The organism is Mediterraneibacter sp. ICN-202921, from assembly GCF_037890075.1.
In the GTDB taxonomy this organism is placed as follows: Bacteria; Bacillota; Clostridia; order Lachnospirales; family Lachnospiraceae; genus Mediterraneibacter; species Mediterraneibacter massiliensis.
The window spans coordinates 115,343-173,013 of sequence record NZ_JBBKBE010000002.1 but is presented as its reverse complement, the minus strand read 5'-3'; the positions used below and the strand labels follow the sequence as shown (position 1 = coordinate 173,013).

60 protein-coding genes, 1 tRNA gene and 1 pseudogene (2 of these 62 running past the window's edge) are annotated in these 57,671 nt (G+C 45.1%); 7 read left to right on the top strand and 55 right to left on the bottom strand.

The annotated features are described in order from the left end of the window. The 10 genes and pseudogenes from WKT01_RS02845 to WKT01_RS02800 all read right to left on the bottom strand — a co-directional run. On the bottom strand, nt 1-15 hold the 5' end (the start) of the coding sequence (locus tag WKT01_RS02845) for an aminotransferase class V-fold PLP-dependent enzyme (RefSeq protein ID WP_340311433.1). The gene continues 1,122 nt to the left of window position 1, outside the view; only the first 15 of its 1,137 coding nucleotides appear in the window; it begins with the start codon at nt 13-15; its stop codon lies off the left edge, out of view. Nucleotides 16-164: 149 nt separating this feature from the next. Beyond that, nucleotides 165-1,094: a selenium metabolism-associated LysR family transcriptional regulator gene (locus WKT01_RS02840; RefSeq protein ID WP_340311432.1), complete on the bottom strand. Its 930-nt coding sequence runs from the start codon at nt 1,092-1,094 to the stop codon at nt 165-167. Next, on the bottom strand, nt 1,091-3,007 hold the full coding sequence (gene selB, locus WKT01_RS02835; protein ID WP_340311431.1) for a selenocysteine-specific translation elongation factor: 1,917 nt from the start codon (nt 3,005-3,007) through the stop codon (nt 1,091-1,093). Before selB ends, WKT01_RS02840 begins: the two co-directional genes overlap by 4 nt. A gap of 39 nt (nt 3,008-3,046) precedes the next feature. Then, nucleotides 3,047-4,477, bottom strand: coding sequence for an L-seryl-tRNA(Sec) selenium transferase (gene selA / locus WKT01_RS02830; RefSeq protein ID WP_340311430.1), 1,431 nt, complete (start codon nt 4,475-4,477; stop codon nt 3,047-3,049). Next, entirely contained in the window at nt 4,438-5,505 is a 1,068-nt protein-coding gene (gene selD / locus WKT01_RS02825; RefSeq protein WP_340311444.1) for a selenide, water dikinase SelD, read from the bottom strand. The genes selA and selD overlap by 40 nt, the downstream gene beginning before the upstream one ends. Before the next feature lie 92 nt (nt 5,506-5,597). Next, on the bottom strand, nt 5,598-6,230 hold the full coding sequence (gene yedF / locus WKT01_RS02820; protein ID WP_340311429.1) for a sulfurtransferase-like selenium metabolism protein YedF: 633 nt from the start codon (nt 6,228-6,230) through the stop codon (nt 5,598-5,600). Between the two features lie 126 nt (nt 6,231-6,356). Beyond that, nucleotides 6,357-6,836: pseudogene (locus WKT01_RS02815) on the bottom strand (type I restriction-modification enzyme R subunit C-terminal domain-containing protein); the annotation flags it as partial. 75 nt (nt 6,837-6,911) lie between these two features. Beyond that, nucleotides 6,912-7,055, bottom strand: coding sequence for a hypothetical protein (locus WKT01_RS02810; protein ID WP_340311428.1), 144 nt, complete (start codon nt 7,053-7,055; stop codon nt 6,912-6,914). A gap of 482 nt (nt 7,056-7,537) precedes the next feature. Then, nucleotides 7,538-7,876 carry a type II toxin-antitoxin system RelE/ParE family toxin gene (locus WKT01_RS02805; RefSeq protein ID WP_059067788.1) on the bottom strand — a complete coding sequence of 113 codons (339 nt, stop codon included), beginning with the start codon at nt 7,874-7,876 and terminating at the stop codon, nt 7,538-7,540. Beyond that, complete coding sequence (locus WKT01_RS02800) at nt 7,873-8,178, bottom strand: type II toxin-antitoxin system RelB/DinJ family antitoxin (protein WP_059067786.1); 306 nt, start codon at nt 8,176-8,178, stop codon at nt 7,873-7,875. The genes WKT01_RS02805 and WKT01_RS02800 overlap by 4 nt, the downstream gene beginning before the upstream one ends. Before the next feature lie 231 nt (nt 8,179-8,409). On the opposite strand from WKT01_RS02800, the gene WKT01_RS02795 reads away from it, so the two are divergent. After that, nucleotides 8,410-9,276 carry a class I SAM-dependent methyltransferase gene (locus tag WKT01_RS02795; protein WP_340311427.1) on the top strand — a complete coding sequence of 289 codons (867 nt, stop codon included), beginning with the start codon at nt 8,410-8,412 and terminating at the stop codon, nt 9,274-9,276. Nucleotides 9,277-9,293: 17 nt separating this feature from the next. Here the strand turns inward: WKT01_RS02795 and WKT01_RS02790 are convergent, their stop codons facing one another. From WKT01_RS02790 to WKT01_RS02670, 25 genes are all read right to left on the bottom strand, one after another. Further along, nucleotides 9,294-10,022 (bottom strand): NAD-dependent protein deacylase, encoded by a 729-nt coding sequence (locus WKT01_RS02790; RefSeq protein WP_340311426.1) that lies wholly within the window; start codon nt 10,020-10,022, stop codon nt 9,294-9,296. Between the two features lie 34 nt (nt 10,023-10,056). Further along, the gene (locus WKT01_RS02785; RefSeq protein WP_340311425.1) at nt 10,057-10,647 is read right to left on the bottom strand and encodes an HD domain-containing protein; all 591 of its coding nucleotides are present in this window, start codon (nt 10,645-10,647) and stop codon (nt 10,057-10,059) included. A gap of 46 nt (nt 10,648-10,693) precedes the next feature. After that, nucleotides 10,694-11,455 carry a type I 3-dehydroquinate dehydratase gene (gene aroD / locus WKT01_RS02780; protein ID WP_340311424.1) on the bottom strand — a complete coding sequence of 254 codons (762 nt, stop codon included), beginning with the start codon at nt 11,453-11,455 and terminating at the stop codon, nt 10,694-10,696. Between the two features lie 98 nt (nt 11,456-11,553). Next, entirely contained in the window at nt 11,554-11,973 is a 420-nt protein-coding gene (locus tag WKT01_RS02775) for a DUF6465 family protein (protein WP_340311423.1), read from the bottom strand. Between the two features lie 130 nt (nt 11,974-12,103). Continuing rightward, nucleotides 12,104-12,550: a MarR family winged helix-turn-helix transcriptional regulator gene (locus tag WKT01_RS02770; RefSeq protein ID WP_340311422.1), complete on the bottom strand. Its 447-nt coding sequence runs from the start codon at nt 12,548-12,550 to the stop codon at nt 12,104-12,106. A gap of 22 nt (nt 12,551-12,572) precedes the next feature. After that, nucleotides 12,573-13,631, bottom strand: coding sequence for an NAD(P)H-dependent flavin oxidoreductase (locus tag WKT01_RS02765; RefSeq protein ID WP_340311421.1), 1,059 nt, complete (start codon nt 13,629-13,631; stop codon nt 12,573-12,575). A 36-nt stretch (nt 13,632-13,667) separates the two neighbouring features. After that, complete coding sequence (locus WKT01_RS02760; protein ID WP_340311420.1) at nt 13,668-15,377, bottom strand: acetyl-CoA carboxylase carboxyltransferase subunit alpha; 1,710 nt, start codon at nt 15,375-15,377, stop codon at nt 13,668-13,670. A gap of 21 nt (nt 15,378-15,398) precedes the next feature. Continuing rightward, entirely contained in the window at nt 15,399-16,745 is a 1,347-nt protein-coding gene (locus WKT01_RS02755) for an acetyl-CoA carboxylase biotin carboxylase subunit (protein WP_340311419.1), read from the bottom strand. 2 nt (nt 16,746-16,747) lie between these two features. Next, nucleotides 16,748-17,179: a 3-hydroxyacyl-ACP dehydratase FabZ gene (fabZ, locus tag WKT01_RS02750; RefSeq protein ID WP_059067764.1), complete on the bottom strand. Its 432-nt coding sequence runs from the start codon at nt 17,177-17,179 to the stop codon at nt 16,748-16,750. 18 nt (nt 17,180-17,197) lie between these two features. Further along, complete coding sequence (accB, locus tag WKT01_RS02745) at nt 17,198-17,677, bottom strand: acetyl-CoA carboxylase biotin carboxyl carrier protein (protein ID WP_340311418.1); 480 nt, start codon at nt 17,675-17,677, stop codon at nt 17,198-17,200. Between the two features lie 9 nt (nt 17,678-17,686). Then, on the bottom strand, nt 17,687-18,925 hold the full coding sequence (fabF, locus tag WKT01_RS02740; RefSeq protein ID WP_340311417.1) for a beta-ketoacyl-ACP synthase II: 1,239 nt from the start codon (nt 18,923-18,925) through the stop codon (nt 17,687-17,689). Between the two features lie 12 nt (nt 18,926-18,937). Then, nucleotides 18,938-19,678, bottom strand: a complete 741-nt coding sequence (gene fabG / locus WKT01_RS02735) for a 3-oxoacyl-[acyl-carrier-protein] reductase (RefSeq protein WP_340311416.1) — start codon at nt 19,676-19,678, stop codon at nt 18,938-18,940. Continuing rightward, nucleotides 19,672-20,592, bottom strand: a complete 921-nt coding sequence (gene fabD, locus WKT01_RS02730; RefSeq protein WP_340311415.1) for an ACP S-malonyltransferase — start codon at nt 20,590-20,592, stop codon at nt 19,672-19,674. The genes fabG and fabD overlap by 7 nt, the downstream gene beginning before the upstream one ends. Further along, nucleotides 20,585-21,523 carry an enoyl-[acyl-carrier-protein] reductase FabK gene (fabK, locus tag WKT01_RS02725; RefSeq protein WP_340311414.1) on the bottom strand — a complete coding sequence of 313 codons (939 nt, stop codon included), beginning with the start codon at nt 21,521-21,523 and terminating at the stop codon, nt 20,585-20,587. The genes fabD and fabK overlap by 8 nt, the downstream gene beginning before the upstream one ends. Before the next feature lie 26 nt (nt 21,524-21,549). Continuing rightward, nucleotides 21,550-21,774, bottom strand: a complete 225-nt coding sequence (locus WKT01_RS02720; protein ID WP_340311413.1) for an acyl carrier protein — start codon at nt 21,772-21,774, stop codon at nt 21,550-21,552. A 155-nt stretch (nt 21,775-21,929) separates the two neighbouring features. Continuing rightward, the gene (locus WKT01_RS02715; RefSeq protein WP_340311412.1) at nt 21,930-22,892 is read right to left on the bottom strand and encodes a beta-ketoacyl-ACP synthase III; all 963 of its coding nucleotides are present in this window, start codon (nt 22,890-22,892) and stop codon (nt 21,930-21,932) included. A gap of 163 nt (nt 22,893-23,055) precedes the next feature. Beyond that, nucleotides 23,056-23,553, bottom strand: coding sequence for a secondary thiamine-phosphate synthase enzyme YjbQ (locus tag WKT01_RS02710; RefSeq protein WP_340311411.1), 498 nt, complete (start codon nt 23,551-23,553; stop codon nt 23,056-23,058). Nucleotide 23,554: 1 nt separating this feature from the next. Further along, nucleotides 23,555-24,277 (bottom strand): triose-phosphate isomerase, encoded by a 723-nt coding sequence (locus WKT01_RS02705; protein ID WP_340311410.1) that lies wholly within the window; start codon nt 24,275-24,277, stop codon nt 23,555-23,557. A 9-nt stretch (nt 24,278-24,286) separates the two neighbouring features. Then, on the bottom strand, nt 24,287-25,261 hold the full coding sequence (locus WKT01_RS02700; RefSeq protein ID WP_340311409.1) for an ABC transporter permease: 975 nt from the start codon (nt 25,259-25,261) through the stop codon (nt 24,287-24,289). A gap of 13 nt (nt 25,262-25,274) precedes the next feature. Beyond that, nucleotides 25,275-26,228: an ABC transporter permease gene (locus WKT01_RS02695; RefSeq protein ID WP_059067744.1), complete on the bottom strand. Its 954-nt coding sequence runs from the start codon at nt 26,226-26,228 to the stop codon at nt 25,275-25,277. A gap of 8 nt (nt 26,229-26,236) precedes the next feature. Next, nucleotides 26,237-27,742 (bottom strand): sugar ABC transporter ATP-binding protein, encoded by a 1,506-nt coding sequence (locus WKT01_RS02690; protein ID WP_059067742.1) that lies wholly within the window; start codon nt 27,740-27,742, stop codon nt 26,237-26,239. Nucleotides 27,743-27,801: 59 nt separating this feature from the next. After that, complete coding sequence (locus WKT01_RS02685) at nt 27,802-28,857, bottom strand: sugar ABC transporter substrate-binding protein (RefSeq protein ID WP_059067741.1); 1,056 nt, start codon at nt 28,855-28,857, stop codon at nt 27,802-27,804. 35 nt (nt 28,858-28,892) lie between these two features. Further along, nucleotides 28,893-29,387 carry a secondary thiamine-phosphate synthase enzyme YjbQ gene (locus WKT01_RS02680; RefSeq protein ID WP_059067739.1) on the bottom strand — a complete coding sequence of 165 codons (495 nt, stop codon included), beginning with the start codon at nt 29,385-29,387 and terminating at the stop codon, nt 28,893-28,895. A gap of 30 nt (nt 29,388-29,417) precedes the next feature. Further along, nucleotides 29,418-30,458, bottom strand: a complete 1,041-nt coding sequence (locus tag WKT01_RS02675) for an amidohydrolase family protein (RefSeq protein ID WP_340311408.1) — start codon at nt 30,456-30,458, stop codon at nt 29,418-29,420. Beyond that, nucleotides 30,433-31,953, bottom strand: a complete 1,521-nt coding sequence (locus WKT01_RS02670; protein ID WP_340311407.1) for an FGGY-family carbohydrate kinase — start codon at nt 31,951-31,953, stop codon at nt 30,433-30,435. The genes WKT01_RS02675 and WKT01_RS02670 overlap by 26 nt, the downstream gene beginning before the upstream one ends. Nucleotides 31,954-32,143: 190 nt before the next feature. Here WKT01_RS02670 and WKT01_RS02665 point away from each other — a divergent pair, with 190 nt between their 5' ends. The 3 genes from WKT01_RS02665 to WKT01_RS02655 all read left to right on the top strand — a co-directional run bounded on the left by WKT01_RS02665 (nt 32,144) and on the right by WKT01_RS02655 (nt 35,017). Then, nucleotides 32,144-32,932: a DeoR/GlpR family DNA-binding transcription regulator gene (locus tag WKT01_RS02665; protein WP_059067734.1), complete on the top strand. Its 789-nt coding sequence runs from the start codon at nt 32,144-32,146 to the stop codon at nt 32,930-32,932. A 142-nt stretch (nt 32,933-33,074) separates the two neighbouring features. Then, nucleotides 33,075-33,527 carry a thioredoxin-dependent thiol peroxidase gene (bcp, locus tag WKT01_RS02660; protein ID WP_270395584.1) on the top strand — a complete coding sequence of 151 codons (453 nt, stop codon included), beginning with the start codon at nt 33,075-33,077 and terminating at the stop codon, nt 33,525-33,527. A gap of 575 nt (nt 33,528-34,102) precedes the next feature. Then, a complete protein-coding gene (locus WKT01_RS02655; protein ID WP_270395583.1) occupies nt 34,103-35,017 on the top strand; it encodes an Rpn family recombination-promoting nuclease/putative transposase in 915 nt (304 codons plus the stop codon). A 405-nt stretch (nt 35,018-35,422) separates the two neighbouring features. Here the strand turns inward: WKT01_RS02655 and WKT01_RS02650 are convergent, their stop codons facing one another. From WKT01_RS02650 to WKT01_RS02595, 12 genes are all read right to left on the bottom strand, one after another. Further along, a complete protein-coding gene (locus WKT01_RS02650) occupies nt 35,423-36,799 on the bottom strand; it encodes an MATE family efflux transporter (protein WP_340311406.1) in 1,377 nt (458 codons plus the stop codon). Between the two features lie 40 nt (nt 36,800-36,839). Beyond that, nucleotides 36,840-38,081 carry a GTPase HflX gene (gene hflX / locus WKT01_RS02645; protein ID WP_117973906.1) on the bottom strand — a complete coding sequence of 414 codons (1,242 nt, stop codon included), beginning with the start codon at nt 38,079-38,081 and terminating at the stop codon, nt 36,840-36,842. Between the two features lie 102 nt (nt 38,082-38,183). Continuing rightward, nucleotides 38,184-38,750 (bottom strand): class I SAM-dependent methyltransferase, encoded by a 567-nt coding sequence (locus tag WKT01_RS02640; protein ID WP_059067725.1) that lies wholly within the window; start codon nt 38,748-38,750, stop codon nt 38,184-38,186. 73 nt (nt 38,751-38,823) lie between these two features. After that, entirely contained in the window at nt 38,824-39,363 is a 540-nt protein-coding gene (locus tag WKT01_RS02635) for a tetratricopeptide repeat protein (protein WP_117973902.1), read from the bottom strand. A gap of 12 nt (nt 39,364-39,375) precedes the next feature. Then, nucleotides 39,376-41,238 (bottom strand): heavy metal translocating P-type ATPase, encoded by a 1,863-nt coding sequence (locus WKT01_RS02630; protein WP_340311405.1) that lies wholly within the window; start codon nt 41,236-41,238, stop codon nt 39,376-39,378. A 25-nt stretch (nt 41,239-41,263) separates the two neighbouring features. After that, a complete protein-coding gene (locus WKT01_RS02625) occupies nt 41,264-41,623 on the bottom strand; it encodes an ArsR/SmtB family transcription factor (protein WP_340311404.1) in 360 nt (119 codons plus the stop codon). A gap of 204 nt (nt 41,624-41,827) precedes the next feature. Then, nucleotides 41,828-42,580 (bottom strand): GTP pyrophosphokinase, encoded by a 753-nt coding sequence (locus WKT01_RS02620; RefSeq protein ID WP_445299684.1) that lies wholly within the window; start codon nt 42,578-42,580, stop codon nt 41,828-41,830. A 150-nt stretch (nt 42,581-42,730) separates the two neighbouring features. Beyond that, entirely contained in the window at nt 42,731-43,786 is a 1,056-nt protein-coding gene (locus WKT01_RS02615; RefSeq protein ID WP_340311403.1) for a PTS transporter subunit IIC, read from the bottom strand. A gap of 152 nt (nt 43,787-43,938) precedes the next feature. After that, entirely contained in the window at nt 43,939-46,497 is a 2,559-nt protein-coding gene (locus WKT01_RS02610) for an ABC transporter permease (protein WP_340311402.1), read from the bottom strand. Then, entirely contained in the window at nt 46,490-47,170 is a 681-nt protein-coding gene (locus tag WKT01_RS02605) for an ABC transporter ATP-binding protein (protein WP_340311401.1), read from the bottom strand. The genes WKT01_RS02610 and WKT01_RS02605 overlap by 8 nt, the downstream gene beginning before the upstream one ends. A gap of 109 nt (nt 47,171-47,279) precedes the next feature. Then, nucleotides 47,280-48,131: a sensor histidine kinase gene (locus tag WKT01_RS02600; RefSeq protein ID WP_340311400.1), complete on the bottom strand. Its 852-nt coding sequence runs from the start codon at nt 48,129-48,131 to the stop codon at nt 47,280-47,282. A gap of 15 nt (nt 48,132-48,146) precedes the next feature. After that, entirely contained in the window at nt 48,147-48,839 is a 693-nt protein-coding gene (locus WKT01_RS02595; RefSeq protein ID WP_340311399.1) for a response regulator transcription factor, read from the bottom strand. Between the two features lie 245 nt (nt 48,840-49,084). On the opposite strand from WKT01_RS02595, the gene WKT01_RS02590 reads away from it, so the two are divergent. Next, entirely contained in the window at nt 49,085-49,348 is a 264-nt protein-coding gene (locus WKT01_RS02590; RefSeq protein WP_340311398.1) for a hypothetical protein, read from the top strand. Between the two features lie 38 nt (nt 49,349-49,386). On the opposite strand, the gene WKT01_RS02585 is transcribed toward WKT01_RS02590, so the two are convergent. The 3 genes from WKT01_RS02585 to WKT01_RS02575 are packed head-to-tail and all read right to left on the bottom strand — an operon-like array spanning nt 49,387 to nt 53,027. Further along, nucleotides 49,387-50,817 (bottom strand): ABC transporter permease, encoded by a 1,431-nt coding sequence (locus tag WKT01_RS02585; RefSeq protein ID WP_340311397.1) that lies wholly within the window; start codon nt 50,815-50,817, stop codon nt 49,387-49,389. Further along, nucleotides 50,774-52,330, bottom strand: coding sequence for a COG1361 S-layer family protein (locus WKT01_RS02580; RefSeq protein ID WP_340311396.1), 1,557 nt, complete (start codon nt 52,328-52,330; stop codon nt 50,774-50,776). Before WKT01_RS02580 ends, WKT01_RS02585 begins: the two co-directional genes overlap by 44 nt. After that, nucleotides 52,317-53,027: an ABC transporter ATP-binding protein gene (locus WKT01_RS02575; RefSeq protein WP_340311395.1), complete on the bottom strand. Its 711-nt coding sequence runs from the start codon at nt 53,025-53,027 to the stop codon at nt 52,317-52,319. The genes WKT01_RS02580 and WKT01_RS02575 overlap by 14 nt, the downstream gene beginning before the upstream one ends. Before the next feature lie 317 nt (nt 53,028-53,344). Between WKT01_RS02575 and WKT01_RS02570 the strand changes: the two genes are divergently transcribed. Then, entirely contained in the window at nt 53,345-53,749 is a 405-nt protein-coding gene (locus WKT01_RS02570; RefSeq protein ID WP_059067698.1) for a type II toxin-antitoxin system HicB family antitoxin, read from the top strand. Between the two features lie 365 nt (nt 53,750-54,114). Here the strand turns inward: WKT01_RS02570 and WKT01_RS02565 are convergent. Further along, nucleotides 54,115-54,185, bottom strand: a tRNA-Gly gene (locus tag WKT01_RS02565). A 258-nt stretch (nt 54,186-54,443) separates the two neighbouring features. Here WKT01_RS02565 and deoC point away from each other — a divergent pair. Beyond that, nucleotides 54,444-55,079, top strand: coding sequence for a deoxyribose-phosphate aldolase (gene deoC, locus WKT01_RS02560; protein ID WP_117973884.1), 636 nt, complete (start codon nt 54,444-54,446; stop codon nt 55,077-55,079). 108 nt (nt 55,080-55,187) lie between these two features. Here deoC and WKT01_RS02555 read toward each other — a convergent pair whose 3' ends face one another. The 4 genes from WKT01_RS02555 to WKT01_RS02540 all read right to left on the bottom strand — a co-directional run. Next, entirely contained in the window at nt 55,188-55,859 is a 672-nt protein-coding gene (locus WKT01_RS02555; RefSeq protein ID WP_059067694.1) for a uracil-DNA glycosylase, read from the bottom strand. Nucleotides 55,860-55,946: 87 nt separating this feature from the next. After that, nucleotides 55,947-56,708 (bottom strand): imidazole glycerol phosphate synthase subunit HisF, encoded by a 762-nt coding sequence (gene hisF, locus WKT01_RS02550; RefSeq protein WP_059067692.1) that lies wholly within the window; start codon nt 56,706-56,708, stop codon nt 55,947-55,949. A 13-nt stretch (nt 56,709-56,721) separates the two neighbouring features. After that, the gene (hisH, locus tag WKT01_RS02545) at nt 56,722-57,327 is read right to left on the bottom strand and encodes an imidazole glycerol phosphate synthase subunit HisH (RefSeq protein WP_059067690.1); all 606 of its coding nucleotides are present in this window, start codon (nt 57,325-57,327) and stop codon (nt 56,722-56,724) included. 155 nt (nt 57,328-57,482) lie between these two features. Beyond that, a protein-coding gene (locus WKT01_RS02540; protein WP_059067689.1) for a sensor histidine kinase crosses the window boundary here: on the bottom strand, nt 57,483-57,671 show its final stretch. 1,326 nt of this gene lie beyond the right edge of the window; 189 of the gene's 1,515 nt are visible here — the last part of the coding sequence; the start codon falls outside the window, past its right edge — the gene reads right to left on this strand; it ends in the stop codon at nt 57,483-57,485.

The window sequence follows — 57,671 nt, the reverse complement described above, 5'->3', positions numbered from 1 at the left end:
ATCCATGTAAATCATATCCATCTCCTATTTTCCCTGTCTTTAAGTATACATCTTCCTTGTCTTTTCTGTCTAATTGATTATTTCCATATGGAGGAGTTACTTATAGATTAAATCTATAAGTAACTCCTCCATATTTCCTGTTATCTGCTGATTTTCTTTATCTCCTACAAAACCTCTGCTTTATGCTGCTCTGCGCCGCAATAAATAGCCTGCACCGTATGTATCAGATCTCTTGCCGGTTTTGACAGCTTGAATTGCTTATTATATACCAGATGAATACTGCGCTTTCCCTCCTGCCCTTCCAGGGGAATACTTAATACTTCCTGTGTATCCACCTTGTCTTTTACCGCCAGTTTAGACAAAATAGAAATCCCTGCGCCGCCGCTCACCAGACGTTTGATCGTCTCTGTGTTCCCAATACTTGCTTTTATATGCAGATCCTGCTTTTTCAGTCCCATTTTCTTAAGTTTCTTTTCTGCCTCTGTCCTTGTTCCAGAACCTTCCTCACGAAGGAGCAGGTTCTCCTGTTTTATCCATTCCAACCCTTGTTCTTGTCTGGCATATACCCGATATTTTTCTTTGTTTGGTACGATCAGGACAAGCTCATCCTCATAAAAAGGCAGATACACACATTCTCTTTTTTCTGTCATCGTTCCTGTAAAGCCTATATCCACCCGATTTTCCGCCACTTGTTCTATTACTCTTATGCTGTCTGTCTCCATCACTTTCAGCTGAATGTGGGGATAAGACCGACCAAAACAAGCAAGCACCTCCGGCAGCAGATACTGCGCCGGAACGGTAGACGCCGCGATCTTGATCAGACTGCTGCTTTCTTTTCTGCTTTTATCAAACTCCGCCTCTATCTGCTTTTCAAGTTCTACCATCTGCTGTGCGTAAGAAAATAGCTTTTCCCCATCTTCTGATAATTCTACTCCTTTTGTATTCCTCACGAACAGACGGACATTTAATTCCTTTTCCAGAGAAGCTATATGGGCGCTCACTGTAGGCTGCGTAAGAAACAAATCTTTTGCCGCCTTGGAAAAATTTCTTTCCCGCGCCACCTTTACGAAAGCTTCCAGCTGCTTTAAATTCATAAATTTGATACCCTTTCACTCTCCGCGCCTTCCTTGCGCGTGATCTTTATCTTATCCATATATTCTAAGATCGGCTTCGCACTTCTGCGGCTTGTGGAAAACATATCTCTCACCTGCGCGATCGTGATCTTGCCGTCTGCCTTTAATTTTTCTGTAATCTGCTCTTTTGCCGCGTCTATATACGCTTTTGTTGTATAGATATCTTCCGACACCTTTACAATCTCCCCTTTTGCCATAAGCAAGAGCAGGATCTCATCCACCGTCTGTCTGGGAGTCTTTCCAAAAGAAATATCGGAAAGTCTGACAAAGTCATACTTTGCCGGCTTTATCGCCGCATACAGTTTCCTGCGTACTTCCTGATATGCCCCTTCTTTCGGCACCTGATAGTGGAACGGAAGCAAAAATTCCTGGCGGGACATAAGGACCCGCTCCCTTTCCAGTATTTCTACATAGGCGTCAAATACACTTTTTTTCACTGTTTTAAGAAAGCGTCCCTTCACTTCTGCCCGCGGTGCTCCCAGCCTATATGGATATTGTTCCATATACGCATCCACATCCTGTTTGATCTTTTTCCTGCATCCCGATTCCTGTGCAGAGGTCCACCAATATGGTTCCTCTTGTATCTTCATACAAAAAAGTTTGTTCTCTTCTTCCATTCTCCCGACAATGGTCTGCACCTTCTCTTTTGTCAGACCCGTCATTTCCATAAGACAGCTTTCCGCCGTCGGCACCTGACAAATCTTCTCGATCTGCATAGACAGTAAATCTTCTGTTTTTCCTTTTTCCCGATCTTGCAGTTCTTCGATCACCGCCGGCTGAAAACGTTTCTTCTTCCTGCTGCAGGCGTCCAGCACCATGCCGCCGCCGATCGTCTCAAGAGGAGAATAAAATCTGACGATAAACCGATCTTTTTCTTTTAAGGCGATTTCTTCCTCCATTCTAAACTGTACATAGGCGCTTTCTCCTGGTTTTAATTCCTGCACATCCAGAAGGGATACACGACAGAGCGTCTGGCTCGTCCCGCTCAAAAAATGCAGGCGCGTCTGATTTTTGATTGTTCTTTTAGAATTTTTTAAAAGCGTTAATTTCCCATCCACTATACGGCTATTCTGCATTGTCCCTTCTGCTGCCAGCACACATCCTCTTTTTATTTCTTCTTTTGTACATCCTGCCAGATTCAATGCCGCTCTCTGTCCTGCAAAGCACCTCTCTACATTCTGTTCGTGTACCTGGATATTGCGCACCCTGCAGGGAAGCCCGGACGGATAGATTGTCAGTACATCTCCCTTTTCTATCCTTCCTCCCAACAATGTTCCCGTCACGATCGTCCCAAAACCGGTAAGAGAAAAGACTCTGTCAATAGGAAGACGTACCGGCATGTCCTGTTTTTCTTCCTTCACACTTGTACGGATCCTCTTTTCTATTTCTTCTTTGAGATGTCCGATCCCTTCTCCCGTTGCCGCCGATACACGGACAAGCGGCGCGTTTTCTATAAAGGAACCTTTTATTTCACTGCGTATTTCTTCCTCTATCATACAAAGCCACTGTTCCTCTGCCAGATCACACTTATTCAGAACAAGAATACAATTTCTTACACCCAGTAAATGCAGGATATCCATATGTTCCCTTGTCTGCGGCATGATCCCCTCGTCTGCGGCTATCACCAGAAGCACCAGATCCATTCCCGCCACGCCTGCCGTCATATTGTGGATAAACTTCTCATGTCCCGGCACATCGATGATACCGGCACGGCTTCCATCTTTTAGTTCAAAATACGTAAACCCTAAGTCTATGGTAATGCCCCGCCGCTTTTCTTCTTCCAGCCGGTCTGTATCCCGCCCTGTCAGCGCCTTGATCAACGCCGTCTTCCCGTGGTCGATGTGCCCTGCGGTGCCTATGATCACATTTCTCATAGAATTTCTCCTCTTACTATATCGCCAAATTACTCTTTCTTATCTGCCTCTTACCGTTATGCAGACTTCTTCCAGCGTCCGAAGGCCCTTTATCTGTTTTACAAAAGCTTTGGCAAACTGCATTTCAAACGTACGCATATCCAGACAAACCCTGTCATCCGCCACACGCGCCACTACAGGCAGAGGAAATTTGCGCAGACGTTCCTCCAGCCTGGCCGCCGTAATGTTGGTCGGTTTGATCGCCACAGCAAAACTTGGGAGGCCTTCCATAGGGAACGCGCCGCCGCCGATCTGCGACTGACACGGACACACAGAAAACTCTGCTCCGCCGCATACTTCCTCCAGCATTTTTTTTAGTTCTTCCGCGTCTTTTTTTATTTCTTCTGTTTTCTTTGTCAGCATACGGAGGACCGGAATATTTCTGATCGCTCTGTCCTGCGAAAGATATTCTCGCAAAACAGCCTCCAGAGCGCCTGCCGTAAACTTGTCGATCCTAAGCGCACGGGTCAGAGGATGCTTTTTCATTGCGTCAATATAGATCTTTTTTCCTACGATGATCCCTGCCTGCGGTCCTCCTAAGAGCTTATCTCCACTAAACGCTACGATATCGGCGCCGTTTTGAAGCGTTTCCTGTACCGTAGGCTCATGAGAAAGTCCATACCGTCTTAAATCGATCAGACTCCCGCTGCCCAGATCCTCAATCAGCGGGATACGGTATTTTTCTTTTAGATCCTGCAGCTCTTTCGTCTCGACAGACTCGGTAAATCCTACAATACGGTAATTGCTCGTATGCACTTTCAAAAATGCTTTCGTTTCCTCACACACGGCATGTTCGTAATCACTCAGCCTCGTTTTATTTGTAGTTCCCACCTCTCGCAGGATAGCGCCGCTTTGTTCCATCACGTCAGGAATCCTAAATTTACCCCCGATCTCTACCAGTTCGCCACGGGATACGATCACTTCCCCGCCCTTAGCCACAGCGCTCAATATCAGAAGCATGGCCGCCGCATTGTTGTTCACTGCCATTGCGGCCTCGGCGCCGGTGATCTTTACAAGCAGTTTCTCAAAATGCGCATAGCGCTCTCCCCGGCATTTTCCGTGCAGATCATATTCCAGATTCGAATATCCTCCGGCCAGATAGGATACATGATCGAGCGCGCTCTTACTGACAGGGGCGCGTCCTAGATTTGTATGCAGGATCGTCCCTGTCCCATTTAATACTCTCGTCATAGACGGGCGGTTCCAGTCCGCCAGCGTAAGCTCTATATTTTCTTCTAATTTTCCAAGCGCTTCTTCCGCCGATTTTTCACTTTCACATTCACATAAAAATGCACGCAGTTTTTCTAATTCCAAACGCACCGCTTCCCGCACCATATCATATCCATACTGTGCTTCTAACTTTCTGGTCGTTTCCTTGTCCAGAAACTGATCTACTTTTGGTATACTGCGAAGCCATTCCTTTCTGCCCATCTGGTTTCGTTCTCCTTCTTAAGATAAATATATGCCTCTTTTTTTTCTTCTACCGTTCCTATCGCAGCGAATTTTGTGCCTGTATCCGCCTCTTTCAGCGCACAGAGTATCTCTTTAACATATTTTCCCGGAACACTCGCCAGAAGCCCGCCTGATGTCTGCGGGTCATAGAGTACGTCTGTATACTGTTCCTCTATTTCTCCAGCATCTACATAGCCTTGACTGTGTTCTCTGTTTCTATATGCTCCTGCAGGTACAAGTCCCATTTTCGCATAGGCGATCGCTTCTTCCATATACGGAATCGCCTCCACATTGACGCTTATGGATACGCCGCTTGCCGTCGCCATCTCCGCCATATGTCCCAGCAGCCCGAATCCGGTAATATCTGTACATGCATGAACGGGATATTTTTCCAGCACTTCTTTTGCCTTTTTATTCAGCGACGCCATTACCTGGACAGCTTCTTCTGCCGCCTGGGCAGACGCCATATCTGCCTTGACTGCCGTGTTGATGATCCCGCTTCCGATCTGTTTTGTCAGGATAAGCACATCCCCCGGCTGACAGCCATAATTCTTCCACATTTTTTTCGGATCTACAAAACCGGAAACACATAATCCATACTTGGGTTCGTCATCCTGCACAGAATGACCGCCGGAAAGTACAGCGCCTGCTTCCTTTACTTTCACTGCCCCACCACGTAAGATCTCTCCTAAGATCTCCGGTGAAAGACAATTTGGAAAACCCACGATATTCAGAGCAGTCTTTGGCACTCCGCCCATAGCATAGACATCGCTTAATGCATTCGCCGCCGCGATCAGTCCAAATGTATACGGATCGTCTACCACCGGGGTAAAAAAATCAACCGTCTGTATCATGGCAAGATCCTCTGTAATCTTATACACTGCGGCATCATCAGATGTCTCCATTCCTACTAACAGGTTTTCATCCTGAAATTTGGGTAGCTCCCCCAGAACCTGGGAGAGGGTCGTCGGACCTATTTTCGCCGCTCATCCGGCTGTTTTTGTCATCTGTGTCAAACGGATCTGTTCTTCCTTGCTCACAGTACCCTCACCTCTTTTCTTTCTGTCTGCTTTTCTTTCCTTGTGCTCCCATATACGTATCACGGTCTTACGATCTTCCCTGCCTTAGTCATAGTCTCGACGATCGTATACATATTGGTCACATTTCCGACTTTTAATTTTTCCTTCAGCCCATAATAATCCAGGCATGTCCCGCAGGTCAGTATCTCTACCCCTTGTTCTTCCATGAACTGCAGGTCTTTAAGCGTTTCACTTCCCTCACAGGTAAGCTGTGCTCCTCCATTATAAAATACCATTTTCTCCGGGAGTTCATCCAACTGTGTCAAGGCAAATACGAAACCTTTCATCAAGACCTTTCCCAATTCCTCGTTTCCTTCTCCCATTCTGTCTGAGGAAATGACGACTACTGTACTGCCCGTATTTCCTGTTCTGTCCGCAGCTGCAGCGCTTTTCTCTGCCGCATTCTCTCCTGCATCCTTCTTTGCGTCGTTTTCTCCTGTACAGTCGATCAAAATCTGATATCTTCCTTCTTCTATCTTTTGGGAAACCGCTTTTTTCCCCGCCTGTTCTGCAAACTTTGTGACGTTTTTCACCGCTGTCTCATTGTCTACCAATACCTCTACCATATCCGGCGCTTCCAGCTGTTCCAGCGCCTTTTTTGTCTTGACCACCGGAAGCGGGCAGGCATCTCCTATTGCATTCACTGTCAACATGATTTCACTCTCCTGTCATTTTACTTATAGATATATTCTATCACTGTGATATCAGAAGGTAAACCTTCTTTTTATGGATCCTGTTCTGGTATTTTGAAGCACCAAGGGAGCAGAATTGATTTTTCCTTACGCAGCCAACGCATTTGCATTCACCTGTTCTATTACTCTTCTTATTCCCATCCACACAGACAGATCCGTAAACACCTCTACGATGCTGCCTTGATCCGTGAACGGTGTTTCCTGTAGAACAGACAAATCCTTCATCATGCCGTTGTGTACAATAAACTCCACAATTTGGTTCACAAAATATATCTGTCTACTGTCCAAATCAGTCCCATCCAGAAATTCCGCAAAAGCCTCCTTTGCAGCTGTCATGTCCAATCCTACAATTTCTCGTACAAATTCTCCCAGAGGTTTTTCACCATATTCAGCTTCATAATCCTGTTTTGTTCCAACTTCACTCCACAGAATCTCTTCCAGAATCTTAATATCCGCAGAAGTCAACGGTTTGTTACTCTTCAATTTTGCAATCACCTCATTATCCTGATGCTGACGAACATAATATTCTGCTTTAGCCTTATAGTTCTTCAAATCATCATTTCCAAGCATAGCAAGATATTTGATGTCCTGTCCCTGCAACTCTTTGAAGTATTCTCTTAAAAATCCTTTGATAAAGATTGGTTATTCCAAGTGTCTGTTACACTGCTTTGGCAGCATATCTCCACCATTAACAATCACACTGATTCCTTTTTCACTGGCAATCTCCAATGTCTTTTTGTACTTCTCTTTATCTCCATGTAAATCGGTAACATACCATATCTGCATCACGTTCAACTCCTATATCAACATATTTTCATATTAAAATCTGTACTCTAAGTATAACACATAAGAAATTCGTTTCGTGATATGTTTTCTAAGCAGACAGACGGCTGTGGAAGGCTCCTCTAGTATCTCAACTATTCCCATTCTTATGGGCAGAACCGCGCCATGCGGACGTATTATTATCCTGCTGTGTAAGTCGTGGCAGAACAATTTTTCCAGAAGCTGTTCCCAGATCAATATAGGGTTCACTCACTTTGGATAAAAAGGTCATGGCGTATAAAATCTGATGGATGATTTCTTAAATGAAGACGATTTATTTGCCGATGAGGCTGGTGTAGAAGGCTTTTATATCTTCTAAACAGTGTCATCTTCTTCTCACGCCTGCCTTTGTGCAGGCCTTTTTCATTCAAAAATTCGATAAAGATTGAACTTTCCTATAAAATTAAAAAAGCGATAACCTTTTTTGATTACCGCTTATATACCCCTTATTCAGTTGTTATGGTTGTATGAAGCCTAAGTTCTTCATCAACATTTCTTCTTCCATACAGCACACGGATAACTGTTACTCGCTGTATATCTATTTCAGGAATATACACCACAAGATAATTATCCACAGGAACGATACGAAGCCCTTGACTGCGCCATGGTTCTTTCTCATATCGTCGAAAGCGTTCCGGCATTTCTTCAAGGGAAAGTATCATCTTTTCCAGTTGATTCAGTTGTCCGTCCGCATTCTCCGGCGCTTGCAGTTCAAAGGCAATATACTCATATATATTCCTTAAATCGCTGTCCGCCTGTTTTGACAGTTTCACATCAAATATCATAGATTATAATCTTTCCGAATATCTGCAAAAGCCTGTCTTGCATCTTTCACACGTCCGGCTTTCATATCCGCATATCCTTTCTCAAGTTCTGCGTTAAATTCTTCTTCCGTAAGTGTGGATACATCCATCGGTTTTTCTCTTGGTATCTTAACATCAAACGGTAAACCACGTTGCATGATAATCTGTTTATAAAACATATTGATTGCATTTGAGGCAGGGATTCCAAGTGCGGATAAAATGCGTTCCGCCTGTTCTTTTACTTCAGGCTCAATTCTTGCATAAAGATTTGCTGATTTTGCCATATCTCATTGTTCCTTTCATAGAGATGTGTTTTCTTCTTACCTCTATTATATTGCAATGTACAGACAAAAGCAATACTTTTATGTGCCAACAACCTTATTGACTAAATTAAGTTTTATTTTGACAGTAACTTTTGCTATATAGCTGTCTTATTTTTATTGAAAAAGCATACCGTTTATGAGATTATATATTCAGATTTTTCAAGATTTTGACAAACAGAAAGGATTCATAAGATGTGGATTGCAGATAAATGGAAAGAATATGAAGTACTTGACTGCTCTAAGGGGGAAAAACTAGAACGCTGGGGAGACTATCTCTTAGTACGCCCGGATCCCCAGGTCATCTGGGATACACCCAGGACAAACGCAGGATGGAAAAAGAAGAACGGACATTATCACCGCAGCAAGAAAGGCGGCGGAGAATGGGAGTTTTTTGACTTGCCTAAGCAATGGCAGATTCATTACAAAACTTTGACTTTTAATTTAAAGCCTTTTAACTTTAAACATACCGGTCTGTTCCCAGAGCAGGCAACCAACTGGGACTGGTTTTCCGAAAAAATACGAAATGCCGGGCGTCCGGTAAAAGTCCTGAACTTGTTTGCCTATACAGGCGGCGCCACGCTTGCCGCTGCCGCTGCCGGGGCGCAGGTCACCCACGTGGACGCTTCCAAAGGGATGGTCGGCTGGGCGAAGGAAAACGCCGTATCATCGGGATTAAAAGATGCTCCCATCCGCTGGCTGGTAGACGACTGTGTAAAATTTGTAGAGCGGGAGATTCGGCGCGGCAATACCTATGACGCCATCATCATGGACCCTCCCTCCTACGGCAGAGGCCCCAAAGGGGAAATCTGGAAGATCGAAGATATGATCCACCACTTTATCAGGCTCTGTACTAAGATCTTATCCAAAGACGCTCTGTTCTTTCTCGTAAACTCTTATACGACCGGACTGGCGCCTGCCGTCCTGACCTACCTGATCGCGACAGAGTTAGCCCCATGGCAGGGACATGTCGTCTCCGACGAGATAGGGCTTCCCGTTGCCGACAGTGGGCTTGTTCTTCCCTGCGGCGCTTCCGGAAGATGGGAAAAAGAACAAAAATAATCTGATATCCGGGTATATCACTGTACCCGGATACGGTCTAAAATTTCACCAATGGGAGCAGAAATCTGTAGTTCTGCTCTTACACTTTTTGCTGTTTCAGACTTATTAATCACAGCCAGATGCCTGCCACGGAAGTAATCGATAAACCCTGCTGCCGGATAGACAACCAGAGAAGTTCCTCCGATCAGCAGCATATCTGCCTGTGCAATCTCCTGGACAGCTTTTTCTATCGTACGTCCATCCAGTGCTTCTTCATAGAGTACGACGTCTGGTTTGACAATACCGCCGCAGCTGCACCGCGGTATGCCGTCTGCTTCTTTTACATAGGAAGCGTCATAAGACTTTCCACATTTCATACAGTGATTCCGATGAATGCTTCCGTGCAGTTCATAGACCGTTTTGCTTCCTGCCGCCTGGTGGAGGCCATCTATATTCTGTGTAATGACCGCTTTTAGCTTTCCCACCGCTTCCAATTCCGCAAGCTTCTTATGTGCAGGATTCGGCTTTGCATCCAGCATCATCATTTTTTCCTTATAAAAGTCATAAAAACTTTCCGGATACCGCATAAAGAAGGAATGACTTACGACTTCCTCAGGAGAATACTGACATGCCTGATGATAGATTCCGTCTGCGCTTCTGAAATCCGGTATGCCGCTCTCTGTAGATACACCGGCTCCTCCAAAGAATACAATATGACCACTTGCGTCGATCATCTCCTGCAGCTGCTCTATTTCCCTTTCATACATCTATGCCGTCTCCTTTCTTTCTCATCCTACAGATTTAGTCCGCTTTTACATGTCCTTTTTGTATATGTTTTTCCACGATCTCTTCCATCTGTCCCCACACAGACGCTGATGTCTCAGGAATCCGCTGGTTTCTTTTATATATCTGCGACTTGCGCACACCGTGCTCCGTCCAGCTTTTGCCGTCTGACGCATCGTTTAAAAGGAGAGGCTGGAAGTTATCCAGAAGGTGCGCATATTTCGCTTCCGGCGTCTCATATGCCTCAAATTCCTCCCACAGGGAACGAAACCACTCTCCCTGGTCTTTGGGCAGTATACCGAAAATCCTGTCCGCACACTTTTCTTCTCGTTCTCTCTTGGACTGCGCGCCCTTTTCATCATATGCATAGGTATCTCCCGCATCGATCTCTACCAAGTCATGGATCAAGACCATTGCCAGCACTTTCGTAAGATCTGTATCTTCCTCCATATGCTCTTTCAAAAGCAGGGCTGCCAGCGCAAGATGCCAGGAATGTTCTGCGTCGTTTTCCTTTCTTTGTCCGTCTGCAAGATAGGTCTGGCGAAAAATATTTTTTACCTTGTCTGCTTCTACGATAAATGCCATCTGCTGTTTCAGTCTTTCTTCCATATGCCGTTCTCCCTTTATTCTCTTATTTTCTTATTTTTATGTACCTTTATATGTCTTCTCCATGCAGGACCGCAAGCATCTGCCGCAAGGCTTCTATGTCTATCTGGCCCGGCGCTGAAGACGTCTGCATGCTCCCAAAGGTAACAGAAGAGCCAAATATTTCCCCGCATACACGGCTGATCATTCCGCTTTTTCCCATAGATATCGTGATCACAGGACAGGACATACTCTGTACCGCTTTCAGTGTAGCCGACAAAAGTTCCAGCACATCTTCCGCCTTCTTAGGCATAACGGCGATCTTCGCAATATCCGCACCGGCCCTTTCCATATTTTTCAGACGGCGCAATATTTCTTCCTGCGGCGGTGTTTTCTCAAAATCATGGTTGGAAAAGACGGTTTTCACCTGGTATTCCCGGGCAAGGGAAGATACAGAGCCTACTGTTTCCTCTCCCAGAAAAAACTCCACATCCACCAGATCTGCATAACCATTTTTTATGATCTGCTCATTTAATGCCGCATATGCCTCCTTCGTTATGTCTCTTTCTCCGCCCTCTTTCTTTGTCCGAAACGTAAACAGCAACGGTTTGTCCCGCAAGATCTGCCTTACTTTTTCTGCTGCCTTTATCACCTTGTTTTGGCACAGAACCTCCTCGTACCAGTCTGCCCGCCATTCCACGATGTCTGCGTCAGATTTTTCCACTTCCTTTGCAAAGGCGAGGATTTCCTCTTCTGTTCTGCCCACGATAGGAACGCAGACTTTAGGCATTCCGCTGCCAATCTCAATCTGTTTTACCCTGACTGGTGTCATACTATTTTGTCCTCCTGTATTCTATCTCCTTCTTACCAATGGCAAAGAGGCTGTCCTGTGAAAACCTGCAGCAGTTTCCAAGGACAGCCCTTCTTTTTCTATAGATCTACACGACCTGTCGTATCTCCGTTGATCACATAATAGGCGGCAGATTCTTCTGGTTTCAGATAAATCTTGACATCTTGCATATCGCCGACTTTCTGTCTCAGCGTCTTCGTCCAGATTTCTTTTACTTTCTGGAAGATCTCTTGCTCCGTATATTCTTTGCCTGCGAATTGAAGGAACATCTCTATATTCGGCTCCACCTTCTTCAAGGCCTTTGTGGACGCTGCCTTCTTGACCGGCGCTGCCTTTTTCGCCGCTGCTTTTTTTACTACAGCCTTTTCCTCTGTCTTTTCCGCCGGCGCTGCCTCTTTTAATACCGCAGCTCTCGTCTCGATCGCCTTTGTCGTATCCTTCTTGGTCTCGATTGCCTTCACCGGTGTTTTTTCTTTTGAAGATGCTTTTCTTACTGCCATACTTGTTCCCTCCTGTAAAACGTCCAAGTATTTTCTGCTTGTCAATCTCAAGTCTAAGTGTTACAACTCTTATTGTAACGCATTTTACCAGAAACGTCAAAAATTTCCCCAGAGCTCCTGTTCTGTTATTTTATTTTTCTTCCTTGTATCCTCTGAAAAACTCCGCCAGTCCTTCCAGTGTCTTTAAAAGGATCGGGATCTCCTCCTCATCCAGCTTCTCGATCACGGCGTTTGTCATCTCGTGATGAAATCGTTCATGATGTCTGTAGGCCTTTTTCCCTTTCTCTGTCAGTCTGACATACACCACCCGCCGATCCTCCTCGCTTCGGATACGGAGCAGGTATTTCTTATTCACAAGGCTGTTCACAGCCGTCGTAAGGGATCCTGCCGTGATGCCCAGTTTCTTTGCGACTACGGACATGGTACTTTCCTCTCCCAGACCGACAGCCTCAATGATATGCATATCATTATTCGTAATATCCTTATATTCCTCTGTGATGATAGCCTCTTCCTCCAGTTCCCATATCTCATTAAATAAGTGGACCAAAATATCATTGATCGTTTCATACGCATTCATACAGGATCCCTCCTTTCTCCATCTATACTGCCGCAAACAAAGATTCTATCGTCTCTTTCACCGACTCTATACGCTGCGCTTTCCACGCTTTGGCGCCGCAGAACAGCAGCCCGTTTTCTACATTTCCCTTTACCGCTTCGAGCAGCCCATCCGTAATGCAATAAGGTATGTCCCTCGGGCTGCATTTTGCAAGACAGCGGTGACAAGGACTGTGGGGAATCTTTTCTCCCCTTTCTACCCGTTTCATAAATGTATTCAAAATAGCCCTGCCCGGCATGCCGACCGGACTTTTTACAAGAACGATGTCTTCCTGTGCCGCCCGGATATAGGCTTCTTTATACCGAATATGAGCATCACATTCCTCTGTCGTCACGAACCGAGTAGCTATCTGCACGCCGTCTATGCCATCTGCGAGTGCTTCTTTGACATCCGCGCTGTCATAGATTCCCCCTGCCGTCACGACCGGGATATACCTGCCATACTTCTCTGCATAACAGCGCACTGTCCGTAGGATTTTCTGTATTTCTGCCTTGTATGCCTCTCCCATATAGGCTTTGACTTCCTCTTTTTTGAAGCCTAAATGTCCGCCCGCTAAAGGTCCCTCTATCACGATCAGATCTGCAGTCCTATTATATTTTCTGTCCCAATATTTTAAAATAATCTGGGCAGACCGGTCGGTAGAAACGATCGGCGCGATCTTGGTGCCGCTTTCCTGTGTCAAAGCCGGAAGTTCTGTGGGAAGCCCCGCACCGGATATGATAAGATCCGCACCGGCTTGTACAGCCGCTTTTACATGCTGAGCATAGTCTTTAAGCGCGGTCATGATATTAAAGCCTATGATTCCATCTGGAGAAATCTTCCGTGCTTTTTCCATCTCTTTTTGGATCGCCCTTCTATTTGCCTGGCTTGTATTGGTGTCAAAATCCGGCTCTTTGTATCCAATCTGCGCACTGGATAGGATCCCGATCCCGCCTTCTTTCGCCACAGTGCCGGCAAGGCTGCTTAAACTGATCCCTACGCCCATACCACCCTGGATAAGAGGAACTTTCGTTACTTTCTCTCCAATTTTTAAATTCTTCATGTCCTTCTCTTTCTGCGTATCTTTTTCCGCCTGTTTTTACATACTGCGAAAACGGTCATATCGCTTTTGTGTAAGCTTCTGCACATCCATCTGTGTATAGGTTTCCAGAAAGCCTCTGATTTCTTCGTTCAGTTCGCAGAGTGTCTCCTGCATCGTTTCTGCTGTGAAATCTTCCGGCTCGAAAATGATCTTTTCGATCATCCCCAGTTCTTTTAGATCCTGCGCCGTCAGTTTCATGACCTCTGCCGCCTCATTTGCGCGGGAACTGTCCTTCCAGAGGATACTTGCAAAACCTTCCGGTGAAAGTATGGAGTAGACCGCATTTTCCAACATCCACACTTCATCTGCCACAGCAAGAGCAAGGGCGCCGCCGCTTCCTCCCTCTCCGATCACGATCGATAATACTGGGGTCTTAAGCGCAGACAGCTCAAACAGATTTCTGGCGATCGCCTCTCCCTGTCCTCTCTCCTCTGCTTCCAGGCCGCAGAATGCGCCCGGTGTATCCACAAGGCAGATGACAGGACGGCAAAATTTCTCCGCCTGCTTCATCAGCCTGCATGCTTTCCTGTATCCGTCAGGAGAAGGCATAGCGAAATTGCGCCGTACATTCTCCTTTGTCGTTTTCCCTTTTGCCTGCGCGATCACAGTCACAGGTACGCCATGGAAATAAGCGATCCCCCCTATGACGGCGGCGTCATCTTTATATAAACGGTCTCCATGCAGTTCCATAAAATCTGTAAACAGGCTGTGGATGTAGTCTTCTGCTGTCGGACGTCCTTTTTTTCGGGAGATCTGTACTCTGTCCCAAGCGGTCTTTCTATATGCAAGGTTTCTATGTCCTTTCCTTTCCTGAAGCTGTGTGCCGCTTGCTGTTTTTTGCGCGCTCACCTTGCCCTTCCCCGTCCTGCTGTGGATATGCAGTATATGCGCAAGTGTCTGCCTAAGATCTTGTCTCTCCACGATTGCGTCTATAAAACCATGCTCTAAGAGAAACTCCGAACGCTGGAAACCTTTGGGCAGCTTTTCCCCTATGGTCTGCTCGATCACACGAGGACCCGCAAAGCCGATCAATGCTCCCGGCTCCGCCAGTATGATGTCGCCCAACATGGCAAAACTTGCCGTCACGCCCCCGGTCGTCGGATCCGTCAGGACGGAGATATAGAGTCCTCCGGCTTCGCTGTGTTTTTTCAGAGCCGCCGCGGTCTTTGCCATCTGCATCAAAGAGACGATCCCTTCCTGCATTCTGGCGCCGCCGGAGCAAGAAAATAAGATAACAGGGAGTTTCTCCTGTGTGGCGCGCTCTACGGCACGTGTGATTTTCTCCCCCACGATTTCTCCCATGCTCGCCATCAAAAACCGTCCGTCACAAACCCCGATCACAACGCTCTGCCCGTCTATTTGTGCTTTTCCCGTGACGATAGCTTCCTTGAGCCCGGTAGACACCTGGAGACTTTCTATTTTCTCTTTGTATCCTTTAAAAGACAACGGATCTTGAAATTCCATTTCCTGATCCCATTCTTCAAAACTTCCTGTATCTGCGATCATCTCTATCCGTCTGTAGGCGTGGATACGGAAATATCCATGACATTTCGGACAGATATACAGTCCCTGTTTTACATCCTCCGCCAGGATCGCCGCCCCGCATTTATTACATTTGCGCAGAAGTCCCTTGGGCACTTCCGGGCGTTCTTTGAGAGCGATATACTTCTTTTTGCTCGTCTTTTTAAACATATTGTGCAATTTCATCAAACATTTCCTCCAAAGAGATTACTTCCCCGCTTCCATCTTCTCGACAAATCCGATATCGATATCTCCGCTCACAAAATCCGGATGATGTAAGATCTCATACTGATAGTCTACATTGGTATCGATCCCTTCGATAATGACCTCACCAAGCGCGCTTCGCATTTTCATGACCGCTTCTTTTCTGTTTTTCGCATGTACGATCAGTTTTGCCAGCATAGAGTCATAATAGGGCGGCACCGTATAGCCGCTGTAGATAGCCGCGTCGATCCGCACACCCTTCCCGCCTGGGAGATACATATCCGTGATCGTGCCCGGAGACGGACGAAAGTTTTTCTCTGGATCCTCGGCATTGATCCGACATTCTATGGCATGGCCCGTGATCTTTACATCTTCCTGTGTATAGCGTAATTTACTGCCGTCAGCTATGCGTATCTGCTCTTTGATGAGATCAATCCCGGTCACCCATTCCGTTACCGGATGCTCTACCTGGATGCGTGTGTTCATTTCCATGAAATAAAAATCCGCATTCTTCTCCAGAAGAAATTCGATTGTTCCCGCATTCACATAGTTTGCCGCTTTTGCCGCTTTCACAGCGGCTTCTCCCATCTTTTTCCTAAGTTCCTCCGTCAGTGCCGGGCAGGGCGACTCCTCGATCATCTTCTGATGATTTCTCTGGATGGAGCAGTCTCGTTCTCCCAGGTGGATGACATTTCCATACTGATCGGCCAGGATCTGGAATTCGATATGCCGGGGATGCTCGATGAAATGTTCAATATACATAGTACCACAACCAAAGGCTTTTGTCGCCTCCTGCTGCGCCGTATGGAAACTATTTGCAAATTCTGCCGCATTGCGCGCCACACGCATGCCTTTGCCGCCGCCTCCAAGAGCCGCCTTTATGATCACCGGATAGCCGATCTTTTCAGCGATCTCCCCACCAGTCTCCGGGTCCATAACAGCTGCTTTACTGCCCGGTATAACCGGAACGCCCGCTCGTTCCATGGTGTTTCTTGCCACAGATTTATCGCCTAAACTGGCGATGACTTTGGAATCCGGTCCGATAAAAATCAGGCTGCATTTCTCACACAGTTCTGCAAACTTACTGTTTTCAGACAAAAATCCAAATCCCGGATGGATTGCGTCTGCACCGGTCACAAGAGCAGCGCTGACGATACGTTCCATACTCAAATAACTCTCTGTAGAAGGCGCAGGTCCAATACATACCGCCTCGTCCGCCAGCTGTGTATGGAGCGCTTCTTTATCTGCCTCGGAATAGACCGCAACTGTCTCGATCCCCATTTCCCGGCAGGCTCTGATGATACGCACTGCGATCTCTCCCCGATTTGCAATCAATACTTTCTGTATCATGTTTACTCTCCTACCATAAAAGTCAATTCTGCGCTGACGACCACTTTCCCCTCTACTGTGGCAGTCGCCTCTCCCACGCCGACAGGTCCTTTCTGCCTGATGATCTTTGTCTCGAGCTTCAGTTTATCCCCCGGAAATACCATTCCTTTAAAGCGGCATTTCTGCACGCCGCCAAAGAAAGCGATCTTCCCTTTATTCTCCGGCATACTTAAGATAGCGACCGCGCCAGTCTGCGCCAGCGCCTCCAAAATCAGCACGCCCGGCATGACTGCCTTTTGGGGAAAATGTCCCTGAAAAAATTCTTCCCGATACGTCACACATTTGTATCCCACCGCATACTGCCCCGGTTCATAATCCTCGATCACATCTACGAGAAGAAAGGGATGTCTGTGCGGAATGATCTCCTTGATCTGTTCTATGTTCAACTGCTTCATCTGCTGCACCTCCACGCTCTATCGAATCACAAATAACGGCTGTCCGTATTCCACGGCTTCCCCATTAGATACCAGGATCTGTACGATCTCTCCGGAAAACTCGCTCTCTATCTCATTCATCAGCTTCATCGCTTCCACGATCGCAAGGACCTGTCCTTCTTTCACCGTATCGCCTACTTTTACATAGGGAGAGGCGTCCTCGGCAGGAGCCGCATAAAAAGTACCTACCAGCGGCGACTTCACCACGCTGCCTTCTTCTTTTGTCCCTGCGCCGGACTCCCGGCTGTCCCAGACTGCGCCCGCTGTGTCGCTGTCTGACATATTGTCCTGTGCAGATATATCTGCCGCAGAAGATAACACAGAACATCCTTTACGGGTCTTCACTTCTTTTTCTCGTTTTCTTAAGCAGACTTTTTCGTCGTCTTTCTCATATTTCAGCTCTGTCAACTCTGATCTTGATACTGCTTCTACTAACTGCAACAATTCCTCAAACTTCATATCTTGCCTCTACCCTTCATATTTCTTTAACAATAAAGCCGCATTATGTCCGCCGAAACCAAGAGAATTTGTCAGCACATATCTGACTTCCTTTTCGACCGGCGCTCCGATCGCATAATTCAGGTCACATTCTTCATCCGTCTGCGTCGTACCCACTGTCTGATGGATGAATCCATCCTCGATACTCTTGGCGCAGACCACGAACTCCACGCCGCCTGCCGCACCCAGCAGATGGCCGATCATGGATTTTGTAGAGTTGATGACTACCTCTTTCGCCGCCTCTCCAAGCGCATACTTGATCGCTCTTGTCTCAAACAAGTCATTGTGGTGTGTACTGGTTCCATGGGCATTGATATAGTCGATCTGTTCCGGTCTTACACCAGCTTCCTGCATAGCAAGCTTCATCGCCATGCCCGCTCCTTCTCCTGTTTCTTCCGGAGAAGTGATGTGGTAGGCGTCTGCTGTCGCGCCGTATCCGATCAGTTCTGCATAGATTTTTGCTCCCCTCTTTTTCGCATGTTCCAGTTCTTCCAGAATGACAACGCCCGCTCCTTCTCCCATAACAAAACCATCTCTGTCTTTGTCAAATGGGATGGAGGCACGCATAGGATCTTTGGAAGATGAAAGCGCTGTCAGCCCGGTGAAACCGGCTACCCCAGAAGGACAGATGCTGCTCTCCGTCCCTCCCGCGGCCATCACATCCGCGTCCCCATACTGGATCGCCCGCAATGCGTCGCCGATACAATGTGTCCCGGAAGCACAGGCTGTCACTACGTTCGTACATTTTCCTTTAAAACCAAGCTGAATGGATATATTGCCTGCCGCCATATTGGAGATCATTAAAGGCACCATCAGAGGATTCACCCTGCTCGGTCCTTTTTCCACGATCTTTGTATAATTCGTCTCTATCGCCTGCAGACTTCCGATACCGGATCCCACGATCACCCCTGCACGGTACGCGTTTTCCCGATCCATATCCAGACCGGCATCGGCAAAGGCTTCTTTGGCTGCGGCAACGGCATACTGGGAAAATAACTCCATGCGTTTAGCCGCCTTGAAATCCATATAGTCTTTTGCCTGAAAGCCTTTTACTTCCGCCGCAATCTGTACTTTATAGCCGGAAACATCGAATTTAGTGATCGGCCCGATACCGACTTTGCCTTTGCGGATCCCCTTCCAGAATTCTTCTACTGTATTTCCGATCGGGGTCACCGCCCCAAGTCCGGTTACTACCACTCTTCTTTTCATATCCCTCTCCTTTTACATTGCCATTCCGCCGTCCACATGCAATACCTGCCCCGTGATATAACGAGCCTCATCTGACGCAAGAAATGCCACGGCTTGTGCCACATCCTCCGGCTCTCCGAATTTTCCAAGCGGGATCTGCGTACACGCCGCTTCTTTTACTTTGTCGGAGAGTCCATCTGTCATTTCCGTACAGATGAAGCCCGGCGCCACCGCGTTGACCGTGATCCCCCGGGAAGCCAGCTCCCTGGCCGCCGCTTTCGTCAGACCGATCACGCCCGCCTTAGAAGCAGCATAATTCGCCTGTCCCACATTCCCTAAAATACCGGATACGGATGCCATATTGATGATACGCCCACTTCTTTGCTTCAGCATGTACCGCGCCGCAAAACGGATACAGTGAAAGGTTCCTTTCAGATTCGTATCCAGCACGGCGTCATAGTCTTCCTCGGACATCTTCAGCAAAAGTCCGTCACGGGTGATCCCTGCATTATTCACGAGAATGTCGATCCGTCCGTACTCTTTTACAACAGTTCCCAGGAATCGCTCACAGGAGGAAAAATCCGACACATCACACTGGTATGTGGCTGCTTTTCCGCCTGCCGCCTCTATCTCCCGCTTTACTTCCTCTGCCTTTTCTCTAGCTCCCTGATAGTTGAGCACAACAAAGGCACCCTGTCCTGCCAGTTTCTTAGCTGTCGCTCTGCCGATTCCCCGGGAAGCTCCCGTCACAACTGCAATCTTATCTTTTAACATATTTCCTGCACCACCTTTTCCACATCATCCCAGCATCCTACATTCAGCATTTTCACATCACGGCTGATCTTTTTCATGAAACCGGCAAGGGTTCTTCCCGGTCCGATCTCTATAAAGGTATCCACACCGTTTTCCAGCATACGTTCCATACTTTGCTGCCAGCGCACCGGGGACGCCACCTGTCTGGCAAGCAGCCCTTTTATCTCAAAACTGTCTGTGATATACTCTGCCGTCACATTTGTCACATAAGGAATCTTAAGCGGGCTGAGTTCTATCTCTTCCAGTACTCTCCCCAGTTCTTCTCCTGCTTTATTAAGCATAGGCGAATGAAAAGGCCCGCTTACATGCAGTGTCATCACCCTTTTCGCCCCGGCTTCTTTCAACGCCTGCGCAGCCTGTTCTATCTTCTCTTTCCATCCGGTGATGACGATCTGTCCCGGACAGTTATAATTGGCTACAGTCACACCGTCTATGTCGCCCACGATTGCTTCCACCTCTGACTCGTTCATCCCGAGCACTGCTGCCATAGCGCCTTTTCCTTGTGGAACGGCTGTTTCCATCAAGATTCCTCTTTTTCTCACTGTCACGACAGCGTCTTCTATGCCCATCCCGCCCGCAGATGCGACGGCACAGTACTCGCCAAGGCTTAACCCGGCTGTCACATCCGGTTTCAGTCCACTTTCTTCCAACACCTTCTCCATTGCCATACAGATCGTCACAAGGGCTGCCTGTGTATATTCTGTCTGATGGAGCTTTTCATTTTCTTCAAAGCATAACGCCTTCATGTCTATATCCAATAATGCAGAAGCCCTGTCGATGACCTCTCTTGCCGTTTTGCTCTGTTCGTAAAAATCTTTTCCCATGCCTGCCTTTTGTGCTCCCTGGCCGGGAAATATAAATGCCGTCTTACTCATAGAACCCTTTTCCTCCGATCAGTGTGTCTGTCTCCTTTACAAGCTTTTGCAGCAGTTCCTGACAGGATAACTCTTCCTTGATCATTCCGGCGATCTGCCCTGCCATCACACTTCCTGTCGTTACATCGCCTTCTACGACTGCTTTCTTGAGTCCTCCCAGCGTAAGAAGTTCTAACTCTTCAAAAGAAGCGCCCTCCTTTTCCTTCTCCAGATACACTTTCGTCATTTGATTTCTAAGCGCACGCACCGGATGTCCCGTTGTCCTGCCTGTTACTCTGGAATCAATGTCTCTCGCCTTGAGAATACATTTTTTATAATTTTCATGGACAAAGGCTTCTTTTGTCACCACAAAACGGGTTCCCATCTGCACCCCTTTCGCGCCCAGCATGAATGCTGCGGCAATGCCTCTGCCGTCTGCGATCCCGCCTGCCGCAATGACCGGGATATGTACGGCATCCACGACCTGTGGGACGAGCACCATCGTGGTGTTCTCTCCGATATGCCCGCCTGCTTCCGTTCCTTCCGCCACGATCGCGTCCGCGCCGCAGCGTTCCATGCGCTTTGCCATGGCTACAGAAGCCACGACAGGGATGACTTTTACGCCTGCCTCTTTCCACATCTTCATATATTTTTCCGGAGAACCTGCTCCCGTCGTAACGACCGGGACGCCTTCCTCCACGATCACCTGCGCCACTTCATCCGCATACGGGCTGATCAGCATAATATTTACGCCAAAGGGCTTATTTGTCTGTTTCTTTACCTTACGTATCTGTTCCCGTACCCAGGAAGCCGGCGCGCTTGCCGCGCCGATCAGTCCAAGCCCCCCTGCCTGGGATACGGCGGCTGCCAGATGATATTCGGCAGCCCACGCCATTCCGCCCTGTATGATCGGGTATTCGATTCCTAATAGTTCGGTTACTTCTGTCTTCATAGGGACACCCTCTCTTCTTTCTGTCTTTATTTCTGCTCTTCCAGATACTTTACCACATCTCCTACCGTAGCCATTTTCTCCAGATCTTCGGAAGGGATCTCCACCTCAAATTCTTCTTCAAAGGCCATGACCATTTCAAATAAGTCCAGAGAATCTGCTCCCAGATCCTCCTTGAAAGAGGTTGCCTCTGTAATTGTTTCTGCCTCTGCACCTAAAGATTCTGCTACGATTTTTTTAATTTTCTCTACCATGTTTTTCATTTCCTTTCTTGTTCTCTTATTTCTTTTGCAAAATTCCTGTTTTCGCATTTGTTTTGCAACCTGTATCTGCCGTCTGCATATCGGCGCTGTGGCCATACGCTGCCGGCAGTATAACTATGTAATCCGGCGCTGCCGGGAATTACCTTTTACCATTCCAGAAGAGCCGCTCCCCAGGAAAGCCCTGCCCCAAACCCGGCAAGCACGATTTTTTGCCCTTTTTTCAGCTTCCCTGCCTGGTTCAGTTCATCCAAAAGAATAGGGATGCTTGCCGAGGAGGTATTGCCGTATTCTTCCAGATTCATTGGAAATTTCGCTATGTCTGCCCTTAGTCGCTTTGCCACTGCTTCTACAATACGTCTGTTAGCCTGATGGAGGATAAAATATGTAATATCCTCTGTTGTCAGCTCTGCTTTTTCCAGCAGCTCCTTCACGGCTTTTGGTACTTTTTTTACTGCAAATTTAAAAACTGCCTGTCCATCCATCTGGATATACGCCTGCAGATCCCGCGTTTTTCTAGGAGCGCCCTTTCTGTGTCTGCTCAAGCATGTCAGCGCCTCTCCTTTCTTCCCGTCGGAGTGGCTCACACTTGGAAAGATCTTTCCTCTTTCCGCTTTCAGCACTACAGCGCCAGCTCCGTCGCCAAACAAGATACAGGTACTTCTGTCTTTCCAGTCCACCAGGTTCGACAGGCTCTCTGCGCCGACCACCAGCACCGTCTTTGCCAGGCCTGCCGCTATATATGCCTGTGCTGTCGTATAGCCAAAAAGAAAGCCTGCGCAGGCTGCATTCAGATCAAAAGCTGCCGCATTGACTGCTTTGATATACTTTTGTACTTCACATGCGGTGCAGGGCAGGATCACTTCTGAAGAGATCGTAGATACTAGGATCAGATCGATTTCTTCCGGCAGTATCCCACTTTTCTCCAACGCTTTTTTGGCCGCTTCTGTTGCCATGGAAACCGTCGTCTCTTCCTGGATGATCCGTCGTCTCGCCACCCCGGTCCTTTCCCGGATCCAGGCGTCATTCGTATCTACGATCTTCGCCAGATCATGGTTGCTTACTATACGCTTGGGCAGGCTGGAACCTGTTCCGTATATTTTTCCGATCATGTCTCTTTCTCCCTATCCTTCTTCTCTATTAATACTTCGACTCTAAAATACTTTGACTTTCAAAGTATATCACAAAAAAAAGAAAAGTCAAGAAAAACTCCAATACAGTTTTTTTGCAAGACAAAAGCGTTCCTTTGCTGCGGAACGCCTTTATCTGCTGATTTTATTCTCCCATGACTTGCACCTGTACCTGTCTTTTACGCCCTCTTGTCTGGTCAAAATCGATAAAATAAATATGTCCAAAATCTCCTAAGTCCAATTTCCCGTCTATTATGATGATCGTCTCACTTCTTCCCATGAACATGGAACGTAAATGTCCGTCTGTGTTCAATGTCTCTGGTTTATCTTCCCCATGCTCCTTGGAAAATTCTGTAAGCTTTGGGCCTGGATGCATGTATTGCCCCTCTTTTCTGCAGGTCGGAATAATCTCTTCAAAGACATCGCACAAATCTTGCTGCAGATATTCTAAGCCGGTGTATGTTGTGTCAAAGGAACATTCCTGTGTTACGACAGAACAAGTCGTGTGATGCGAATACACGACGCAGATGCCGTTTTTTACTTGTGCACGGTCTGCTATTTCTTTTACCTGTTCCGTAATCTGATGAAAACCAGGACGAGATCTCTTTGCATCAAGTTCCAGTGTTTCTCTATGTATTTTCATCTTATCCCTCCATAATTCTTTCTTTACCTTTGCTTTTCATAGTATCTTCTGCCCGACGGACAGCCTCTATCATTTTCATTGCCAATATATTAGGCTCTTTTGCAGTACAGATTCCAGAAGCTACCCCTACTCCTTCTGCTCCTGTTAAAATCAATTGATAAATTTGTTCCGGACTAGAAATACTGGCAGCCTGTTCTACTAGAATTGAACTATTTATATTTTTTACTGCCTGCATAGATTTCTCGACATATCCCATTCCGCTGGTCTTCCCAGTCCCAATTAATTCCGTCTGTTCCGGATTGATGATATCTGGACAGAGCTGTGCTACTGCTTTTACTTCTTCAATAGTATCTGCACAAACAAAAGACAACAGCTCCAGCTGTCTCGCCCGTTCAATTCCCTGACGGATCTTACTAAGAGTCATTGGACGCTCACAATGATTTAATACGACTCCCTTAGCCCCTGCTGCCACTAAGGCTTCTGGCAAAACATCTGCCATACCGCGTCCTGGTTTTAATAGATCCATGTACGGTGCTAATACGATCAGTCTTTTCGTATGCTCTGCTACTCGCCGTATTTCTGTATATGGAGTAATAAACAACACGTCAACATCATATTCTTGCGCTGCTTTATCTGCAGCACAGGCAAGAGAAAGCACATCATCTCCGTATAAATAATTTTTAATCCCTATTTCAAAAAATGGAGCCTTGATTCTCTCTTTCATTTTTCTCCCCTATGCCTTTCCTTGCTGTCTTAAACGCTTCAAATATACATATCCATCCATAGCTACTACCAGCATAAGAATACTGCCGATAGTTACATTCTGCCATTGCGGATTGATTTCAAATAAATTGAACCCATTTGACAGCAACGAGATAAACAGTGTCCCAAAAAGTGCTCCAACCATATCGCCTTTTCCACCTAACAGAGAACTGCCTCCTATGATACAAGCTATCATTATATTCATCTGAATATCTTTTCCCAAATACCTGCTTGCCGTTTCATATCTGGCTACAGACATAATTCCTGCAATGGAAGCCAAGCATCCACTTAAAATGTATGTCCACATCAAATGCCATTTTACATGAATCCCCATCAACTTAGCATTAAATTCACTGCAGCCGATATAATAATTCTTTTTTCCTGTATAAGTTTTCTTTAAAATAAATCCAAAAAGTGCTAAAAGTATAATGCAGATCCATACCATAGGATAAAGTCCTAAAATTTTCCCATTTCCAAACTTTACAAACGCTTCCGGAAAACCTCGCAGCGTTGTTGCCACACTGCCTGTCATGATCATTTCCGACATTCCTCTAAATACATACATTGTTCCTATTGTAGCAATCAAAGGTTCAATATTTCCATACGCTACTAAAAGACCATTTATACTTCCAATCACAAGTCCAACACCAAGCCCAGCTAAAACACTGATTGTAATCCCCATCCCCCTGCTTAAGCAATATGCGCAGGCAATTCCTGATAGACACATAGAGGATCCAACTGAAAGATCAAATTTCCCCATGATCATCAACATCATCATACCAATCGCCAAAATCGCATTTGGCGCAATAGATGTTTGAAGGCTGTCTAAATTACTGATTGTAAAGAAATAGGGACTGGAAACTGCCAATATCAATACTACAATTGTCGTAATAACAATTCCGAAAAAACTATCCTGTCTTCGAAAGTTAGCATACCATTTTTTCATTTGTCATTTCCCCCTATCCTTTTTTTCGATTTATCTGTACGTCAAGCAGCACTGCCAGAACTAAAATAGCTCCTGTAGCTACCTGCTGCATATACGGATCAATTTTGAATATCACCATACCATTAGACAGCATTTCCAGGAAAAAAAGCCCCAAACCAGCTTTTAGAATCCCTCCTCTTCCACCGGCCATGCTGCATCCTCCAATCACACAAGCTGTGATCATGGTAAATTCCATTCCTGCACCTGTATTAATATCTGAATGGGTAATTCTAGATGTTGCAACAATACCGCCTAACGCTGCTGTCATCGCAGAAATAGAAAAGCAAATTCTCTTGATTTTTTCTACTTTGCATCCATAAAGTCTGGCAGTTTGAGCATTATATCCGATATAGTACAATTGTTTTAATGTTGTCGTCTTTTTCAACAATATTTCAAGAATAATAATCAACACAATCATGAAAAGAATCGTCCAATAAATACCGCCTATTTCATATTTTGAAAATTTCCTGTATACAGATGCATAAATAGAAGCAGGCATTTTATTAAACAAAACAGAATTCAGACCTTGCACAATTGTCATTGCAGCTAATGTCACCATCATAGAATTCAAACGAAGTTTTGTCGTTAATACTCCTACCAGCCATCCGATCAGACCACAAACTACAACAGCACAGATAACAGACACATAAAAATTCACATTAAAAAAACGCATCAAAGCTCCTACGATTGTTCCGGAAAAGCCATAAACCGCTCCTACACTTAAATCCAATTCTCCCATGATCAAAAGAAGTGTAAAACCTATGATTGCAAAGAATTGAATAGAAACTCCATAAATCAAAGAATACAAGTTGTTATATGAAAAGAATGTGTCTGTTCCTATAGTAAGCAGTAAAAATAAAAATACGTTCAGAAGAATAATGGAACTTTCTCCCCATTGTATCCTTTTTACTGGTCTTTGTTTTTCCATATATCCTCCTATCCAAGCGCCGCCAATTTCATAACGCTTTCTTCATCAATCTCACCTGCTTGTAAAATTCCAGATACTTTACTATTACTCATAACTAAAATCCTGTCAGATAACGTAATCAATTCAGGCAAATCGGAACTAAAACAAATAATCGTCACGCCTTCTTTCGATAATTCTTCCAAAAATTTCAGAATTTCCATTTTGGCATTGATATCTATTCCTCTCGTAGGTTCATTTACAATAATCAATTCCGGATCTGTGCCCAGGCAAATGGAAAGCATAACCTTTTGTTGATTTCCACCCGACAAACTTCCAGGTTTATTTTTCACACTTCCTAGTACTATATGAAATGATTGTACAAATTTTTCTGTATACTCTGAAATCTTCTTTGTGTCTAGTATATGGTTCGGACAAAGCTTGTCCAAAACAGGCGCTGCTATATTATCAGCAATGGACATATCAAAAAATAGTCCTGCATCTTTTCTGTTGTTATTCAGATAAATCATGCCCTGCTGTATCAAATTAGTAGGAGAAAGATCTTTCACTTTTTTTCCATGGAAATATATTTCTCCTGCTTTCTTCGTATGTAATCCAAACAGCATCTGTGACAGTTCTCCATTTCCCGATCCTTCCAATCCGAATACCCCGAAAATCTCCCCTTTTCTTACAGAAAAAGAAACGTCTTTAACCATTTTATCGGCAGTAAAATTTTTTACTTCGTAAATCACCTCTGCCGTATCCGGCAATTCCGAAACTTTTTTTCTATATATATCTGCACTGAAATCTCTCCCAACCATTTTACTAATCAGAAGATTTTCTGTAAGATTTCCATCATTGTCAACTGTGTCTACATAGGTACCATCTCTCATAATAGAAATTCGGTCACTAATCTGCATAATTTCTGAAATCCTGTGGGAAATATAGATAATTGTGACTCCTTCATCTCTTAGTTTTCTTAATATCTTCATTAATACGTCTGTTTCCTGAGTATTCAGCCCAGAAGTCGGTTCGTCCAACAAAACGATCTTTGCATTTTCCGACAACGCCCTAAGTATCTCTACCATCTGTTGGCTTGACAGACGTAATGTATTCATTTTCACCATTGGATCAATAGAAAGTCCAAATCTGCTCATTAATTCTTTGGTTCTGCGGATTGCTTCTTTTTTTTGGATAACTCTTACCTTTTTTCCCTGGAAAGTAGAATAAGGAAAAATGTTCTCATACACTGTCATATTGTCAAAAATCGTCAATTCTTGATGTACAACAGAAATTCCCAATCGTCTTGATTCATTTGCATCAAGAGATTCCATTGCTTTTCCATCTATTACAATTTTTCCTTCATCCGGCTGGTATTCCCCTGACAGCATTTTAATAATTGTAGATTTACCTGCTCCGTTTTCTCCAAGCAATGTATGGATCTCTCCTTGTTTTACTGAGAAAGTCACATCCTTTAAGGCCTGAACCGCTCCAAATCTTTTTGAAATATGCTGTAACTTTAATATTTGTTTTTCCAAAATATCTCCTCCTTTTTAAATGGAGCGGTTCCCTTCGGCTCCGCTCCATACAGGTCGTCTTATTCATAAAGATCCGAATTCAGTTCTGTCATATTTTCTACCAAGAAGTTATCTACATTATCCTTAGTTACAAATACAACTCCCGTATACATATTAGAAGGAAGTGTATTTACATCAGATCCCGCATTATCCGCCGATATAGGAATATTTTGTGCATTATACTTTGTAATCTGTTCCAAAACAGCTAATGCTTCATACGGCATGGATGCTGTCTTATTTACCAATGTACAGTTAATATATCCTGCTTTTACATTTTCGAGTGTAGCCACTTCTCTGTCATGCACAACAACTGTGATACTTCCTGGTTCTAAGTTCAGTTCCTCCATTGCTCCTGCCACACCTGCTCCGGAACTGGAATCCAGTCCGACGATCGCCGTCATATCTTTATAATTATTAAAAGCCGTCTTTGCTGTTTCAAGGGCCGTACTTGTATCTACATTATCATCTAATTCCGCCAGTATTTCCCATGATGAATTTTCTTCCAGATAGCTCTTAAAACCAGCAAGTTTTTGCTGTGTATTCGCCGCCGTATAATTTCCCATAACGACAACTTTTCCTTTTTCTCCTGCCTCCTCAATCAATTTCGCTGCCGTCTGTCTTCCGGCATCTTCATTATCCAAACCGATATATGTATCTACCTCTGCGCCCTCCATTGTAGATTCAATTGCCACTACCGGAATTCCTGCCTCTTTTGCTTTTTTAATCCCCGGCAATATAGACGCATCAAAAATAGGAACTATGATTCCATCTGGTTTTTTTGTAATTGCCTGTTCTAACGCTTCTGCCTGTGCTGTAAAATCAAAATCATCCGGTCCTACTTTTGTCACCTTACATCCAAACTGTTCTGCAGCGAATTCAAAACCTTGATGAACATCATACCAATAAGGATGATTGTGATTGATACCTACATAATAGTAACTCTTCTGCTCAGAAGTATCTGCCTTTGTTTCAGACCCCTGCGATTGTTCACTCTGTCCGGCATTTCCTCCACATCCAATCAAAAGACCGGCTGCCATACAAACTGTCGTTAAAATTGCCACTACCTTCTTTTTCATCTGCTTTCCTCCTTAAACAACTCTTTCATTTGCATTTACTCTCCTACGATCTGTACATTTACCGTACGCTGCCGCGCTCTTACTTGATCAAAATCGGCAAAATAAATCCGTCCAAATTCTCCGAGCACCAATTTACCGTCTACCAATGGAATCGTTTCTGAACGTCCCATGATGATCGAACGTAAATGTGCATCTGTATTCAGGCTCCAGAATGCCTCCTCAGCACGTTCACGCTGCGCGATTTCGATGTGCTTCGGTCCCGGATGCATATACTGGCCCTGGGAAGTACAAGTAGGAACGATTTTATTTAGTACGTTCACTAAATCCTGTAAAATAAACTGCGTCCCATAATAATCCACATCATCCGATTGTTCCTGTATCATGACACTGCATGTCGTGTGCTGTGAAAATACAAGAACCATCCCATTTTTTATTCCCGATTCTTGTATCTGCTCTGCCACCTCTTCTGTCACATCATGAAATGTAGGTCTTTTGTCTGACTGAATTTGGAATGTCAAATTTTTTACCATGCTTCTCCTCCTTTCTCTTCTTTTTGTCTGTCAATCTTCTATAAGGTTGTCTACAGACAACAAACGCTTTGCATTTTCACTGAACAGCTTTCTTTTAAAGGTTTCCCCCATCTCCAGCTCCTCGATGTTGTCTAAAATGCTGCGCATCTGTTCATAAATAAATAATGTATAGTGACTCTCTGCCTCTTTTCCCTCCTCGTGTGTATTCCAGGAGAATTCTTCTCTGACAAGATTGATATACTTATCATAGGTCCATCTTCTCTTTCCGTGCCAGAGCATGATCGGCGCATCTGTTCCATATAAGATCCGATCCTCCGGCAGTTCTTTAAAAGCAAGACTATAGACTTGCGGATTTAAGACAGCTGCTGTATCCCAGTAAAACCCAGCCTTATCTTCCTTCATTTCTTCTAATGCCTGTTCCAGATAACAAGGCGTAAAAGAACGGCCAAAATGCGCGATGACGATCTGGATATCTGGGTATTTCTGCCGCATTTCCAACAATTCTCTTATATTGTCAGGATCTGCGATCCGTCCTTTACGCGGCAGATGCAGCACCACCGTCTTTTTATGCCGGTTTAAGATCTCCAGCTGCCAGTGCGGCATGAAAGTAAAAATACTAATATCTGCCCCTTTTACAGTAGAAACCAGATCCGGATATGGTTTAAATCCGTTAAAAAACGGAAGTTCTTCTTCTATGTAACTTTCTTTATGCCAGGGAGCCACCGCCATAAAGGGATGCATATTCCCCTTCTCTTTCTCTGCTTTTAAGTATCTGTTTCCTGCTTCTAAATCTGCCTCTTGAATGGGCCACGGAAAGCCTGCCATACAGTAGACGGTATCAGGAAACAACTGATGTCCGTATTGTTTCGCCGTCTCGCAAGGCAAGATCAATCCACTCTCAAATGCCCAGTCGGAATGGACTCTTTCCTCAGTCATATCCGGTATATGTTCCGGAAGATTTACATGGATATGAAAGTCAAAAATTTCTTCCGGCATTCTTTCCTTCAGATGGAAATCATAAAACTCTTTATCCTGTCGCGTATACTCAAGCTTCGGACATCTTGGTTTCATCGTTCTCCTCCTTATCATAGAAATGTTTCAATTCCTGAAAGCCCTGCTGATAACGGATATAATTCTTTCTGTAGACTTCCCTTTTTTCTATATTCGGTAAGATTTCTCTATGCTTCGTCTGAAATGTCTCTGCTGCCTGTCTAAAGTCTGCATATATTCCTGCGCCTACTGCGGCAATAATTCCGGCGCCCCTGGCGGCAGCATCTGCATTTTCATACACGATCACAGGTACCTGCGTGATGTCTGCGATCATCTGCGTCCAGACCGAGCTTTTGGCAGCGCCTCCTGCCAACCGAATCGTTTTCACTTCTATGCCTGCCTGTTTATAGGCATGTATGATAGCGTACATTTCATAAGCTACACCTTCCATGACCGCTCTGGCCATATGGTATCTGCCATGATAAAGTGTCAGACCCAGGAAAGCTCCCTTGCTGTTTTTAGACCAATGGGGACAGGTAGCTCCCGCAAAATGGGGATAAAATAAAACGCCGTCTGCTCCCGGTCCTATTTTTTCTATTTCCTCGTTTAATCTTTCATAGCTTTCTGCATGTTCATGATCTGACGCCACCTTATTTTTAAACCAGTCTAAACTTACGCCGCCTGTTTCCAGAGAGGCCATTGCGCCATATCTGTCTGGTACGATATGCCTGCACGGTGAAATATAACTTTTCACGTCGAAACGCAGTGTATCTGTGATCGCCATCAACACCCAGGCTGTTCCGGTCGACAGCATAAGATCTCCTTTTTCCACAGCGCCTAATCCCAATGCCGCACAATATTGGTCATAGCCCCCATTAATCACCAGTGTTTTTTCTGAAAGGTCCATTGTTTCTGCTGCTTCTTTTTTCAATGTCCCCAGCATGGTACCGGCAGGAAGAATTTCCGGCAGCCGTTCATCCGTAAGCCCCAATTTTTCATATACTGTCTGATCCCATGACCATGTATGTATATTCTCAAGATTTGTAATGCCTTCATTGGTATAATCTGTCACTGCTTTTCCCGTAAAACGCAAATTTAAATATGACAAAGGAGATAAAAATTTATCCGTTTTACTGAATTTTTTCGGTTCATGCGCTTCCATCCATTTGATCTGCGCCAGATTGTAGCCGTCATTTAAACGCCATCCTGTATGCAGGTAATAGTATTCCTTATCTTTCTTTTCACATAAGGCCTGCGCCTCTTTGTATGCCCGACGGTCCAACCAGCTGATCGCATTTCTGACAGGTGTTCCCACATTGTCCACAGCCACTGTCGTTCCTCCCTGCGCGGAAATACTGATCGCCCGTATCTTTTCTTTTGGCACTGCCCGCGCACACTCCCGCACCGTATAGATGACTGCGTCATACCAGTCTTTCGGATCTTGTTCCGCATATCCGGCCTTTGTACTTAGGAGCTCATATCCTTTATAAGCGCTCGATATTATATTTCCCGACTCATCAAAAAGCAGCGACTTTGTTCCTGTCGTTCCCACATCAATACCGACTAAATATTTCATTTCATCTCCTCCTTTTCTCTATCATAATCACCATTTTTGATTTTGTCAATCATTTTTTGATTTTTTCTTTCATTTTTAATCCCATATTTTCATTTTTTCTTTCATTTTATTGACATTTACATTCTTTATGCTATAATACAGTCAAATACAAACAATATTCACCATTTTTATATACGGAGGTTCTTAGTCCATGGGAAAAAAAGAAAAAAGGCTGGAGGAGATGCTTCAGGAGCTCCGGTCTAAAAAGACCCTTAAAATAAGCGATATTGAAACTTTATTTCATGTCTCCGAATCTACTGCCCGCAGAATGTGCACAGAGCTTGAGCATGAGGGGAAGGGAATCCGTACGTTAGGAGGTATTCAATATCTGCCCGAACAATATACAGAAAGCTTACTTACATATTCTTTCGATTCCCTGGCGCAGCAATATATTGAAGAAAAACAGGCGATCGCCGCATATGCATCTTCTCTGATCGTTCCCGGAGATACTTTATTTCTCTCCGGAGGGACTACTGTATATCAACTAGCTTGTAAGCTCTCTGCATTACTGGCTGAAACTCCCTATCCTCAATTAGAGATCATGACCAATTCCATTGCAAATGCGGAAATCCTTTCTTCTGCATCCAATGTAATCCTGACCGGAGGAGAATATCGACCTGCCAGGCGTGATACAGCTGGGATCGTAGGGGAAAAAGCCATTGCAAACGCACGCTTCAGCAAAGCATTTATTGGTCTGGACGCCATCGATATCAGGGACGGACTTATGGCATGGGATATTGATACAGCCCGTATCGACCATCTTGCCATCAAACATTCAAACCACGTATATCTTCTGGTAGATTCCAGCAAATTTTCCCAAAAAACATTTGTCAATTATGAGGAATTAGTTTCTGATTATACTATCATTACAGATAAAAATATTCCATCGGAAATATATACCAACGCCAAGCACATCGGTCAGTCTATCGTTATTGTATAAACTGCCTGGCTTTTTATAACTCCGCTTCTATTTTCTGGTATTCTGTCGTGAAAAATTAAGAACATATTGTCCCCTGATCTGTGTTATACTTTTTTATGTATAGAACTCTTATTGACTGGAGTATTTTTAGGAGGATGAAAATATGTTAGAAATTGGAACACAGGCACCGGATTTTACACTCAGCGACCAAAACGGAGAGGAACGTTCTCTCTCAGACTTTAGAGGAAAAAAAGTGATTCTCTATTTTTACCCAAAAGACAACACGCCCGGCTGCACAAAGCAAGCCTGCGCTTTTGGCGAACTTTATCCGCAGTTTATAGAAAAAGATGCTGTCATCATCGGCATCAGCAAGGACTCTTCGGCTTCTCACAAAAAATTTGCAGAAAAGTATAATCTGCCGTTCATACTTCTTGCAGATCCTGAATTAAAAGCGATCCAGGCATATGATGTGTGGCATGAAAAGAAGATGTACGGCAAGACTATGATGGGAGTTGTCAGGAGCACTTATTTCATTGATGAAAACGGGGTGATCCAAAAAACGTTCTTCAAAGTAAAACCCACAGAAAATCCGAAACAAATGCTTGAAGAATTATAAAACAGGTGCATGATGTCTGCGAAATGTAAACATCATGCACCTCTTTCTTCTCCATATCGCTTCTTCAATGACCGGCGTACTGCTCTGATTCATTACACTTGCCTGTACTGCCATTATAAAGAGCAAAAATTATACGAATATAGACAGCATCTGCCTATAAACTTCTTGCTATAAACTTCTTGCTATAAAAACTATCAAAAAATTGGTAGTATTTTTGTTGTAGTTTATCTTTTATTGTGTTAAGGTAAAACTATCTTTTTAGATGCGCATCTAGAAAAAGGAGTTTTGTGTTTTTTTCTAAAACACAGTCTGATGATCTGCTCTGTACAGATCATTCTGTTTTATCCGGTTACCGGATCGTCGGTATATCCGGATCTTTATCCGAGATATTCGCAAACATTTCCCCAAGGAAACAAGATTACATACCTGTGCCGGAGAAATTTTTTCAGTGTCATGCCACACACAGATACAGGAAAATGTATGTCGCTGAAGTAAAAATTTACGTCACAGGCAATTGAGGGAAAAGTGTTGTAAAGCTTCAGACTTTTCCCTATAATGAAAGGAGAAAAGTACATATGGAACAAAAGCAAAAACCATTGCAGGATTTGAACCTATTGGATCGTTTTTTATTCGCGCAGGCAGCGGACGACCCGGATACCATGCGGGATATACTGGAGATCATCTTAGGGAAAGAAGTCGTATTAAAACTGCTTCCCCAGACGGAGAAGGAGCAGCGCACCCATCCCTTAAACCGCTATGTACGGCTGGATGTATGGGCAATGGATGAGCAGGACACGGTCTATAACACAGAAGTCCAACAGAACAATACGGGAAACCTGCCAAAACGGAGCCGCTTCTACCAGGCATTGATCGACTCCAATCTCTTAACGCCGGGAGAGGTAGGCTTCCAGAAATTAAATCCCGTGTATATCATCCTGATCTGTCCCTTTGACCTGTTCGGATACGAATTGTACCGCTATACCTTTCGCATGCAGTGTGAAGAAGTGCCGGAACTCTCTCTGGGAGACGACGCTGTCCGTATCTTCCTGAACACACACGGAAAGAATACAGACGGTGTGCAGGAAGAGCTGGTGGAACTCCTCAAATATATGGAGCACACCACAGAGGAAGTAAGCAGAACCTGCGCCAGCGAGCGGATCCATAAGATCCAGAAACGCATCCGGGCAATCAAATCCAGTGAAAAGATCGGAGTGAGGTATATGCAGGCTTGGGAAGAAAAGATCATGGACCAGAATGAAGCGCGCGAGGAAGGGCGTGCCGCCGGACTGAAAGAAGGCCACGCTTCCGGATTAAAGGAAGGAATTTCTCAAGGTCACGCTTCCGGATTAAAGGAGGGGCTGGCACAGGGAGAACTAAAAAAATTGCAGGAGCAGATAGAAAAGAAGATTCGAAAGGGATATTCCGCTGAGGAGATCGCAGAAATGCTGGAAACAGATATAGAAACGGTCCAGAAATTCATGAAAAAATAAAAATATAAATTTAACTGACAAAAGAAATATGAAGTCAAACGGCAAAAGGGCGCATGAAATCTGTATTTTACATCGCTCGTCAGGGCTGCGCCTAAATTCCTCGCTCACGCAAAACACAGATTTCATGCATACACTTTCGCCGCTTAAGTTCATGTTTCTGTTTAAAAAATCGACTTCACGCTGCTGCGCATTTCCGCCAGAAGGCAAAAAACACTTCTGTTTGGAAGTCTGTAGCAACGTGAGGTCGTCTTTTTTTCTGAAATTTAATTGAGGAATCTGCCTTCTGATAGTAGAGTGAAACTTCTGATTGGAAGAGACCGCGAAGAAACACTGTGTTCTGACACAGTGTTTCTTTGCGTACCTTCTATATAAATTTTACCTTTTCTCTATAAGGCAGTTCGTCAGTTAAATTTCCATTTTTTCTAATTCTCTTCTCGCAAACAGGACTGCCAAGGCAAACGCCGCCGCATCTGCGATGGGTCCTGCGTACATGACTCCGTCGATTCCCAAAAAAAGTGGGAACAGCAAAATCAGCGGTAATAAAAAAGCAACCTGTCTTGTCAGCGACATCACGATTCCAAGTTTCGCTTTACCGATGGAGGTAAAGAATCCAGAGGACATAGGCTGGATTCCATTGACAAATGTCAATAGCATAAAGATTTTCAGATACCGTTCCGCAAATTGAAAATACAGATCACTGCCCGTGCCAAATACTGCCACGATCTGATGCGGGAAGAATTGAAAACATAAGAAAAAGACAACTGCTACCGTAGTACATAGAGTCACCGAATAACGATATGTCTTTTTTACCCTGCCATATTCTTTCGCTCCATAGTTAAACCCCCATATCGGCTGACACCCCTGGGAAATCCCAATGCAGATCGCCATAAATACCTGATTGACCTTGCTGATAATACCTACACATGCAATTGGAATATCACTGCCATATATAGACTGGTCTCCATAATAACGCAGTGTATTGTTCATTGCGATCTGCACGGCTGCCATTGCGATCTGGTTAATGCAGGAGGCAAGGCCCAGAGAAGCGATCACCTTTAAATATGCGGCATGTGGTCTTAGCATTTCCCGTGTTAAATTCATTTTCCGCAATTTCATAAAATATATGATCACGAGAAGACCCGAAACCATTTGTCCGAGCACAGTCGCCCAGGCTGCCCCCTGTATGCCCCATCCAAAGCCAAAGATAAAAAGCGGATCCAATATTGTATTGATGACAGCGCCTGTCAGCATGCACGCCATAGAATACGTCGGGCTTCTGTCTGCTCTTATCAGGTGATTTCCTCCGGTTGTGAGAATGAAAAAAGGAATTCCCAATGCCGTTATCCCCACATACTCTACAGCATAGGGCATTACATCCGTAGTTCCGCCAAACAAATGTAAAAGCGGCTGTAAAAACAATATTGTCAAAACGGCAATGCCTATGCCTGACAGAACAAGCATTACCAGTCCTGTCCCCGCTATCCGGCTTGCTTTTTCTTCTCTTCCCGCGCCCATCTCCAGATTATAATTCGACGCACTTCCAATACCAAGAAGCAGGGCTGTTGCCGTAGAAATGATCGTCACAGGAAACGCAATATTTGTAGCAGCATTTCCAAGCATCCCGACTCCTTGCCCGATAAAAATCTGATCCACAATATTGTATAACGCGCTTACCAGCATACTGATGACTGCCGGAATCGCAAATTTAGCGATCAAACCGCCGATAGGCGCCGTTCCAAGCGGATTTTGTGTCTGCGCCATTTCATTTTGTTTCCCCAACATTTTCTCCTTCCTTCTTGCTCTTAGTGCAGATATCCTTTATCTATATCTGTCCATACAGTTCTTTTGGGATATATGCATTCACGGCAATTCCTTCTGCTTTATATTCTTCTGATAAAAGTTCTCCATGTTTTCTGATAAGCTGGATTTTCCAAGCTTCCGTGAAAGGATAGAGTCTTTCAATATATATTTGTCCCCTGCGGATAATTTCTGTCAGAGCTTCTTTTAATTCTTCCATCCCCTGCCCGCTCTTAGCTGAACATAAAATGGAATAATCCGCCGCCAGATCTCTGACTCCTTTTTGTGCCTCTGCTTTATCCTGTTTATTAAATAATGTGATCACTGGTTTGCCCTGTATTCCCAGTGTCTGCAGCGTATCATACACGACATGCATTTGTGTGTCCATCTGTGGATTTGAAGCATCCACTACATGGATGATGATATCCGCATATTTCGCTTCCTCCAATGTGCTTTTAAATGCCTCTATCAGATGGTGCGGCAGTTTACGGATAAAGCCGACCGTATCTGTCAATAAGATTTTCTGTGTATGATGCAGACATAAAGTCCTAGTCGTTGTATCCAGTGTAGAGAAAAGCATGGCGTCTTCCAAGATTCCTGCATTCGTCAAAGCATTTTCTATGCTGCTCTTTCCCGCAGAAGTATACCCCACCAGAGCCGCCACTTTCAGGCTGGATTCCTTTCTTTCTCGCCGGATCAGCTCTCTATGCTTTTCTACTTCTTTTAGTTCTCGCTTCAATCTGCTGATCCTCTCACGGATCAGTCTTCTATCTGTCTCTAATTTCTTTTCTCCAGGTCCTCTTGTTCCGATCCCGCCTCCCAAACGTGACAAGGATTGCCCCAGCCCGGACAGACGTGAAGCGCGGTAACGAAGCTGCGCTAATTCCACCTGTATCTTCCCCTCGCCGGATACAGCCCGCGCCGCAAAAATATCCAGGATCAAAAGCGTCCGGTCGATCACTTTACAATGCAGTTCTTCTTCCAGATTTTTTAACTGCACACTCGTCAGTTCATCATCACAGACGATCCCTGTCGCCTCTGTCTCCCACAAAAGTTCTTTTAACTCCAGTAATTTTCCCTTGCCGATATAGGTAGCCGGATGGACTCCTTCTCTTACCTGTATGAGTCTTCCCGCCACCTCGGCTTTCGCCGTATATGCAAGTTCTCCCAGTTCATCCAGAGATTCTTCTGCATTCTCTCCGTCATTCATCTGTACGCCGACAAGAATAACTCTCTCTGTGATTTCTTTCAAGTCAAATACTTCCATACGCTTTGTCTCTCCTTATATTTTATCTCCGGGTGAACATACCTTGTCGGGCGAATCCTGCCTGCAAGGCATGTATTACGGGGGGGCCGAATGGGCATGACATTATTTCAGGCGAATGATAAAAACCGGCAGCGGCGGCTCGTTCTTCCGGTTATAATAAGAGTTTACAATAACCAGCCATTTTTTATCGTCTAATTCCTTTAGAAAGGAAAGGATGGCTTCCTTTTCTTCACTTCCTGTATCTTTTCCGCTGTAGATACACAGGCTCATGACTCCGCCTTGTTTCAGGATCTTTAACCCCTGTTTTATCCCTTCTATACTTGTATGGGGCTGTGTCGCTATTTTATGATTCCCGCCGGGCAGATAGCCGAAATTAAACACGATCGCCGCAGCTTGTTCTTTTACAAAACTTGACATATTCTCATGTCCTGCCTCAAAAAGCTGCGCGCGTTCTGCATAACCCGCTTTTTTCAGACGTGCTTCTGTGTTTTGAAGCGCAGTCTTTTGAATATCAAATGCGAAGACTTTTCCTGTGTCTCCTACACATCTGCACAAAAATTCTGTATCTCCCCCATTGCCCGCAGTAGCATCCACGCAGCAGTCCCCTTCTTTAATATATTCTTGCAGAAAGTGATGACAATATTCTGTGATCTGATAACTCCGTTCCATCTCTCATTCCTCCCTTGCCCCTCGGAAAAGGGTTCCATGCATAAAAAGAAGTCCGCAAGCGGACTCCCTACCTCTATCTTGTCTTCAAAAACGCGGCTTCTCTCATCACTTTCTCATCATCCGGATACAGTTCTAAGTATTCTGTTATTTTTTCCTTAGCTGTCTCCCAGTCCGCAGATTTTTCCGCGCACACGATAACATTATACCGCATCTCCTTAAGAAGCCCTCCATCTATTGTTTCCTCTGCCGCCCTGGCGTCAGAAAGCGCGATGCCTGTCTCAAAATATTGATACGCACCCGCATAATCTTCTGTCTGCATGGCACTGATCCCTATCAGATTATACATCTGCGGACTTTCTTTTATGCCCTGAGCAAGTGCATTTTCCCAGGCCTCCAGAGCTCCTTTATACTCTTTTTGTTCATACAGCGCCATGCCCAGTCCTCTGTAGGCTTCTGCGGCATTTTCTTCCTTTTGCACTGCTTCTGTAAAGCACGCCGCCGCTTTATCGTAATTTCCTTCTTCCATCTGCTTGGTACCGTCCTTCAGTGCATTTGTGCATCCGGTCAATAGACATACAGCACACAGAATCGGCAGAATCTTCTTTATTTTCATAGTCTGTACCCCTTACTCTGGATATTTGATCACCCAGAATGAATTCAATATATTCAGCAGCATGACTCCCATATCCGCCAAGATCGCGTTTTGCATAGTGACCAGCCCGAAAAAAGCAAGCAACAGCAAAAACAGCTTCATTCCCAGGGCAAAGATCATATTTTCTTTTACGGAATGCAGCGTCCCTTGCGAGATGCGGATTGCATTGATAATCTTAGAAGGTTCGTCTTCCATTAGGATAACGTCTGCTGCTTCCAGCGCCGCATCGGCTCCTAAGCCGCCCATTGCGATTCCGATATCTGCTCTGGCAAGCACAGGAGCATCGTTGATCCCATCTCCTACAAAAGCCAGCTTTTCTGATTCCATCTGACTTTCTATAAATTCTTCCAGCTGTTCTACCTTATCTTCCGGAAGCAAGTCTGCATACACATAATCGATATGCAGTTCTCTTGCCACTGCCTGCGCTGTCTCTACATTGTCCCCTGTCAGCATGACTGCCTCTATATTATGTCGGTGAAGCCACCGCATCAGCCTTTTTACATCCGGCCGTATCACATCGTCTATGATGATACATCCGGCATACTCTCCTTCTTCCGCCACGTATACAGCTGTACCTCTCTTTTGATTTGGAGGCGCGAAAAAGATTCCCTCTTTCATCAGAAATTTATAATTCCCTACAATAACCTCTTTCCCATCCACCTTTGCCTTAATACCAAATCCGGAAAATTCCCGTACTTCCTCCACCCTTTCCAGGTCGATCTCCTCTTTGCGGCTTTCACGCAGAGACACTGCAATAGGATGTGTGGAATAAGCTTCTGCTGCGGAAGCAATGTCCAACAGAGCTTCCTTCTCCATATTCTTCGGCTCTATCTCATAAACATGAAATACCCCTTCTGTCAATGTGCCTGTTTTGTCAAATACAAATGTCTCCGTCTGAGACAAAGCCTCCACATGATCACAGCCCTTGATCAAAATTCCTTGTCTGGATGCGGCGCCGATCCCTCCCAAGAACGCAAGCGGCACTGAGATCAATAACCCGCTCGGACATGCCGCTACTAAGAAAATCAGGCCTCTGTATATCCACGTGTCCGGTTCCTGTCCTGACAGCATCATAGGCGGCAGGATCATAACAAGAATACCCAGAAGAAGGACTGCAGGTGTATAATATTTTGTAAATCTCACCACCAGGTTTTCTGTATCCGCCTTTTTATTATTGGCATTTTCTACCAAATCCACTATCCTGGAGGCAGTAGAGTCTTTATACAGCTTCTTTACTTTCGCCTCGAGTCCTCCGCTTAGATTGATGCTTCCGCTGTAAAGGCGGTCTCCCGGTTTTACTTCCACAGGCTCATATTCCCCTGTAAGCGCTTTTTTATCGATCGTACTGTTTCCAAACGTGACTACTGCGTCTACAGGTATTTTATCTCCCGGCTTAATAATGATCACATCACCGACACTTAACTGCTCCGGAGAAACTGCCTCTTCTCCACTGTCTGTTTTCAAATTTGCGGAGTCCGGGCGTATATCCATAAATTTGGCGATCGATTTCTTTGTTTGTCCAAACGCGATCTTCTCTATCAATACGCCAATCTCAAAAAAGAGCATTGCGCCTGCTGCCTCCGCATTTCTTCCAATGCAGAAGGCGCCGATCGTCGCAAAGATCATCAATAGCTTTTCGTTAAAAAACTGAAACCTTCTAAGACCTTTCAGCATTTCCCAATATGTCTCAAAAGAAATAATGCCATACGGTATCAGATATAAGATACACTGCACGATCCTTTCCTGACTCTGATATTGTCCGGTACAGAATACAGTCACATAAAGAATTGTACCGATACCGATCTCCCACCACTTTCTTTTTACATCCTTCCCCATTTTGCGTTACCTTTTTTCTGCACTTTCATTCCCTTATATGCTCCATTCCCTGATCCATGATCGTCTTGATATGTCCATCCGCCAATGAATAGAACACGGTCTTCCCTTCTCTTCTGTTCACTACCAACTTCATCTGCTTAAGGATACGGAGTTGATGCGAGATCGCAGACTGTGTCATATCCAGCGTCTGCGCGAGGTCGCAGACACACATCTCTGTCTGAAACAGCGTGCATAAAATACGGATCCTCGTCGTGTCCCCAAACACTTTAAAAAAATCAGCCAGATCTCTAAGTTCTTCTTCTCTTGGCATATGTTCCTGCACATTTTTCACAATATCTTTATGTACATGTATATGATCGCAATGCTCCACTTCTATTCTGTCCATAGCTCATTCTCCCTTCCCATGAGCATCCATCCGGTTTTTATTATACGTGAATCCAATAACACGGTCAAGTTCCAAGGGTATGACAAAACACAGGAAAACCACGCTTTTTTGGGGTTTTCCTGTGCTTTTTACGTTTTATGTCATATTTTTACATTTTCCTTCCCTGTAAAAACAAATACAGGCATGGCATTTCTCGCATAGTGTCTACTTCTGTATAAACTGCAGTGTTTTCTGTTTTTCTTTATTACCCAGAACATGCTCCGCAACATCTTCCACTGAAATACGCTCTTCCTGCTCTGCCATGGCGCTCATTGCGCACTCCTGGATAGCGTCGTTCAAAGACAGCATCTTGTCGTCCAGCTCAGAAACCATCTGCGCACATTCTTTCAACTCCCGGCTTATATATTCCGGCGCGTTTCCTTCAAACTTATAATAAATCTTATGCTCCAGGCTCGCCCAGAAATCCATCGCGATCGTCCGGATCTGTATCTCTACTTTCGTATCTACGACGCTGTCCGACAGAAAAATAGGCACAGACACCAGCATATGATAGCTTTTGTATCCGCTCTCTTTCGGATTCTTTATATAATCCTTGATAGACAAAACCTTTAAATCGCTTTGATTTCCTATCATTTCAGCCAAACGGTAAATATCTGAGGTAAAAGAACAAATGAGACGCACCCCGGCGATGTCATTGATATACTTCACCATATTTTCAATGGAAGTTTCATATCCGTTTCTTTTCAGTTTTTTTACAATACTCTCCGGCGTTTTGATACGAGTCTTTATGTGTTCGATAGGGTTATATCTATGTACATGCTGAAATTCTTCATTCAATATCTCTAATTTCGTACCTACTTCTTTTAATGCTGCATTATATAGAAAAATAACTGTCTTCCAGCTATCGACATCTTCATAATTTTTCAACGCATCCTGAATCTGCTGCTCACTTTTCACCTTGTCTTTCCCCTCCTTTCACACTTTCTGTATTATATCATATTTTATACCTTCTGTCATAGAGTTCACCCTTTTTTTATAAATACGGGCTGCCCATACAATGCAGTTTGTACAGACAGCCCGTTCCTCTTCGTAAACTGTGATCTTCTTTTAATCTGTGAGTTTCATATCCCCGTACCGGATCCACTTTTTCTTACGCATAAATTCTGAAATGAGCAAAGTTAAAACAGCCGGCAGGATAAATTGGATCAAAAGGATCTTCGTAAATACGATCAGCGCAGGTTCACTGGCAGTCATGACCTGCCATGTCATGATCGGCCCCACCAGCCCAGCTGTGCCCATGCCAGAACCTGTCGCATTATTGGTCATATGTAAAAGCATCGTTCCGACAGGCCCCAATATGGCGCTGGATAAGATCACAGGCAGCCAGATCACCGGCCTTTTTACGATATTCGGGACCTGCAGCATAGAAGTTCCGATTCCCTGTGCCAATAGGCCGCCCAGTTTATTTTCCCGATAACTTGCCACAGCAAATCCGATCATATTGCAGCAGCAGCCTACCGTCGCCGCTCCCGCTGCCAGACCGGATAAATTTAAGATCACGCCCAATGCGGCGGAGCTGATGGGCAGTGTCAGGATCATCCCCATCAGGACGGATACGACCACTCCCATCAGCAGAGGCTGCTGTTCTGTCCCCCAGTTGATCAGAGAACCAAGCCACATCATAAATTTAGATATCGGCGGTCCTAAAAACAGCCCTACGGCCGTACCTGTCCCGATACATACCAGAGGCGTAAGGAGAATATCCAGCTTTGTCCTGCCGGAGATCAAAATCCCGATCTCTATCGCGACATATGCCGCAATAAAAGCACCCAGTGGTTCTCCCGGTCCTGTCAGCACAATACTTCCATCCTTTACTATGCTGCCGGTCAGAAGCTTATCTGCAAAGGCTCCCGCCATACCAACCACAGCAGCCGAAATGATCACCAGCTGCGGCGCCTCTAATTTCCTTGCCACACCGATCCCGATTCCCGCTCCTGTGACTGCCGCCGCCATCTTTCCTGTAAGGAAGATGAGCCCTCCCGCATTTCCGCCTAAAAAAGTTCCTATCTGCTGTATGATCGTTCCAATGATCAAAGTAGCAAACAACCCGTGCGCCATTCCGCTCAGTCCATCAATAAAGATCCTGTCTAACAGCTTTTTCATCTTTTTGCACTCCCATTTATGAATATTCCTGCTTATTTTAGCATAAAGGAGAAGAAAAGTATATGCCAAAAGGAGCTGTGTACCAATTAGTACAACAGCTCCTCCTATTTGAAACTATCTATTTCTTGATATGCTCCTCCTTATATCTTCTTTTACTCCTCTGTTATACGCAGCCTTTCTACCACTGTATTTTTACATGCGTTCCGATAACATATTTCCGGAACGACAGCGGAGATCGCCAGTAAGAACGGGATACAGAGCAGGATAGGCAGAAGGGTAAAATGCCAACTGAACATCCACATCTGCCCGGCCACCGTCTCCACGAGGAAATATCCGATCGCGCTTCCTGCGCTGGCGCTGACCAGTATCGTCAGGATACCGTACATGATCCCTTCGTCCCGCAGCATACTTCTCTGCTGTTTTCCGGTCATCCCGATCGCTTCCAGCATAGCCAGTTCCTGCCTGCGCGCAAGGATGGAAGTCACGGTCACATTGACAAAATTCAGAATTCCGATCAAGGCAAGGATCACGCTCAGCAATCCGCCCGCGATCACAAATACTTTCCGCATTTCGTCAAATTCTTTCTCATATTCGGCTTTGTCGCCGTATGCCATGTTTGGATTCACATTTTCACAATAGTCTGCCAACCACTTTCCTACCGCCGCTCTTTGTCCGTCTTTCACGTCAAAGATCGTCCGCATAGGCTGTCTGATTCCGGTCTGCTCTTTCATCTCCGTATCCGGCAGTATAAAGCTTTCCGGAATCAATGGAAACATCTGTGTTCCCATCGCCATCGGCATCTGCCCTACATACAGCACCTCATATTCCTTTGCCTTTCCTTCTTCAAACTCCAGTGTCACTGTATCCCCCGGTTCCAGGAACGGGCTATGGAAGGTAACCTTTCCTTCGTTTGTACTGTCCATGGCGTTCACGATCACATATTTGCCGGTACGAAATTTCTCCCAATCCATTTTTTGACCATCTGCCAGTATGATCTTCTCTGCCGCTTCTTGATTGACGCCATATATATCTGTATCTGTCGTACGGTCTGCTCTGAGATTATCAAAGGATTCCTGCAGCTGATACTCTCCAAACCAGTCCGCATAGGCAGGATCTTCCATGATCGTTTCCAACCGTTCCCACTCTGCGTCCGAATAGACATGATCGTTTCCACGGACATAGACATGTCCGATATTTTCCACGCCCTCTTGTTCCTGTAACTCTGCCAAAAATTCTTCTGTCACGCCTTCATACTCTACATACGAAAGAGAAACATTCTTCACGCTGACATCTGTCGCCATAAAATCGGATACCAGATAAGAAGACAAAAATTTATCCATATCAAAACCTGTCACGATCGTATAAGCGCTGTTCAGCAAGATCAGACTCAGCGAGAGAGAAAAAACGACCAACACCAGTTTCTTCGTATTTCTCCGCAGATTAGACATCGCCATACGAAAAGGCGTAGCTCTCTTTGTCTTCTTGTTCTTATTCTTCTTTTTCCTGCCTTGTTCTGTAAACCGGACAGCTTCTATAGGTGATACCTTTGCCGCCATTCGGCAGGGCTTGATACAGCTGATATAAACCGTCAGGATGGTAAACAGCGCCGAGCCTATGAAGATGAGAGGATTGGCAGAATACCGCAAAAGCACGCCGTCCAGCATATTGACCACAAAGGGAGTAAAAAATCTTCCGGTCAGCCAGCCCAGCAGAAGTCCTGCCGGGATCCCAAACAGGCAAAGCTGCCATGCCTGTTTTCTGACGATCTTTTTCAGCTGCTTTCCGGTCGTCCCGATCGTCTTGAGCAGACCGTAAAACCGGATATCGCGGAAAATATTCAGATAGAAAATATTATAAATGATCAGATACCCGGAAAGCATGATCAGCCCCAGCAGGACAACAAGCATAAGGATAGAACTGACGTCCACGGAAGAAAACCCATACGCCCAGTTCACGCCTGTATTTACTTTATTCGGATCGAATCCTAAGCGCTGCGTCAGTTCTACTGTCTTTTTCTCAATATCAAAGGCATTCGAAAAATTGAAATTTACATTCATATATCCGCTGTAATCTGTCTGGTCTGTTTCATAGAAAGGCGTTGTCTCCACCGGCGCCACCTTTTCCGCCCATTCCCTTGACACCAGGATCTCCTGTGCGCGGGAGACAGAATCTCCTTCCCAATATCCGCACAGTGTAAATGTTTTCGTCTGCACAGCACCGTGGATCTGTATATCCAACGTCAGTTTCTCCCCGATCTCATGTCTGACCCCGAGCGCATCCAGCACGATCGTGCTCATGGCCACTTCGTCTTCTTTTTCCGGCATGTTCCCTACGGTCGGATAGGAAAAGCTGTGTTCTGCATCCAAAGGTTCAAAGTAACGCACCTCCCCCTGGATCTTGTTCAATTCCGGGTTCGTCGTAACCCCTACCATGATGTTATAGGAGAGATCTCTTACCGCCTTATCCTGCTTTATTTTCTCGTACTCTTCCCAGGTCATATTTTTATATCCGGCATGTGTACTGCCGCCCACCTGACGCAGCGTAGATTCCGTGTTACTTTTTAGCAGACTGCCTCCTACAGAAAAAACGGTCGTAAATAAGATCGTAGTCAAAAGGATCGCGGCAAGGCTGATGATATTTTTCTTTTTTCTGGATCCTACGATCCTCTGGGAAAGTTTTTTTAAGACTTTTTGATTTCTCACTCTACGCATAGGATCCACCTCGTATTCTGCCATCCTCGATCCGTATGATGCGGTCTGCCATCTGCGCGATCTCTTCATTGTGGGTGATCATAACGATCGTCTGCGCAAACTGGTCGCTTGTCACTTTTAACAGACTTAATACGTCCTGGCTTGTATTGGAATCCAGATTCCCGGTAGGTTCATCGGCAAGCAAAATGGCAGGTTTCGCTGCCAGCGCTCTGGCGATTGCCACTCTCTGCTGCTGCCCGCCGGACAGTTGACTTGGCAGGCTTCCCAGCTTATCTGTAAGTCCCAATACCTGCACGATCTCTCGAACAAACTTTTTATCTACCCGATTGCCGTCCAGTTCAATGGGAAGAGTGATGTTTTCTTCCACATTTAGCACTGGCACCAGATTATAACTCTGGAACACAAATCCGATCTTCCTTCTCCGAAAGATACACAATGCGTCGTCTTTTAGTTGAAAGATATCTTTTCCGTCCACAAATACTTTCCCGGAAGTAGGTCTGTCCAACCCGCCCAACATATGCAGAAGCGTCGATTTACCGGAACCGGAAGTACCCACCACAGCCACAAATTCTCCCTGTCCGATCGAGAGTGTCACGCCGTCGAGCGCATGGACCTGGTTCTCTCCGGTCCCATAATATTTTTTTAAATCCTTTGTCCTTAGAATCGTCTCCATTCTTTCAGGCCTCCTTATATTTCACTATAAAAAGACTCTATCACACGACTCTTTCTATCCTCTTTCCCAAATCTTTCATTTTCGAAAGATTTTCTTTTTGTCACTGTACTTAACGTCTTTTTAAGTATACAGAGAATTCGCAGCCCCCTTCTTTTGGGGAGGCGACCTTGATATACCCTCCCTCTTTTCGCAAGATTTCCCTCGCCAGATAGAGCCCAAGACCCACGCCTTCCTGCTCACAGAAACGAGGACTCCGATAAAATCTCTTGAATAAAAGAGGCGCTTCCTCTTCTGCCACGCCGGGTCCTTCATCCCGTATCCGGATCCGCACAAAAAGTTCATAGACATCCACCCGGATCGTGATCTGCGTGTTTTCCCCGGTATATTTCAGCGCATTGTCCAGGATATTATATACCGCTTCCTCTGTCCATTTCTTATCAAAACAAGCTTCCTGTGCCTGTGCCTGTTCCCATCCACACTTTTGGATCTGGATATTTCTTTCCTTCCGCTTCTTCCCGCCTCTTTCCAGCACGCTTTCTAAAAGCGGCATAAGCGGCTGCACCTTGGGAAGCAGCTGGATCGTGTTCGTCTCAAGCCGGGACATCTTTACAAGAGACTGGAGGAGAAATTCCAGCCGTCTGGTCTCCTTTAACAAATGTCCTGCCATCTCTTTTTCCTCGCCGTCCAGCCGTTCCTGCAAGATTTCCCCATACAGCAGAAGATTGGCGATCGGCGTCTTCACCTGATGGGAAATATCGGAGACGAGTTCCTGTACAGACTGTTTTTCTTTTTCTATCGTCTCTCTGCCAAGGGCGGAAGCGCTTAGAAAATGCAGCCACTTCGCTTCTAGTTTTGACAGTTCACTTTCATCATAATCCGATTCCGTAAAGGTTCCGTCGATCGCTCCGTCCAACATCTGATTCAGAACATCAAACGTCTTTCTTCCTACATATCTGCCCATTTTTCTGCTTCCTCTCTATTTCCAGACATACCCGATCCCATACACATTGAGAATGTGGCTTGGTTTAGACGGATCTTCCTCTATTTTGGCTCTCAATCTGCTGACAGCTACAGAAAGTGCATTTTCTTCTACATATTCGGCACCGTCCTGCCAGATCTTCTCCAGCATACGTTCCCGCGGCACTGTATTCCCCCTGTTTTCCAGCAAAATCCCCAGAAGTTTCTGTTCTGTCCGACTCAGGATGATCTCCTGCCCGTCTCTTTTGAACTCCCACTGTCTCGTATCCAGGTATAAATGCGCATCTTCATACCGGCTTCTTTCATATGCCGCCTGTTCCCGTCCCGCATGATTTCTGACAAGATTGGCGATCCTGGCACGCAGGACCGCCAGACTGAATGGTTTTGTCACATAATCATTCGCTCCCAGTTCAAACCCCATCACTTCCTGCATTTCCAGATCATTAGCAGTCAGGATCAGCACCGGACCATCGGTCTGCTGCCTGTATGCTTTCAAAAAATCATATCCGCTTCCATCCGGAAGATTCAGATCCAGTATCACCAGATCGTACTTCTTCTTTTTCTCCCACACAGTCTCCCTCGCCTGCGCAAGCGTCGTACAGCCTGTAAAATGATACTCTTTGCTGCCAAGACCGATGGCGATCCCTTCACGCAGCCCTTTATCGTCTTCTATAAGTAATATCTCTGCCATGTTTTTCCTCTTCTTTTTCTATATATTTACACAAAACTTTTAACACTGCAGTTCTATAGTAGCATACTTTTTTTCTGCTTAGCGGAATATTTTTATTTCACAGGAAGTAATTTCCTACTCCCAGAGGAAAAATTTTCCTACTCTCCGAAAAGATTTTATCAGCTTGTCTTCCTTGAGCCTGCTCATAAAGTATGATAGAATGTCCTCAAATATGATTGAAAACACCAGACAGAAAGGAAGAAATTATGTTTCGTCTATGGGGAAAAGAATGGAAAGACAACCGAATGGTAAAAGATATCGTAATCTGTGATGAGACAGATGACACCCGCACACACAAGATTTTTCATGCGCTGGATGCCATCTGTTATGAATTTGATCTAAGCAAGCCGATCTGGCTGGACAGTACGATCGCTGAATTCAAACGGCATGACAAGGCTCGTTTCTATCAGGACAATTTCGTAGACTCTATTGACTTTGATTATCTGGAGATCCAGATCATCGAAGAATAAGCCTCACCGACTCTTGCAGGCAGTCTCCGGCTTTTTAATCACTCATTTCTAATCGCCGCCAGAGGACTTAAGCGCATGGCCCGCAGAGCCGGAAAATATCCTGCCGTCATGCCGACCAGAACAGCAAAAGCAAGAGAAACAAGTACAAGCCACAGCGGAATATAGGAGATATTTCCGTCCAATCCGACGGCGCTGCCGTTTCCTGTCAAAAAGTTAATAACAAAGGACATCAGAAAGCTTAAGATATTTCCGATCACCCCGCCTACAAAGCCGATAAATGCCGCTTCTAAGAGGAACATCTGCCGGATATTTTTCAGGCTGCATCCGATGACCTTCATTACGCCTATCTCTTTCGTTCTCTCATAGATAGACATCATCATCGTATTGGCAATTCCGATCGCTGCCACAAGCAGAGATACTGCGCCGATCCCTCCCAATACCGCCTGTACCATGGCGAATTGTTTCTTCATGCTTTCCATATACTCTGCGTTGGTAGATACATTGTAGCCCATTTCCCGGATCTGGGCAGATAAAGCATCCACCTGATCCATATCATCTGCCTGTACGGCCGCAGAAGAATAGACAAACTTACTGTATGGCTTTCCGGATTTGGTGCTGGGCTGTCCAGGGATCACACTTCCCCGAAATTCTTTTTTCAGCATATCTTTTAATGTATCCAGATCACAATAGACATAATAATAATTGGCATTATACGCATTGACGTCGCCGTCTATGACTCCGCTCGCCTTTACCACATACTTCTTCGCTGTTTTTTTCGCCGTACCCGTTCCGCCTGTTCCATCCTGCGTATCCTGACCGCCATCTTCTCCCAGTCCCATGCTTGCGCTTTCCTTGGACTGGAAATATGTGCTCTCATCCAGGATCAAAAACAACTGATCCTGCATAAAGTCAATATCCGGCAGTTCTCCGGTTTCCCAATATCCTTTTCCTGTAGATTCTTCATAAAAAGACTGGATCACACCATTTCCCACGACCAGGTCTAAATTGGGGCTGTCAGGATCGGGGAGTTTTCCGCCCGGCGCCAAATTTAACTTCAGCTGCTTTAGGCCTTCCGGCGTCATTCCTCTTAAGTCCAGATAGCCCATATATTTTCCTTTCAACGCTATTGCATTCAGGCTCAGGACCGGTTCCGCGCTCTTGACATGCTCCATTTCTCTCAACTGCTCGATCACTTCATCTGTAATATACTTATCAGACTCCTCTTCGCCCTCCATAGAAGAATAACTGTACATACCTGTATCCGTCTGCTTTCCCGTGACGGTCAAGCTGGTCATTCCTCCCGACTGCTCGATCTCCCGGTACATAGATTCCTGCATGCCGAGTCCCAGGGAGATCATGACCACAATAGAAGCCGTGCCGATCACGACCCCAAGGACTGTCAGAAAAGTCCGCAGTTTTCGGCGTTTAAGGCTCGATATGCTCATCCTCAATAAATCGGTCCACCTCATCCAGCAGTTCCTCCTCTTCTATGGCTATCTTCTTTTTCTTTCTCACCTTGAGCACCACGATCACAATAATCACAATGAGCAGAAGTAATGCTGCGATCACTACCGGCAGGATCGGGAAGCCTCTTTCTTCTTCCATGGGCATCATCTCTGTCATATCCGCAGGTTCTGCCTGCTCTATCACAGTCAGAACGAATTCTTTCTCTATGGTAGAAGCTTTTCCTGCCTCATCTTCATAACTGACGACCATTTTACATTTTCCGTCTCCCGCTGTCTGGGAAGTTCCTGTAACGATCCCGTCGATCGTACCCGTTGCTCCGGACTCCAGGTTGCCGATAAAGATCTCTTCACCTTCGATCCCGTCGCCCTGGAATTTTGCCTTCACATTATACAGCTTGATCCGTCCCGTATTGTACAGACTACAGGTGATATTCGCTTCTTCCCCTACCGCAATACTCTCTGGAGCGATCTTGATCTCACTGAATTCAAATCTTGCTGCCTGCTTGACCGGAATCGCAAGACTTGAATTTCCCTCATACTGTGCCTGATTTCCATCCTCATATTTCATAGACATGGCAATGCTGTAAGGCTTCTGCACCAGATCCGCCCTTGCGTTCAGATCGATCGTAATATCTCTCGTCTCCCCAGCCGGGATATTCTCCAGATACACCGAACTGGATCCGGAAGAAGGCAGAAACGCCGGTGCTTCCGCTGCCGCTTCTGTCCCGGAAGAAGGCGCCTGAAAATCAAACAGCATATTCGATACGCCTGTCCAAGTCGCCGTATTCTTCACATGTACCACCAGTTTAAAATCGCTGCCTGCCTTTACCTCGCCCGGATCTGTGCTAAATCCAGTCACGATCACACGGGGAACAGAGGCGCTTCCCGTACTGCCTGCGTCCCCTCCGGCTGCCACCGGATCTCCATTGATGATCCCGGCGTCCATTCCATAAGTCTGGCTGTCACTGCCGCCTGTTCCTTCTGTCCCGGAACCGCCTGCGTCTCCCGCACCCGGTGTTTTCCCCTCTTCCTGTGGAGCAGATGGTTTCTCTGACTCTTTTGCTACTGCCTTGACAAAGATATACTTCTTGTCATCCTCATATTCATTCGTTCCGTCATCATATGTGAGTGCAAAATTCAGCCGATACGATTTGCTCTCCACATCAGAACGCACCTTAAGATCCCAGGAAACCGTTTCCTCCTGTCCGCTTGCTATGGCGTTTTGTATTTTCTTTTCGTAGTTCATGCTTTCAATCTCGAACGGCCAGTCTGCGGCATTTTCCAGGACAGGACTTATGGTTACGTTCTCGGCTTGTGCTGTGCCCTGATTCTGTATATGCAGTTCTAACTTCACCGACTGTCCTGCCTGATAAGTCGGGGTGCTCTGCCCGTTTCCTATGGAAAGCTTGATCTGCGGTATCGCCTTGCTCTCCGCTTTGACTCCTGACGGTATAAGTACGCCTGCCAGCAATAAGGCTGCGCAAAGCACACTGACTGTCCTTTTAATGATCTTCATGGTTTTTCCCTCCTAAGTTTTCTATCTTTACGATCTTTCCATCTATAATGTGGAAAACTCTGTCTGCGTACTGCGCCAGATGATTGTCATGGGTAACCATCACAAGTGTACGTTTTTGTTCTTCCACGATTTTCCGCATGAGACGCATGACATCTTCCGATGTATGAGAATCCAGATTCCCCGTCGGCTCGTCAGCGAACACGATCTTGGGGTCTGTCACAAGTGCGCGCGCTACCCCCACTCTCTGCTGCTGTCCGCCTGACATCTGGTTAGGCATATGTTTCTTATGTTTCGTAAGTTTCATCAGATCCAGCATTTTATCTGCCTTTTTCAGACGGCTGTCTCTGGCTTCTCCTCTAAAATTCAACGGCAAGGCCACATTTTCTAATGCGTTCATCGTACCGATCAGATGAAACGACTGAAAGATGAAACCTACATTTTCCCGCCTGAACTTTACCAGCGCATCCTCCTTCAGCCCTTCTATATGCTGTCCGTCTATGATGATCTCTCCTTTTGTCGGTTTTTCCAGCCCTGCCAGCATATTTAAAAGTGTAGATTTGCCGGAACCTGATGTTCCGACGATCGCGCAGAACTCCCCTTCATATATTGCAAAATCCACACCGTCCAACGCCCGCACAGCAGAATCTCCGACACGGTAGAGCTTATACAGGTTCTTTACTTCTATGATCTTCCTCACGTCACCCCTCCTTTACTTTTTCTATTCCCTTTTCAAGCTTTTATTACCTTTCTAGTCTAAAAAATAATTTGTAATATTTGTATGTGAAATTATTTAATAATTTCTTAATTTTTTACAACGCTTTTTCGCTGTTTGTGGGCATTTTTGTTGTAAATGTGTTGCCGCTTATTGGCAAATATAATTATATGTGTTATTATAATATCGTCAAGAGAGAATGATACATGAAAAGTTATTCTTCAAGGGAAGTATTAAGAAAGACAGTCGGGGCTACAGTTTAGGTAGCCCCGACTATTAAAATTATAGATTGGAGAAATACCATGAAAAAAATAGAACGTTATTTTTATCCTGCTGTTTTTACTTATGAGGAAGGAAAGGAAATTGCTGTTGTATTTCCCGATTTAGATGTCGCTACAAGCGGTGTCAATGATAATGATGCGCTTTTATCCGCTCGTGAATTGCTTGGATGTGTGATGTTTGGAATTGAGAAAGATGGTGAAGATCTTCCTACTCCTACTCGGTTATCTGACATTACAGTAGAAAAGAACGAGCGCGTTGTTTTAATTGATGTATATATGCCGTCTATACGTATGGCTAATGTCAATAAATCTGTAAATCGCACTGTTACACTTCCAGCGTGGTTAAATGCAGCTGCATTAGAACTAAATGTAAATTTTTCTCAAATTTTACAAGAAGCGTTATTACAAAAAATTCGTAAAAATTAAAAACCGCTCCTGCACCAACAGGAGCGGGCCATACATCTGAAGATGTACTAGATGTGCTATACACATTTCTCTGCAAAAATATTGTATCATCTTTAGACAGTCATCACAAACAGAACAGTCGTAATCCTTAAGGGGTTTATCCTCCTGCTACGGAAGAATACGACAATGGACACTCTGCTATGTTGATAACTGGATGATAGATTTTGCAATTCTGACTGCATATAAAACCGGAACATACGCCCCAGGAATGGATCAAGGGCTTTTTCTACCTCACTTGTTTATGTTTGCCGGAATCTAAATTTTCCTTGTATGAGTATCAAAAAAAGCCGTAAACGCTGTATTTTCAACGCTTACGGCTTCTATTAAGCAGATGACGGGAATCGAACCCGCCTCCCCAGCTTGGGAAGCTGGTATTCTACCGATGAACTACATCTGCATGGGAAATATTATAATACTTCCGTGTTAAAATTGCAAGTATTTTTCTACATCTGCGGCATAGATCTTGTATACGGCTGTCCTGTTGAGAAAAGAAAACTATTTCTTACTTCTCTGTGCTATAATAAACATACAGTGAGTATCTGTTTATGCAGATTCCGAAAAACACCATCCCCATCTGGACTTCCGTAATATATCCCTTTCAGGAGGGCTTTGTCCGGCAAGGAAAATAATTTACTATAAAAGGTAGGAGAAAAAAATGGATATTGCAAAGAAGATCGATCATACTATGTTGAAAGCAGATGCTACCAAAGAAAGTATCATCCGCTATTGCAAAGAAGCCAAGGAGCACGGTTTTGCTTCTGTCTGCGTGAATACCTGTCACGCCGCGCTCGTAGCTTCAGAATTAAAAGGCACAAAAATCAAGACATGCTGTGTAGTCGGCTTTCCCTTGGGAGCCATGATGACTACAGCAAAGGCTTTTGAAGCCTCCGAAGCAGTCAAGGCAGGAGCCGCTGAAATCGATATGGTCATCAACATTGGAGCTATAAAAGATAAAGATTGGGATTGTGTAAGAGATGACATCAAGGCCGTCGTGGAAGCTTCCAAACCAGCCATTGTCAAAGTAATCATTGAGACTTGTCTTCTCACAGAAGAAGAAAAAGTGAAAGCATGTCAGCTTTCTGAAGAAGCAGGCGCCGCCTTTGTCAAGACTTCTACCGGTTTTTCCACCGGAGGAGCTACAGTAGAAGATATAAAACTGATGAAAAAAACCGTAGGCGATCGACTGCAGATAAAAGCAAGCGGAGGTATCCGCACCCGTACATTCGCAGAAGATTTGATCGACGCCGGAGCGGATCGGATCGGAGCCGGCAACGGCATCATTCTTTTATAGACCTCACAATCTGTGTCCATAAGTGAAATTTCTGCTTCTTACATATACATTTTTACTATATTCCTTTAGGAAGAATATTTGTCTTTCGCCTCTTCCTAAAGGAGTATTTTATTCTTCAATCTGCCAGTCTACAGGCTCTATGCCGTGTTCTTCCAGGAAACGATTCGTCTGGCTAAAAGGTCGGCTTCCAAAGAAGCCGCGGTATGCCGAAAGAGGACTCGGGTGCGGTGCTTCTAGGATTAGATGTTTCGGATTATTCAACATCCGCTTCTTTCGCTGCGCCGGAGCGCCCCAAAGAATAAATACCATCGGTCTGTCCTGGCTATTCAGCGCAAGGATAGCCGCGTCCGTAAATTCTTCCCACCCTAATCCCCGATGAGAATTCGCCTGATGTGCACGTACCGTCAGTACTGTATTGAGCATAAGCACTCCCTGTTTTGCCCACTTCGTCAGACATCCATGCTGTGGGATCGTGCATCCCATATCGTCATGCAGTTCCTGATAAATATTGACCAGTGAAGGGGGAACTGCCACTCCTTTTTGCACTGAAAAACACAGCCCATGTGCCTGTCCATAATTGTGATAAGGGTCTTGTCCCAAGATCACGACCTTCACATCATGCAGAGGCGTAAGGTGAAACGCATTGAATATATCTTGCGCAGGCGGAAAGATCCTTTTCGTCTTATATTCCTCATTGATCGTCTGAAACAGTTTTTTATAATAAGGCTTTCCAAACTCCCCTTTCAGAGCGTCATACCAGTCCCCAGTTAATCCTGCCATCGTATTGTTCCTCCTTACCATTCTTTCAGACAGCCGGCGCTTTTCTCCGGCTGGAGCAATGAAAACGCTTGTCCGCACAGGCATGTATCACAAACGAACAGAGACGCCTTCTTTTCTTAGGTATTCTTTTACTTCTTTTATCTCCAATTCTTTATAATGGAATAACGATGCCGCCAGAGCCGCATCTGCCATTCCTTCTGTCAACGCTTCTTTGAAATGGCACAACTCTCCCGCACCGCCGGAAGCGATCACCGGAATATCCACTTGTTCTGCGATCGCGCGGGTCAGTTCCAGGTCATACCCTGCTTTTGTCCCATCGCAGTCCATACTGGTCAAAAGGATTTCTCCAGCGCCCAGGCTTTCCACCTTTTTCGCCCATTCTACGGCATCTATGCCTACATCGACACGGCCACCGTTTTTGTATATATTCCATCCTCTTTGATCGGGTCTTTTCTTTGCGTCAATAGCAACCACAACACACTGGCTCCCAAATTTCTCTGCCGCATCATGTATCAATTCCGGCGTATTAATGGCAGAAGAATTAATAGAAATCTTATCTGCCCCTTCTCTTAATAGGGCGCGGAAATCCTCCACCGTCCGTATTCCTCCTCCTACTGTAAAAGGGATAAACACACACTGCGCTACCTTTCTCACCATGTCCACTACAGTCTCTCGGGCATCAGAAGAAGCCGTGATATCCAAAAAAACAAGTTCATCTGCTCCTGCCTTGTCATAAGCCCTAGCAATCTCCACCGGATCCCCGGCATCTTTTAAATCCACAAAATTCACGCCTTTTACAACTCTCCCCGCATGCACATCCAGACAGGGAATGATTCTTTTTGTAAACATTTTTGCCTCCTGTTTAAAGTTCCACAAAATTTTTCAGTATCTTCAGTCCCATTTCACTGCTCTTTTCCGGATGAAACTGGCATGCAAACACATTTCCCTGTTCTACAGATGCATCGATCGATACACCATACTTTGCAGATGCTTTCACGATCTTTTCATCCGCTGCTTTCAGATAATAGGAATGTACAAAATATACATACGGATCCGCCTCTATCCCTCGAAATAATCTGCCTTCGTTTTTTAAACACAAGGAATTCCAGCCCATATGCGGAATCTTCAAACCTTCTTCTTTAGGTATACGCAAAATATTTCCCTTTAAAATTCCTAATCCCGGTACTCCAGGCGCCTCCTCGCTGCTCTCAAACAAGACCTGCAGCCCCAGGCAAATACCCAAAAAGAAGATTCCCTTGTCCACCACTTCCCGGATCACTGTATCCAGTCCGGTCTGCCTTAAATTTCTCATTGCGTCCCCAAAGGCGCCTACGCCTGGAAGGATTACCTTATCCGCCTTTTGGATCACTTCTTTTTCTCTTGTGACAAGCACATCTTGTCCCAGATGCACAAGAGCCTTTTCCACACTCTTTATATTCCCCGCATCATAATCGATTATCGCAATCATGCTTTCTGTCCTCCCATCACATACTATTAGAATGATACCATACTCATTCTGATAAGAAAAGACAGCAAATCTGTTTATTTTCCATGCCGCTGTTTACTGTTATCCAACTTATCAAAACATACACAACCAGGCACATCATTAAAAAACGGACGTCTCTATTCAGACATCCGCTTTCTGCATTCCTCCTCATCCGCCGCACATTTCGTATCTAGTTCGAACCAGAATTCTACTCCATTGTCAAAATTTCGCACTCCATAATCCTGATGGAAAGATTCCATGATTGCCTTGACGATCGACAAGCCGATTCCATTTCCTCCATATTCTCTCGTATGCGCCTTATCCAC

Coding starts and splice junctions, on each gene's coding strand:
- WKT01_RS02840 (WP_340311432.1), bottom strand. CDS start 1,094: ATGAATTTAAAGCAGCTGGAAGCTTTCGTAAAGGTGGCGCGGGAAAGA.
- selB (WP_340311431.1), bottom strand. CDS start 3,007: ATGAGAAATGTGATCATAGGCACCGCAGGGCACATCGACCACGGGAAG.
- selA (WP_340311430.1), bottom strand. CDS start 4,477: ATGGGCAGAAAGGAATGGCTTCGCAGTATACCAAAAGTAGATCAGTTT.
- yedF (WP_340311429.1), bottom strand. CDS start 6,230: ATGTTGACAGTGAATGCAATAGGAGATGCCTGCCCGCTTCCGGTGGTC.
- WKT01_RS02810 (WP_340311428.1), bottom strand. CDS start 7,055: ATGCAGATATGGTATGTTACCGATTTACATGGAGATAAAGAGAAGTAC.
- WKT01_RS02805 (WP_059067788.1), bottom strand. CDS start 7,876: ATGATATTTGATGTGAAACTGTCAAAACAGGCGGACAGCGATTTAAGG.
- WKT01_RS02800 (WP_059067786.1), bottom strand. CDS start 8,178: ATGGCAAAATCAGCAAATCTTTATGCAAGAATTGAGCCTGAAGTAAAA.
- WKT01_RS02795 (WP_340311427.1), top strand. CDS start 8,410: ATGTGGATTGCAGATAAATGGAAAGAATATGAAGTACTTGACTGCTCT.
- WKT01_RS02790 (WP_340311426.1), bottom strand. CDS start 10,022: ATGTATGAAAGGGAAATAGAGCAGCTGCAGGAGATGATCGACGCAAGT.
- WKT01_RS02785 (WP_340311425.1), bottom strand. CDS start 10,647: ATGGAAGAAAGACTGAAACAGCAGATGGCATTTATCGTAGAAGCAGAC.
- aroD (WP_340311424.1), bottom strand. CDS start 11,455: ATGACACCAGTCAGGGTAAAACAGATTGAGATTGGCAGCGGAATGCCT.
- WKT01_RS02775 (WP_340311423.1), bottom strand. CDS start 11,973: ATGGCAGTAAGAAAAGCATCTTCAAAAGAAAAAACACCGGTGAAGGCA.
- WKT01_RS02770 (WP_340311422.1), bottom strand. CDS start 12,550: ATGAATGCGTATGAAACGATCAATGATATTTTGGTCCACTTATTTAAT.
- WKT01_RS02765 (WP_340311421.1), bottom strand. CDS start 13,631: ATGAAGAATTTAAAAATTGGAGAGAAAGTAACGAAAGTTCCTCTTATC.
- WKT01_RS02760 (WP_340311420.1), bottom strand. CDS start 15,377: ATGAAATTGCACAATATGTTTAAAAAGACGAGCAAAAAGAAGTATATC.
- WKT01_RS02755 (WP_340311419.1), bottom strand. CDS start 16,745: ATGATACAGAAAGTATTGATTGCAAATCGGGGAGAGATCGCAGTGCGT.
- fabZ (WP_059067764.1), bottom strand. CDS start 17,179: ATGAAGCAGTTGAACATAGAACAGATCAAGGAGATCATTCCGCACAGA.
- accB (WP_340311418.1), bottom strand. CDS start 17,677: ATGAAGTTTGAGGAATTGTTGCAGTTAGTAGAAGCAGTATCAAGATCA.
- fabF (WP_340311417.1), bottom strand. CDS start 18,925: ATGAAAAGAAGAGTGGTAGTAACCGGACTTGGGGCGGTGACCCCGATC.
- fabG (WP_340311416.1), bottom strand. CDS start 19,678: ATGTTAAAAGATAAGATTGCAGTTGTGACGGGAGCTTCCCGGGGAATC.
- fabD (WP_340311415.1), bottom strand. CDS start 20,592: ATGAGTAAGACGGCATTTATATTTCCCGGCCAGGGAGCACAAAAGGCA.
- fabK (WP_340311414.1), bottom strand. CDS start 21,523: ATGAAGACAGAAGTAACCGAACTATTAGGAATCGAATACCCGATCATA.
- WKT01_RS02720 (WP_340311413.1), bottom strand. CDS start 21,774: ATGGTAGAGAAAATTAAAAAAATCGTAGCAGAATCTTTAGGTGCAGAG.
- WKT01_RS02715 (WP_340311412.1), bottom strand. CDS start 22,892: ATGATCGGAAAAATATACGGAACAGGTTCCAGCCTGCCCAAGCGTATA.
- WKT01_RS02710 (WP_340311411.1), bottom strand. CDS start 23,553: ATGAAAATACATAGAGAAACACTGGAACTTGATGCAAAGAGATCTCGT.
- WKT01_RS02705 (WP_340311410.1), bottom strand. CDS start 24,277: ATGAAAGAGAGAATCAAGGCTCCATTTTTTGAAATAGGGATTAAAAAT.
- WKT01_RS02700 (WP_340311409.1), bottom strand. CDS start 25,261: ATGAAAAAATGGTATGCTAACTTTCGAAGACAGGATAGTTTTTTCGGA.
- WKT01_RS02695 (WP_059067744.1), bottom strand. CDS start 26,228: ATGGAAAAACAAAGACCAGTAAAAAGGATACAATGGGGAGAAAGTTCC.
- WKT01_RS02685 (WP_059067741.1), bottom strand. CDS start 28,857: ATGAAAAAGAAGGTAGTGGCAATTTTAACGACAGTTTGTATGGCAGCC.
- WKT01_RS02680 (WP_059067739.1), bottom strand. CDS start 29,387: ATGGTAAAAAATTTGACATTCCAAATTCAGTCAGACAAAAGACCTACA.
- WKT01_RS02675 (WP_340311408.1), bottom strand. CDS start 30,458: ATGAAACCAAGATGTCCGAAGCTTGAGTATACGCGACAGGATAAAGAG.
- WKT01_RS02670 (WP_340311407.1), bottom strand. CDS start 31,953: ATGAAATATTTAGTCGGTATTGATGTGGGAACGACAGGAACAAAGTCG.
- WKT01_RS02665 (WP_059067734.1), top strand. CDS start 32,144: ATGGGAAAAAAAGAAAAAAGGCTGGAGGAGATGCTTCAGGAGCTCCGG.
- bcp (WP_270395584.1), top strand. CDS start 33,075: ATGTTAGAAATTGGAACACAGGCACCGGATTTTACACTCAGCGACCAA.
- WKT01_RS02655 (WP_270395583.1), top strand. CDS start 34,103: ATGGAACAAAAGCAAAAACCATTGCAGGATTTGAACCTATTGGATCGT.
- WKT01_RS02650 (WP_340311406.1), bottom strand. CDS start 36,799: ATGTTGGGGAAACAAAATGAAATGGCGCAGACACAAAATCCGCTTGGA.
- hflX (WP_117973906.1), bottom strand. CDS start 38,081: ATGGAAGTATTTGACTTGAAAGAAATCACAGAGAGAGTTATTCTTGTC.
- WKT01_RS02640 (WP_059067725.1), bottom strand. CDS start 38,750: ATGGAACGGAGTTATCAGATCACAGAATATTGTCATCACTTTCTGCAA.
- WKT01_RS02635 (WP_117973902.1), bottom strand. CDS start 39,363: ATGAAAATAAAGAAGATTCTGCCGATTCTGTGTGCTGTATGTCTATTG.
- WKT01_RS02630 (WP_340311405.1), bottom strand. CDS start 41,238: ATGGGGAAGGATGTAAAAAGAAAGTGGTGGGAGATCGGTATCGGTACA.
- WKT01_RS02625 (WP_340311404.1), bottom strand. CDS start 41,623: ATGGACAGAATAGAAGTGGAGCATTGCGATCATATACATGTACATAAA.
- WKT01_RS02615 (WP_340311403.1), bottom strand. CDS start 43,786: ATGAAAAAGCTGTTAGACAGGATCTTTATTGATGGACTGAGCGGAATG.
- WKT01_RS02610 (WP_340311402.1), bottom strand. CDS start 46,497: ATGCGTAGAGTGAGAAATCAAAAAGTCTTAAAAAAACTTTCCCAGAGG.
- WKT01_RS02605 (WP_340311401.1), bottom strand. CDS start 47,170: ATGGAGACGATTCTAAGGACAAAGGATTTAAAAAAATATTATGGGACC.
- WKT01_RS02600 (WP_340311400.1), bottom strand. CDS start 48,131: ATGGGCAGATATGTAGGAAGAAAGACGTTTGATGTTCTGAATCAGATG.
- WKT01_RS02595 (WP_340311399.1), bottom strand. CDS start 48,839: ATGGCAGAGATATTACTTATAGAAGACGATAAAGGGCTGCGTGAAGGG.
- WKT01_RS02590 (WP_340311398.1), top strand. CDS start 49,085: ATGTTTCGTCTATGGGGAAAAGAATGGAAAGACAACCGAATGGTAAAA.
- WKT01_RS02585 (WP_340311397.1), bottom strand. CDS start 50,817: ATGAGGTGGACCGATTTATTGAGGATGAGCATATCGAGCCTTAAACGC.
- WKT01_RS02580 (WP_340311396.1), bottom strand. CDS start 52,330: ATGAAGATCATTAAAAGGACAGTCAGTGTGCTTTGCGCAGCCTTATTG.
- WKT01_RS02570 (WP_059067698.1), top strand. CDS start 53,345: ATGAAAAAAATAGAACGTTATTTTTATCCTGCTGTTTTTACTTATGAG.
- deoC (WP_117973884.1), top strand. CDS start 54,444: ATGGATATTGCAAAGAAGATCGATCATACTATGTTGAAAGCAGATGCT.
- WKT01_RS02555 (WP_059067694.1), bottom strand. CDS start 55,859: ATGGCAGGATTAACTGGGGACTGGTATGACGCTCTGAAAGGGGAGTTT.
- hisF (WP_059067692.1), bottom strand. CDS start 56,708: ATGTTTACAAAAAGAATCATTCCCTGTCTGGATGTGCATGCGGGGAGA.
- hisH (WP_059067690.1), bottom strand. CDS start 57,327: ATGATTGCGATAATCGATTATGATGCGGGGAATATAAAGAGTGTGGAA.